Genomic DNA, 42,066 nt, shown 5'->3' with positions numbered 1-42,066 from the left:
CCGAACAGGACCGTGAAACGATTACGCGCCAATGATAGTGCTGCAACCAGTGTGAAAGTAGGTTATCGTCAGGCTTTTATTCCGCATACCCCCGCTTATTCAGTTAAGCGGGGGTTTTGCTTTTGTGTGCGCAACAAAAAAAACAAAAATAACAAACAAAAACAAGATCAAAAACAAGGTCAAGACCTCTCAACAATGAGGCACCCAGACACAGAGTCGCTCCGAGAAAAGCAAGAACAGCAAGAACAAGCGAAAGCTCTGCTTTTACTCTTTGACTCTCGCTCTTTATTCTTTATTTCTGGGGCAATGAGATGCAACTCATCTGATTTGTTCGTTTAATGTTGTCTACATCGCGCGCACAGCTCACCGCATGGCGCATAAGCTAATCGACAAAGATCATCGACTTGACTAAAGACCGACACAAAGCCCGTACCAGGAAATCCACAAGAATTGACAGGCAATAAAAAAAGGGAGCTGACGCTCCTTTTTTTGTTTTGACGTCAAACCTCAAGATATCGAATACTTGGCTCTACAAAGCGATAATCCAGTTCTCCCTTGCTTATCTCTGTCTCTGTGGTGAGAGGTCTTATAGATATAAAGAAAACTTCGAAAGCTGGCTTGTAAGTGGCTGCCCCTTCCTCTATGGTAAGAGGTCTCCAGGTCTTAAACTGCTCAACCCAGCAATTTCCAAGTTTCTATACAATGGCATATCCCTTTTTACTCAGAGATAAGCTTATGACGCAGTTGATCTATGTCGCAGACCCCATGTGCTCCTGGTGTTATGGCTTCGGGCCGGAATTGCTGGCCTTGCTGGATACCTTGCCTGGTGCCAAAATGGATGTGATCATGGGAGGCTTGCGTGCCTATAACAAGCAGGTGCTGGATGACGAGACGCGAACTACTATCCTTGGGCACTGGCAGCATGTGGCTGAGCGTACTGGTTTGCCTTTCAACAGTGCAGCCCTGTCGCAAGCAGGTTTTATCTATGACACTGAGCCTGCATGCCGTGCTGTCGTAACGGCACGCACATTGACGGATGATGATACTGGCCGCGCAGCGTTGGCTGTGTTTCATGCGATACAGCATGCTTTCTATGCCGAGGGCAAGGATGTGCGTGACACTGCCGTATTGTCAGCGCTGGCGGTTGAGGCGATGAACAAGGTCGAAGGTGACGACAGTTTTGATGCCCAGAGTTTTGCCGAGACCCTTGTTTCACCCATGGCGATGTCGGACACAAGAGAGCATTTTGAACAAGCCCAGCGCTGGGGCATACGCGGTTTTCCAGCCCTCTTGCTGGTGCATAATGAGGCGCTGCATATGCTGGCTTCCGGCTTTACCACACGGGATGATTTGATCGCCACTTTACAGCAGGTACAACAAGCATGAGTATTTCAACGAGCAGCCCGCGTTTGCACATCGCCCCGAATGGCCCTGAATTTTCCCGCATCGTATTGGGTTTGTGGCGCTTGGGGAGCTGGCAAATGTCTGCGCAGCAAAGAGTGACATTTCTGGAGCAGGCGTTGGCTCTGGGTGTCACTACCATAGACCAGGCCGATATCTATGGCGATTACCAAAGTGAAAGCCTCTTGGGCGAGGCTATCGCGTTGGCGCCGCATTTGCGGGATCAATTCCAGTTCGTCAGTAAATGTGGCATCAAGCTGGTCTCCAACAACCGGCCTGCACATGGCGTGCAGCATTACGATACCAGTGCTGCGCACATCATCGCCTCGGCTGAACAGTCGCTGCGTGCAATGCAGATAGAGCAACTGGATTTACTGCTGATACACAGGCCAGATCCGCTGATGGATGCGGATGAAATAGCGGGCGCTTTCCGGCAATTGCAAGAGAGTGGCAAGGTCAGGCATTTTGGCGTGTCCAATTTCACCAATAGCCAGTTTGAATTGCTGGCAGCCCGCGTCCCTCTGGTTACCAATCAAGTCGAATTATCCTTATTGCATATGCAGGCTTTGCATGATGGCACACTTGATCTGTGCCAGCGTCTGCGCATGGCACCGATGATCTGGTCGGCACTTGGTGGTGGTAGTTTATTCCGCCCATTAAGTGAGCAAGATGAACGCAGTCAGCGTATCAGTGCCGTGTTGGTACGCATCGCTGCTGAACTTGATGTCAGCACTGCGACGGTAGCGCTTGCGTGGATTTTGCAACATCCCTCCAGGCCACTGGTATTAACCGGATCTGGACGTATAGCTGCGATTCAGGCAGCTGTTCTTGCTACTACCATTGTCCTCAGCCGTGAACAGTGGTTTGCGTTATGGTGCGCCTCTGCCGGCAAGAACGTCGATTAATCGGTGCTTGCAATTCGCGCGCGTGTGCAATTAATCCACAGGCATGCTGCTGCCAATCTGGACAGACTTGATACCAGGAAAACAAGATAGAATCAAGGCGATAAAGTCACAATATTGCCAAAAGGAAATGCATTTTTGTGACATTTTCCCTGCTTAGGATTAATTTCTGTTTAAGTAGTTAAATGTTGGTATAGTATTACTGATCTGGCCGCTGAATTGAGCCTGGCCTGTTTCGTGATGTAATGACAGAAGGACAGCATTTGTGACTGTTTTTCAATTCATCCGCAGTAACTACATGGCAAACTCTCCGGCACTGGGTGAAGCGCACCAGTGGCGCGAGCAAGTGCTGTCGGCGATATTATTTTTTGTATTGACACTGGGTGGTGCGACCGCCATCCCCAGCATTGTCCTGGCCATCAGCGAAAACCTGTGGTCGGTCGTGGTAGTCGATATTTTTGCCCTGGCCTGGATCGCCACCATCTGGCGTCTTCCTTTCTTGAGTTATAAACAGCGGGCCTGGAACTTCTTGCTGTTTCTGTATTTACTAGGCGTCTGGTTCCTTATCAAGGTTGGTCTGACCGGACTGATTTATCTGCTGGCCTTTCCGGTACTGACCTCCTTGCTGCTGAATATGCGCCTGGCCATGCAAGCCCTGTTGCTGGCTTCGGTCAGCATGCTGGTGGTGGGGTATATCGCCGATGCGAATTTGCATGTGTATGGCTTTGATTCACACCCCTTCATGCAATTGGTGGTGGTGACGATCAATTTCACTTTCATTGCGGCAGTCATGTCGATTTCTTGTGGCGTGCTTTTGCAAAGACTGGATAACTCGCTCGAACACCAGCGCATCATCACCGCCTCTTTGCAGCAGGGGCAAGCATCCTTGAAAGCGACAAATGAAGAATTGCGCCTCATCGTTGCAGCGGTAGCCCGTTTGAATGACATCGTGATGATCATCAAGGTGGATGTCGACCCTGCCGGAAAGAGGCATCTCAAAATCGTTTTTGTGAATGATGCTTTCGTGCGCCAGACCGGTTTTCAAAGCGAAGAAGTAATAGACAAGTCCCCGGCGTTCCTGCAAGGCCCACGCACCCAGGCAACAGAGATTGACAGACTCAATCAAGCCCTGATTGCCTTTGAATCCGTGCACATAGAATTGATATGCTATACCCATGACGGCAGTGAATTCTGGATGGAGGCCGATGTCGTACCGCTGGCAGATGAACAAGGCCTGTTCAGCCACTGGGTTGCGACCGGGCGTGACATCAGTGACCGCAAGAAAGCGCAAGAGCATATCCACAGACTGGCCTACTTCGATGTTCTGACAGGTTTGCCCAACCGCCGCCTGCTGCTGGACCGCATGAGCATCTTGCTGGCCACGGCCAGGCGCAGCAATATGATCAGCGCCGTACTCTTCATTGATCTCGATCACTTCAAATACATCAATGATGCACGCGGCCATGCCGTGGGTGATGCATTACTTACCCTGGTGGCACAAAGGCTGAGTAGTAGCTTGCGTGAAGTCGATACAGTGGCACATATCGGTGGTGATGAATTTGTGGTCCTGCTATGCCATATCTCCAATGATGTGGTGGCTGGTGCCCATGCGGCACAAGCCGTGGCAGAGAAAATCCGTCATTCAATCTCACAGTTTTTTGATATCAATGGCCTGCAATACAGCACCACCTGCAGCATAGGCGTCACCTTGCTGCCGCGCGAAAATCAAAATTCTCATGATTTGCTGCGCGAAGCGGATACCGCCATGTATCGTGCCAAGAGCAGTGGTCGCAATCAGATCGCCTTCTATGAAACCGGCATGCAAACCGAGGTCGAACAAAGGCTGACCATGGAAAGAGAGCTGGGCGAAGCCATCTCTGGTGGGCATTTGCACATGTACATACAGGCACAGGTCGACAGGCTGGGTAAACCAGTTGGCGGTGAAATGCTGATGCGCTGGATACATCCTGAGCGCGGTTTCATTTCACCTGCACTCTTCATCCCGATTGCAGAAGAATCAGGCATGATCTTGCGCCTGGGTGACTGGGTGCTGGAACAAGGCTGCCTGGCCTTGCTGCAATTGCAGGCTGCAGGCTGGGACATACCGCTCTCCGTCAATGTCAGCCCTAAACAATTCCGCCAGCCTGACTTTGTCAACAAGGTCAGGCGTGTATTGAAATATACAGGTGCACCGCCAACGCGCCTGATCTTTGAAGTCACTGAAGGCCTTCTTATCGATAACCTGCAAGACACCATCGCCCGCATGCTGGAGTTGACCACCCTGGGCATCCGTTTCTCAATAGATGATTTTGGCACCGGTTATTCCAGCCTGGCCTACCTCAAGCGCCTGCCACTGTACGAACTTAAGATAGACAAGAGCTTTGTGCAAGACACGCCGGATGATGCGAATGGTACGGCCATCGTGCAATCCATACTTTCAATGGCCTCGCATCTGGGATTACGGGTCGTCGCAGAAGGGGTAGAGACCAAGGAACAGGCTGAGTTTCTGATCGCCAATGGCTGCGCCTCCATGCAAGGCTTCCTGTTCGCCCGCCCCATGCCATTGGATAAATGGTTGTTGCTGCAACAGCAGATAGGGCAGCCTGGTAAGGAGAGTAGCAAGGTGGTGTAGCTGAAGAAAATGGGCAGGGTGTGCAGTGCGCGCGCCTCGCATTTGTTGCAACATAACTTTGCAAAAGTGCATATGCCTCAACAAGCGGCGCGCATGGCACGCCCCTATGCAACAAAGTCGCTTACACCTGCTGATATGTCGCCTGCATCCAGTCTATAAACAACTGCACCTCTGGCCGTATATTGGCTTGTGCTTCATGCACCAGGTAATAGGCGTGCGGTGGAGTTGCCAACTGCGTATCGAGTACTCTGACCACTTCGCCTTTACTGATCATGTCCTGGGCAAACTGCTGACGGGTCAGGCCTATGCCGTGACCATGCTTGACTGCTTCCAGCAGCAGGCCCAGGTCATCAACACGCAAGCCCGTAGTTGGTTCTGGCCAGTCCAGTCCAGCAACTTCAAACCATGGCTGCCAAGGCTCCAGGGCTGAACGCAAGAGCCTTGCATGGCGCAAATCTGCCGGGCTTTGTATCGGTGGCAAAGTCTTCAGGTAAGCCGGGCTGGCGACTACAAAGCTGGGTTCGATAAACAACTTCTTGGTCACCAGATTTGGATATTCACCAGCACCAAAACGTATTTCCACATCGCTTTCCGACAAGCTCAAGTCATACAAAGGCACAAACAGATAGACTTCAATTTCTATCTCAGGATGGGCATCTGTAAAACTGGCCAGACGCGGCATGAACATATAGCGCGCAAAGGTCGGCGGTACCGTCACCTTGACGCGCAACTGGCTTTGCGTCACCTTGTTCGGCAGCGGAAAATCAGACAAGGTGCGTAAGGCCACCCGCACCACGTCCAGATAGCGGCGGCCAAATTCAGTCAGCGTGACACTGCGCCCTTCGCGTACAAACACGCGTTCACACAAATGCTCTTCCAATAAACGTATGCGGTGCGACAATGCAGAAGGCGTAATACACAACTCCTCTGCCGCCACCGCAAAAGAACTATGCCGCGCCGCAGCTTCAAAAGCAGATAATGCATGTACCGGTGGTAATCGTGTTGCCATACTCTACTCTTCCTGATGTGTTCTGTTTGGTGTTTCAGTTGCCACGACAATAAGTGAGCGACGTGAGTAGTGCAGGTAATTGGCAAGGGCGACACAGGCTTAGCCATATTGTTTCCCTTGGAATTTCTCTGTGTTACCTCTGCGACTCCGTGTCTCTGTGGTGAATGGTCTTGACTTAAATAACTTGAATACGATCTCGATTATTCTTCAGCTTCATCCCACGCAATAATCTTGCCGGGATTTAAAATATTCCTGGGGTCAAATGCATGCTTGAGCAAACGCATCATGTGTATCGCATTTGCTCCATGTTCCTCAATCAAAAATCCCATCTTGTGTATGCCCACGCCATGCTCACCAGTGCAGGTGCCGTCCATTGCAATTGCGCGCGTCACCATGCGCTGGTTGATGGATTCTGCCACTGCAATTTCTTCCGCGCTATCCGGGTCTACCAGCATCAATACATGGAAGTTGCCATCACCGACATGGCCGATGATGGAATAGGTGACCCCATGGTTCTCACAATCAATCTGGGTTTCGCTGATGCATTCCGCCAGACGTGAAATCGGCACGCAGCAATCGGTAGAAATCGAACGTGAACCTGGTCGCATTTGCAGCAGCGCAAAATAAGCATTATGCCGTGCCGCCCACAGGCGGCTACGATCTTCTGGCCTGGTCGCCCATTCAAAATCTCCGGCACCATTCGCCGCTGCAATTTCTTGCACCAGCTCTGCCTGTTCTTTGACGCCATGCTCAGTGCCATGAAATTCAAACAGAAGCAAAGGCTTGACCGGCAAATTCAATTTGTCATGTGCATTGATGGCGCGCACACCATTCGCATCCAGGAATTCTACCCGCGCAATCGGCACGCCCATTTGTATGGTCTGGATAACAGTGTTCACTGCATCTGCATTGTCTGGGAAGCTGCACACCGCAGCCGAGATGGCTTCTGGCAAAGGATAAAGCTTGACCGTCACTTCGGTGATAATGCCCAGCGTGCCCTCACTGCCGACAAACACCCGCGTCAAATCGTAACCGGCAGACGACTTCTTGGCACGTGAACCCGTGCGTATGATGCGGCCATCTGCAGTCACCACCGTCAGTGCCATGACGTTTTCACGCATGGTGCCATAGCGCACTGCATTCGTGCCAGAGGCGCGCGTAGCGGCCATGCCACCCAGGCTGGCATCCGCACCAGGATCGATGGGGAAGAACAGGCCAGTATCACGTATCTCCGTATTCAATTGCTTGCGGGTGACGCCAGCCTGCACGGTCGCCGTCAAATCTTCTGCATGCACGGCAATCATGCTGTTCATGTGCGACAAGTCTATCGTCACACCGCCATGCAGGGCCAGGATATGGCCCTCCAGCGACGAACCAGCCCCGTAGGGTATGACTGGCACATCATGCGCATGACACAGCCTGAGCACCTCTGCCACCTCTTCCGTGCTCTGCACAAACACCACCGCTTCTGGTGGCATGGGGTCGTAGGAAGATTCGTCGCGGCCATGATGCTCACGCACCGCCAGGGCGATGCTGCAACGGTCTTCCAGCAAGGCTTGCAGCGCATGCAGCAAGCTCGCGGGCAGGGGCTTTCTGACACTCGCCAAAATGGCAGGATGGTTCATAATGAGGTCCGTACTGGTCGTGATGCTCTCTATTATGCTGTGTCCGGCCAAATTTTGCCGCATCCTTTCAAAGTTCCTGACTGATTTAATTTGCCCAGGGCAATTCGCTCTCAAGCGCTGGCGGTCTGATAGGCGTCATCAAGTCGCATTTTGAAGGCTGGTACTTATCCTAACTGTATAGCTTCCGCGTTAGCATCCGCCAGTTTGAATAGTAAATCTTCAACAGCCGCCTCTGAAACAGAACCAAGGTCTATACTTAATTGCAAGGCGTCACCCTCTTGGGTGATGCCAGACATGAAATGCACAACGCCGTACAGGCCATCGGCATTCTTGGCATTGCCATCCTCGCCATCAAACCATGCCATGAACCAGCCTGTCAGTGTGGCCTCTGCAACATCAAGAGATAGCCCGCTGATCTGCAAGGGCAACCAGTCCCAGGTGAATGGCGTGATACTCACCTCGCTGGCCGATAATTGAAATGCAAAAGGCTCAAATTCCAGCTGGGTCTTTGCATCTACCGTGTGCGACTGACCGGCAAACTCACCTTCCACAGGTATCCAGTCTGCCCGGCAGGGTAGCGCTGGCTTGCCTTCCAGGCTGAGCGTACCATCGGCATTGCGGTATGCAGGTTCTACATGGACATTGCCATTGCTGGTCGCTGCAAAAAGTACGGTGATATAAGAAGCGCGTATCGCGGCTAATAATTGTGTAAGTGTCATGCTGCGATTATATTGATAAGGTACAAGCAGAGCAATGATAGTAGGCTGGCATGCCCCAATGCCATATATGCTGTGCTTGAGCAAATTTTGCCGTATCCTTTCACACTTCCTTATTTATTTTTTACTTATTTTATTTGCCATGGGTAACCGACTCTCAAAAATCGCAACACGTACCGGCGACAAAGGTACGACCGGCCTGGGTGACGGCAGCCGCATCGCCAAAGACGCCCTGCGCGTGCACGCCATGGGCGATGTGGACGAACTCAATTCCCAGATTAGCGTCTTGCTGTGTGAAGACATGCCAGAGCAGATGAAGCAGGAATTGTTTTCCATCCAGCACGACTTGTTCGACATGGGTGGCGAACTCTGCATCCCCGGCTACACCATGATCACCGATGCGCAGGTAGAAAGGCTGGACGCCCTGCTGGAAAAATACAATGCCGACCTGCCAGCGCTAAAAGACTTCATCCTGCCAGGAGGCTCCCGCGCCGCCGCCATCGCCAACGTCTGCCGCACCGTCTGCCGCCGCGCCGAACGCGCGATAGTCAGTGTAGGAAATGCCGAAGCGATCAATGAGGCACCAAGACAGTATATGAACCGCCTGTCGGATTTGTTGTTTGTGCTGTCGCGGGTGTTGAACCGGTATGCGGGGGGGAGTGATGTTTTGTGGGAGAAGGAACGTCAACGCTAGAAACCCTGATTAAGTTAAGCGTGACCATATTTTTAGCCTGCGAAGTTGGCAAAAATGTCACAGTACTAATGTGTGGTAGAGCCACTTTATTAAAACTAAGGTTGCTCGCTACTCTCACTCAGGGTTTCTTGATTGTCGGGTGATATATCTCTTGCAGGAAGGCGTTAATACTACGAATTACTTTATTTGTTACTTAGAGTTTTTACTAATGCTGCATAACCCTCGCTGCTGAATCCCACAAGCATTCTGTTTTCACTGATTAACACTGGTACGCCGGTTTCCCCCAGTTGTTTGTAAGACTCGGTCGCTGCTTTAGACTGATCCAGGATCAAGTCGTTGAAAGGAATGCCTGCCTGTTTCAAATAGTTGCGTGCGGTTTCACAATGTGGGCAAGTCGAGGTGCCATATAAAGTTAAACTATGTGGCAAAGATTTTACATGGACAGAATAATCACCTTTTTTAAAAGGTCCTTGCCAAGTTTTATACCAACCAGGAGCATGACTTCCTAAAACTACTGCTAGCGCCGCAGTCGCTAGCAGTACAAATCCATCTTTCAGATATTTTCTATATTTAGTTTGCATGGTATTTTTTTTGTAAATTTATAGTTTGAGTTCCATACGTATACCAACGCGCGTATAGGATGAGTTAAAGGAGTGCGTTTGCAAGGTGTTGCTGTTACCGCGGTATTCACTGATGCTCTCTGCTTGCGGGGCAAACAAATTATCCAGGTTCATGACCAGGCGCAGGCTGGGGTTGACAGTCCAGTTGGCGTTGGCTGTCAATGTGGTTTTGCGTGCTTCGTAGGTTCTTTGTGTCAGGTTATTCCTGTACCAGTCGCCGGGTAGCCAGTTGGCATCAAGGTCTATCTTGACGGGCAAATCTGCCATGGTATAAGTCATGCCAAATTTGGCGCGCCAGGGGCTTTGGCCTTCCAGGCGGTTATTGGGGCCCGGCAAATCACTCAGCACTGAATGCGCCCAGCCGAGGCTGCCGCGCAGGTCCAGTTTTGCGGTGGTTTTCCACAGGTCGCGTGCGGCAACACGCCAGTCGACATTGATACCTTGCAATTCAGCATGGCCCAGATTGGCCGGGCGTTCTACATAGCGTGCCTGGTTGGCCCAGGGCACGTTCATCAACAACACTTCCGTGCCTGTCTTGCGGGCAATCTGGCGCGCATAGAGTTCCACGGTAATCTGACTATCGCTAGTCAGGCCATGTTCATACGCCAGGTTCGCGGCGATGGCACGTTCGGGTTGCAGCGCAGGGTTACCCATGCTATCCGGAGTATCTATCGTATTCTGACCGCAACCAGAGGTGATGGTGCATGGCGCGGAAGCGTTGACTGAAGGTTGCAGCATTAATTGATCGAGTTCAGGGGCTCTGAAACTTTGTGCCAGAGAAGCTCGCCAGCGGCGTTTCTGATCACCTTCCAGTTTTTTAGAAAAATGCAATGATGGTGACCACACCGTAAATGAAGCATTGCTGTTGATATTGTATTCATTGATCTTCAGCACACGATCTTCTACTGACAGGCCCGCGTTGAGGGCCAGGTTTTTGTTGACACGCCAGTCGTCCTGCACAAACAGCCTGCGCGTTTTCTGGCCGGTATTGATGTTTCCACCTAGCAGACTGAGACTGGTATCGGGCAGATTGTTCAACCAGTATGTGTTCTTGATGTCCTGGTTTCCGTGCGTCAGTTGCAAGCCTGTTTTGAAATCATGGCCGCCACTGAAGCTGGTTTTGTAATTCAGTGACAGGAAATAGCTGCTTTGATCAGTGCGATAGGCTTGCCGGCGCACAGCATAGTCCGTTGCCGTATCTTCGTCGCTGCGCCAGCTATCGTTCTTGATCTGCATCTGGTTAAAGCGGAAGATGGTTTCCAGTTGCCCGCTGTCACCAGCGTCATAAGACCAGGTCAGAGGCAGACTATATGAAGTCATTGGCGACGTACCGCGCTGCAGTGCTTGTTGTTGCCTGCCATTACTCCAGTAACGCTGCTCACTCCTGTCATTGCTCAGCGTTATCCTGCCTATGTCCGGCCTGAAACTCAGGTTATTATTGGCATCGAGCTTGTAGGCCAGTTCACTGGATAGTGTCAGAAATTCGGTAGTACGTAGGTTCTTGCGCACCGATTCAAACTGTGGCTGCAGTGTTGGGGTCGTTTGTACTTGTTCTGCATGACTGGCGCTGGGGCTGCGCTCATGCTTGGCCATGGTGTTCAGACTCAGGCTCAGCGGACTGTCAGGACTGAATTGATTCAAGTTCCAGCTAGCGTTTGCACCATATTCGCCAGTTACGGCAGTCGCACCCATACGCAACTGTTGCACATTCTTGCGCTCTACTTTCCGGCTGATGATATTGATAGTACCGGCAATGCCAAAGGGACCGGTTTCTGCCGTTGCAGATTTAATGATCTCGATTTTATCAACCTGGCTCAGATCGAGTTCCAGCGGGCTTTTTCCTGTGGGAGCCTGGCCGTCAATTAAAATTTGCGTATAACCCGGCAAGCCAAGCAGGCCCAGCCTGCCATCTTTGCCGACGCTGACGGCGGGTTCGCGCTTTAATATCTCACTGACATTTTGCAAACCGCTATCGGCAATTTGTTTGCGCCCTATGATTAATTTTCCTGCGACAAAATCACGGCTGGCTTCTATGTCTGTCTGGCTGCCATTCACGACTACTTGTTGTTGTACTTGTGGTGCAGCAGGCGTTTTACTTGTATCTTGCGACCATGCTGAAGCACTCATCAGCAAGAGCCCCCATAAGAGTGTATCAGTAATTTTCATTGATTTGGGTGTGAGCAGTATTTCACCGAACGAGGAAAGTATCTATTGTGAGTAAGGCTAAAATAGACTAGCCAGTTACCAGATTATTAGTCAGGGTTGTATTGGCAAATGTCTCGACAAACTTGCTCAACCTTGTCGTACATTTTTTCAGTTTCTTCTTTTTCTTTTCTTTCCAGCTCTTGCAGTTTTTTAGGATCGGTTTCTTTTTCCTTTTCAGCGCGAACCTTCCTTAGTTGTTCACTATATTTTGGGACATCGACAGGCAAGCTTGCATTGCAACGTTGTGTGCATTCGCTACGCGTACTCACTCTTCGTTCTTGGGCATAAGCACCTACTGTCGCAAATACTGCTGATACGATGATTATTAGTAGAGGTTTTTTCATTTTTATCTCGTAGTGCAAATTAATTTCTGCAAGAAAACCGAACAATAGATCTAACGAAAAGATTAGCTTGATCATGGAAATTAACTTCCATGATCAAGTCATGCACAAATTTTACAAAGAGGTACAGTAATCTACACACAGATTTACAAATTCCCATCCATTTGCTTTAACACATGCGGCAATACATTTCATCTGAGGGGAAATTTCTTCCTTGTCTTTCCCCGCGTAAGCGGAAGAAAAACAGGCTAAAAAAACAAACATAAGGATAGATTTGCGCAACATTATCGTCTCCTTTATTAGTTGATGGGGATGCAATATTAATTATATTGGTAATATATTGTCAATATAAAATAAAAATATATTTTCATAATAATAAGGTTTGGTCCACGCGCATTCTTTCCAGATATCAGCTTGCCGCTGACCTTGAATTGACAATAAATGCGCACATATGTGATCTCATACTGGTACTTGAGCTGCCAGACATTTGATAGCTGCGGCGCGCAGGCGGGTGGCGGAAAGAGGTAGAAAATGAGTAAAGAGATCAGGATAGATTTTGTGTCTGATGTATCTTGCCCCTGGTGCATCATAGGGCTGAAATCACTGGAGCAGGCAATCGACAAGATAGGCGAAGACGTTGATGTCAAACTGCACTTCCAGCCATTTGAGTTAAATCCCAACATGCCGGCAGAAGGTCAGGATATTGCAGAGCATCTGGCAGAAAAATATGGGGCAACAGCTGAGCAAACCGCCAGGAACAGGGAAATGATAAGGGCGCGTGGAGCAGAGCTGGGTTTTGAATTCAATATGGCTGCACGCAGCCGCATCTACAATACTTTTGATGCGCACCGCCTGCTGCACTGGGCTGAGTTACAAGGTCGCCAGCATGCCTTGAAAGTGGCGTTGTTTGAACTGTATTTCAGCAAGGGTGAGAGCCCGGCTTCACACGAGGCACTGGTGCGTCTGGCGGGTGAGGTGGGGCTTGATACTGAAGAGGCTGCGCGTATTCTGGCATCTGACACATATGCTGCCGAGGTGCGCGAACAAGAGCGTTTTTATCAGCAGCATGGCATTAGTTCAGTACCGGCTATCATCATCAATGAACGCCATCTCATCTCTGGTGGGCAGCCGCCAGAGGTATTTGAACAGGCACTGCGCCAGATTGCGGCGCAGGCTTGAAGAAGTAAGACCATACACCTTCAGCCAGCAAGAGTGAAGGTGTATGGAGTTCGCCAGATGGCTAAGGCGAACTCACTGTCATGGTATTAATGACAGAATTTAGGTACGAGTTTTAATCCATGCACTGATGGCAGTACCATCACCTATCAAGGCACCATTGACAAACAGTTGCGGTGAAGTACCCTTGCCAGCAACTGCTGACAGCAGGCGTTGACGCACATTGTCTGCCAGAGGCATTTCCAGATAATTCACACCCGCAGCATCGAGTTCTTCTTTCGCTTTTGCACAAAATGGGCAACCGACTTTGCTGAACAGAGCGACTTGTTCGGGCTTGGCCGCTTTTGGTGCAATGTAGTCGAGCATGGTGTCAGCATCGGATACCAGGAAAGGGTCGCCTTCCACATCTGGTTCTATGAACATCTTGCTGACCACGCCGTTTTTGACCAGCATTGAATAACGCCATGAGCGTTTGCCAAACCCCAGCGCAGATTTATCAACCAGCATGCCCATGCCTTCGGTAAAGCTGCCATTGCCATCTGCGATCGGGCGCACTGCTGTCAGCCCCTGGTCTCTTGCCCAGGATTCCATGACAAAACCATCATTGACTGACACACACAAAATACTATCCACACCATGTGCTTTAAACAGGCCCGCCAGTTCTTCATAGCGCGGCAGATGGGTGGACGAGCAGGTAGGCGTGAATGCACCTGGCAATGAGAAAACCACGACGGTTTTGTTATCGAACAATTCTGCGCTATTGGTGTTCACCCACTGATTGTTTTCGTGGAGCTTGAAGTCGACTTGAGGAACTTTATTGCCTTCAAAATTTTGCATGGTATTTCCTTAGGTTGAATAGGTCGCGGATGCACTGTGCGGGAGCGGGGTCGCCCTGATGTCACTGAGCATACACTGCTTCAGCAACATGATACCCTGAAGATGAAACGTATTTGCAAAAACGGCAGGAATATGGAAGCGGCGCTTACGTGTGGCGCCAGATATTCACAGGTAGATTTCGAGCGGTGGCCTGTGGATAATGTGAAAAGCCAGTTCACACAATGATGTGGCTGGCTTAACTGTACGTCTCGCGTGACTTTATTCTTTTTCGATCAGTAAGGATTTGAAAAAGCGATCTGCGATTTCTTCAGCTTTTTTGTTCGAAGGTGCATGTCCTATCTGTTGCAGATAAATGGTATGTGGGGCAACATAGGCTTTCAATGTGAAATCCTGGCCTTCCAGTCTGCCCTTTAATTGCTTGCCTTTGAGGTCGCCTGACGCCAGGGCTATATCTACCCAGCCACCATCGGCATCCAGTAAGAACTTTGAAATAAAGCCTCTGCGCAAATTGTCGAGCATGGTGTTCAGATAGGCCATTTCATAACCTGCCGCCGACGGATCATTGCGGTTAAATTCCAATATGCCCAGCATCATCATGCAGCCATCGGCATCCATGGTGTAGGTGGTGCGTTTGAAGGGGGCGCCTTTGCGATCCGGCAGGTTTTCTTCCGTTTTTTCAGGGGTGCTCGCTGCCCAGAACTTGACGCGTTTGTCGTCGCTGGTCAGGATTTGACCGCCAGCATCGGCTGCCTGAGTAACGCTGCAAAACAGGGAACTGAGGACGATCATCGCTAAACAGAGTGGTCGGGAGAGTATGCGCATACGAGTTTCCTTAAATAGTCGGACGATACCATGGCAATGCGTCTGTCAAATGTGGGGGTATACATTGTCACAATTTTGTCCGTGTTGATTCATGTAACATAAAACGCGATGCGAATAGTATATTGAACAAACACATTCGGCTCAATTGCCAGGTGATCAGCGGTCATGCTGGATGATGTACGGTAGTTAAGGGAGCTATTTCCCCCATGTCCAAGATTAAATCGATGCCTGATCAGCAGACCTTTGTATTTTTTATAAAGTTCGCAAAAAATGATCGATGATGGATTGCTTGATTTCTGGCGCACTTTCTTTGCTAAAGCCATGTCCGGTTGGATAGGACTTATGTGTTACTGGGTGTTTGAACTTGCGCTCATTCAGATAGCGGAGAATATCCTGTGACATGGGCAAGCTGGGCCAGATCTGGTCATTTTCTGCAGACACCAATAAGATGGGGCCATTGACTTTTTCAAGTGCAAAGCGGACTGTCTGCAGGTTTTGTTGATTTTCCAGTGCAGTTAAAAAGCGGCTGACTTGTGTTTTCCTGTCGCCATCAGGCAGGATCAAGCCGGGGATATTCTTTCCTTGGAACGTCCATGCGGCATCTGCTTCTGTCGGACCATTCCATACAACATTGCTGGGTGTGGTCACAGCCACAGACTTGATGCGGGCATCATGTATTGCCAGCAAGAATGCGGCTTCCGAACCTCTTGATCCACTGACGACGCCGATCCTGGCCGGGTCAACTGCCGTTTCTGTTTCCAGATAGTCAATGGCGCTGATGAAATACTCCATAGGTATATGGTCCAGTTTTTCAGGCAATCCTGTTTCCTTGAAGTAGGCCAGGGCGAGCACTGCGATGCCATTCGGGGCTATCATGGCACCGTTGGCCTCGCCAAAATTCATGCCGCCATCCGAACCACCAAAGGCAATCACAACGGGCACTTTTGTCGCTGATGCAGGCAGATATAGTTTGCCGACCAGATTTTTGTAGGCGATAGTTTTTACCTGGTATTCCACGCTGGAGGCATGAGCAATACCATCACAAAAAAAGAAACACAAAAGAAGTGAGATTAACTTGGTGCGCATGGGGAGTGGACTGATTTTTTTTAGATATTGCGCCCATTATGGCGGGTATTTGCGTGCATGTTTGCGGAATCTATATATAGTTTTAATTTCCGCATTTTTTCATTGCAAGGCTGTTCTGAAATGAGTATGTTGTAGCCCTTGAATTTTTGTATGTGCATAGTAATTCGGGTTTTTGTCATCACTTGTATTTGGAGAGGATTAATGGAACAAATTTTTCAACATCTGGATCAACTCCAGGCATTGATCGGTGCAGCATATTCCAGCGAGATCAGCAGGGAGAAGATTGCTTACTACATCAGGGAATCGGACAAGAATTTTTTTCGCGACACACCTCAGCGCAAGGTCCTGGTCCTGGATTATTTTTCTGGAGATTATGATTACCAGTCAGAAGAAGAAATCGATGAATTTGAGGATCAGGAAGCCATAAAAAAGGTGTACGCAGCGGCAAAAGCGTATTTGCAAGATAAATTGTCTCACTTGAAATCCGTAGATGTCGATGCGACCCCTTGGCCCAGGGATTTGGCAAGCTATAGCGATTTTGCAAACGACGAGAAAGAAGATCAGGAGCTGTGCGATTCAGAAGGCGACTCCTACACCTGGACTCCCTATGCCGATGGCGGCGCCATACTGGATGAGAGCGAGCTTGAGTATGTGCTGTGGGAAACTGAAGACGAGTACATCGCCTTGCAAAAAACCAAGGTCACTGGCGATGGTAATTACTATTATTGCGCCATGGTGACAGTGACGCCGCGATTAAAGAACTGAAGCATACGCTCATGTGCATGCATTAATTCTAGCAGCCTGCAACAAAGCGATAGCATGCAGGGCGAAATAATTCTATGCCTTATTTTGCCCAGGTTGCAGTACTTGTTGTCATTCAGGATTTTGTTCGCACCATTTTTTCCACATACCCCGATAGGCCGCTTCCATCTTGCGGGCAAAGCCTGACTCATCCATCAGGGGACTGGCCTTGGTTTGCTCACGTAAGCCCATGCGCAATTGTGCGAGACCTGTTAAGTCGCTGGCCAGCGCCACAGCTTTGTCTATGTATTCCTGCTCAGTTCTGGCTATCCATTCCGGGTGGCCAGCGCCTTCCAGTATGGAACTGCCCAGCAAGCCCATACTTGGTCGATCTGCCAGAGTCACATAGGGAACCCCCATGTAGAGAGATTCAAACAAAGTCGTGCCTGAATTATGGGGGAAGCAATCCAGGCCTATGTCGATCCTGCGGATGGTGTCCCAGGGAGGGGTATGGAAACCGATTTCCAGTCGGGATCGAGATACACCATGAGCCTCAAATTTGCGAATAAAGGCCTCTTGCATACTGGCTTCGGCAAAACTGATACTGTCGATAATCAGTTTTGCACCCTCTACTCTATGCAGGATGCCAGCCCAAACAGCGATGACTTTATCGTTGATACGGATAGCGCGACTCAGGCTGCCAAAGCTGACATAGCCACATTGTAATGCGGGCAGGGGGCTTACTGACCCCATGTTTTCCGCGGGGCGGAATGCATAACCGGGAGTTTCCAGACGCCAGACTTGTTCTGCAAAAAGAGACTCGCATCCTGCAGGCATACAAGTGTTATCCATCAACATGTAATCGATGGCCTTAATACCCGTGGTGTAGGCGAAACCCAACCAGGAGGTAGACACTGGTGCGGGTTTGCCAGCAAATACTTGCAGGCTGTGGTTGCCGGTATGACCGGCCAGGTCGATCAGGATGTCGATGCCGTCAGCACGAATGCGCTCCCCCATAGCATCATCTGACATAGTCAGCGTTTGTACCCAGTGATCCACATATGATTGATAACGCTTGGTGACAGCGTCTTCCCATTCTGGCAGAGCATAGGAATAGACATAAACTTCAAATTCGCGCTTGTCATGATGGGCTAGTACTGGTTCGAGAAAATGTCGCACCGGATGGGTGAACAAGTCGGGAGATACATAGCCTATCTTCAACCGTTTGCCAGGATCACGCTGATTGGAAAACGCCCGCCATTTTTTCTTCAAAGCTTGGCAGAAGCGTTTGTCATACTCATCGTACTCAGCATATATGGCTGCACTGCTGAGTTCTGGATGGTAGTTCAGGGAAAACAAGAGATGCGAATGGATCTCCGCCGCATCTGGAGTCAACTGCATCGCCTTGCGAAACAAGGCGATAGCTTCATCCAGGCGTCCCTGATCAGAATAAACCATAGCCAGATTGTCGTAGGCTTTGGCGTTGCCAGCATCCATCTGCACCACTTGCTGGTAACTGTCAGCCGCTTCTTGCAGACGTCCCCATCTTTTATAAACACTGGCAAGATTATTATGGGCATTGAGCATGCCAGGTGCCAGTTCCGTTGCTCGTTTGAAGTAGGTGACCGCATCAGCAAAACGTTTTTGTTGGTAGGCAATCACGCCAAGATTATCGAATACCACGGCATCATCCGGACGAATCTTTAATACTTGCTGGAAACGCGCCTCTGCCGCTGGAAATTGCCCCAGACTCATCAACAATATACCCAGGGTACCGATTGCATCTGCATAATCAGGTTGAATGATGATGGCTTTTCGCAAATTACGCTCGGCGTCTTGCAGCTTGCCGAAATCCATTTGCATCGATGCCAGCTTGCATAAGGGCGTGGCATCTCCAGGGTTGTTGGCGGCAGCAGTCAGGTAAGCGGTTTCTGTTTCTGCATACCGTCCCTGGCCTTGCAGCAGCGCCGACAGATAATCCAGCGCGCCATGGTGGCCAGTTTGCAAGGCCAATGCCTGGCGATAAGCTGCCTCGGCATCTGCCAATCGGCCATGCTGATGCGCCAGCATGCCAAGGGAAAAATGTGCTGATGCCAAATCAGGATTTAACCGGAGAGCCTTGCGACAGCTGGCCTCCGCTTCGCCTGGTCGACTCAGTTGCAGGAGTAAAGCGGCCAGATGGGCGTGCGCCTCACTGAAATCAGGCGCGATATCCAGCGCCTTGCGGCAACTGCCTTCTGACTCTTGCCAGCGCGACTGTGACTGCAGGCTGAGGCTGAGATGATAGTGAGCGTTGGCATCATCCGGCATGGTTTTCAGCGCTTTGCGGTAACAAGCCTCTGCTTCAGTAAAATAGTTTTTTTGCCCCAATAACAGGCCCAGACTATACAGAGTGTCGCCAGCGTCAGGCGTGATTTTCAGTGCGCGACGGTAGCAGGATTCTGCCTGAGTCGTCTCTTTGAGTGCAATATGGATGTCGCCCAGTTGGTGGTGGGCTATCGCATTGCTGTCGTCGAGGATAAGCAATTGCCGATAACAGTGGGCAGCTTCTTGTAGCCGACCGGCATTTAAAAAAATATCTCCCTGCTTCTGGTATTCAGTCGTGGCTACCGTGCCAGGTGCCGGAACCCAGGCTACTGCTGCGCTACCGGAACGCGCAGACGCTATGGGTTTAGCATCGCTGCCGGTAAGTTTATTTTTAAGCCAGGTGAACATGAGAGTGATTTTGGTGTGCTTTACAGGCTGTCACACTACTCCAAGCTTTTTAAAAAAGCAATTTGATTGAAGCTGAAAAAACAAATGTGCTGATGCAAACATGTTTTTTTAGTTTTCCTGATGTGCACTTTTCGGACCTGCATTCACAAGCTTGAGAACGGCCGCATGCAGCGCATGACCCTGCAAGGGCTTATGCAAGACCGGCAAGCCTGTCGACATGAGCAGCTTTACTTTGTCGGGCGAGGTGTCCCCGGTAATCAAGAGTGCCGGAATCTCGCGGTTAAATTCATGGCGCAGACTGCAGATGACATCCATGCCTGTCGCAGTTCCGTGCAAGCGGTGGTCACAGATAATCAGATCTGGTGCGCGTTCTACATTTGCCAGTTGTGCCAACATTACCGCGCCTGAATTGGCGGTCAATACAGTGCAGCCCCATTGTGACAAGAGCAGGCTGCTGGCATTCAGTATCAATTCTTCATCATCGATGATGGCAATAAAAACGCCATGTAAACTGTCTGTATGCAGTTCTGGCATTTGATTTGCCTGCGGGGTCTCTGCGATAGATTCATGGCTGGTTTGCACGGTAATCGAAAACATTGAGCCTCGTCCAGGTTCTGAAACCACGGTGATCGCTGTGCCCATGATCCTTGCCTGGCGCTGTACTATCGCCAAACCCAGACCCAGGCCCCGTGCATTGGCGCGCTGATGGTTGCCGACCTGATAGTATTCCTCAAAAATCTTGCCTTGTTCCTCCTTGTCTATGCCTATACCAGTGTCATACACTGCAATGCGCAAGCCGGCAGCACAACGGCGGCAGCCCAGCAAGACTTTGCCACACTGGGTGTAACGCAGGGCATTGCTGACAAAATTGCGCACAATATTTTCCAGCAAATGCAGGTCTGCATGGACATGGGCCGAACATGGTGCCACCCGCAAGATCAGGCCTTTTGCCTGCGCCTGGTTGCTGAACTCAACCTTGATCTTATTGAGGATCACGGCAATCGGGAAATTGCTGAACTTGGCTTCGATAACACTGGCATCAAGCTGTGATAAATCCAGCAAGGCACTGAACATTTTATCCATGTTGTCAGCGCATACGCGCGCATTGTTCAAGATGGCGCGAGCCTCTGGTTGCAAGTTGGCATAGGCCAGCCCACCCAGATACAGATTCATTGCATGCATGGGCTGGCGCAAATCATGGCTGGCAGCCGCGAGGAAACGGCTTTTGAGATGGACGGCGGCTTCTGCGATTTCTTTTTGTTTTTGTAGTTCTTTCGCCAGTTTTACAGCGACATAATGTTTGCGTATAGAGTCAACCAGGCTGCGATGCATCTTGATGGCGAGCAGGCTATTGAGTAGCAGGATGAAGGCAAAGGCAATCGCGACAGTATCGCTATACTTGTCGTAGTACCACAGGGAGATCAAGGGTACGCTGGAGACACAGGGCAAAAAGAAGCAGTAAAAGGCGGGTAAATGGGCATTGAGAGCGGGCAGAGAAACAGAGGCGACACCGAAGATGGTAAAGATGACCAGCATCTGCGCTTCAAAATTGCCTGGTATCCATAAAAGAAAGACTCCTGCTACCCATAGCAGGCCACTGATCAGGGATGAGACGGTGATGGCGCGCAAACGCCATTGCGCATTGCTGACATCCAGGTTCGCGCGCCCCTGTGCAAACCAGTAGTAGGGGCTGATAATATTGAAGACCACCAGTGTACCAAACCACAGCCATATATAAGCATGCTGGCCGCTATCGCGAAATAACCAGGCGACCAACAGCGCGACAGCACTGCTACCAAGCCTGCCTACCACCAGGCTGCTGTCAAACGCCTTGGCTTGATCAACCAGAACCTTGAGTTCAATATCATCAGGTTCTTTTGCCGTTGCGCTGGAGTTCATTTTATGGCCCCGGTTTCACAGCTTGCTCTCAGAGAATGTCAGAAATCAGTCCAGGTAGTAATGTGCGTTTAAGCTAAAATCGAAACACTGGAGGTTTTATCTAACTTTCTCTTTGCCCGTGTGGTGAATTTAATGGTCTTTTTTTGTCAATCAGAGAAACCTGGCACGTATGGATTTTTCTATCCCCGCTGCATCCAGCCCACATTGGGCGAGTAGCAAAGCCGGGTCACCATGATCGACAAAGCGGTCGGGCAAGCCCAGTATGAATAGTGGTTTATGGATGCCAGCTTCGGCCATCGCTTCTGCCACAGCAGAACCAGCACCACCCATAGTACAGCCTTCTTCTACTGTCACCAGTTCATCATGGCTGGCGGCCAGAGATTTGAGTAACTCCACATCCAGCGGTTTGATAAACCGCATATTGGCCAGGGTGGCATCAAGCTGTTCTGCTGCCTGCAGGGCCGGGTGTACCAGCGATCCAAAGGCCAGTATGGCGATGCGCTTGCCCTGACGTTTGACTTCACCTTTGCCTAGCGGGATAGTGTCCAGATCTTTGCCAGTCGGCACGCCTGTGCCAGCACCGCGTGGGTAGCGCACAGCCGCAGGGCCAGGATATTGATAGGCTGTGCTCAGCATCTGGCGGCATTCGTTTTCGTCAGATGCTGCCATGACCACCATGTTCGGGATGCAGCGCAGATAGGCCAGGTCATAATTACCGGCATGCGTCGCACCATCTGCACCAACCAGGCCAGCGCGGTCGAGTGCAAATGTCACATCCAGGTTTTGCAGGGCAACGTCATGGATTAACTGATCGTAAGCGCGCTGCAAAAAAGTAGAGTAGATGGCGACGACAGGCTTCAAGCCTTCGCAAGCCAGGCCCGCTGCAAAAGTGACTGAGTGCTGTTCTGCAATGCCGACATCGTAATAACGCTTGGGGAATTGTTTTTCAAATTCCACCATACCTGAGCCTTCGCGCATGGCCGGGGTGATGCCGACCAGTTTTTGATCCACCGCCGCCATGTCACACAACCAGTTACCAAAGACCTGGGTATAACTTTGCTTGGCAGGTGCAGCAGCAGGTTTGATGCCTTCTGCTGGATTGAACTTGCCAGGGCCGTGGTATAAAACCGGATCAGCTTCAGCCAATTTATAACCTTGGCCCTTTTTGGTGACCACATGCAAAAATTGCGGACCTTTGAGGTTCTTGATATTTTGCAGTGTCGGTATCAATGAATCAAGATCATGGCCATCAATAGGGCCTATGTAATTGAAACCGAATTCTTCAAACATGGTGGCAGGCACTATCATGCCCTTGGCATGTTCTTCGAAGCGTCTGGCCAGTTCCAGTACAGGGGAAGGCAGGACTGATTTGCCGACATTGCGGGCTGCTGCGTAGAACTTGCCCGACATCAGGCGTGCCAGGTAACGGTTCAGTGCACCGACCGGCGGCGAGATTGACATATCGTTGTCGTTCAGCACGACCAGCAGATTGATGTCTTCATGTACGCCGGCATTGTTCATGGCTTCAAACGCCATGCCTGCCGTCATCGAACCATCACCGATGATGGCAACTGCATGGCGGTCTTCACCCTTGATGCGGGCGGCCAGCGCCATACCCAGCGCGGCAGAAATCGAAGTCGACGAATGTGCAGTGCCAAAGGTATCGTATTCGCTTTCCGCACGACGCGGGAAGCCAGAGATGCCATTCAGTTGACGCAGGCTATGCATCTGGTCACGACGGCCAGTTAAAATCTTGTGCGGGTAAGTCTGATGACCGACATCCCATACCAGCCTGTCTTCTGGCGTATTGAAGACATAGTGCAGGGCGATGGTTAATTCCACCGTGCCCAGGTTGGACGACAAATGGCCGCCCGTCTTGGAAACAGAGTCAAGCACATACTGACGCAACTCGTCGGCCAGAGGCTTGAGTTGGCTGCGCGTCATGCTGCGCAGGTCAGCGGGGGAATTAATGGTGTTTAATAAAGTCGTCATTGTTCTTTTTCATTACTTGGCTAAACGTCCCAGATGATCGGTCTTTTCATACCTGGCCGACCGCCGGAGCTGCTATCGCATACCTGCACTGCATTTACTTTTCCGGCTTGTTACTGTCCGGGTACTATTCTTCGTTTTGCTAAGGCGGTGCGCATAAGGCACCCCACAACATCAACTACAACATCAACAACATATCATCAGGCTTGGCGCTGCACGATCAAATCTGCCAGCTCATGCAATAAGCTGGCTTTGTCACCAAAATTACTCAGCGCCTCATGCGCATCATGGCATAGTTGCGTAGCTAATGCGCGAGAAGCATCCAGGCCCATGAGGCTGACAAAGGTAGGCTTATTGTCTGCCGCGTCCTTGCCCGCCGTTTTGCCCAGGGTCGCAGAATCTGCCGTGGCATCCAGTACATCATCCACCACCTGAAAAGCCAGGCCTATGGCGGCCGCATAGCTGTCCAGTGCAGCAGTTTCATCTGCCGTCAGGGTTTTGCCGCACATGGCCCCTAATAATACAGAAGCACGCAACAGAGCGCCGGTTTTTAGCCTGTGCATTTGCTCCAGTTGTTCTCGGTTCAGGGCGAAACCGACGCTGGCCAGATCAATCGCCTGGCCTCCACACATGCCAACCGAGCCGGCAGCGCGCGCCAGCAATTGCAGCATCGCCAGTTTGGTCGTGGCGTCGCCTTCACCCTCTGACAGCACCAGGAAAGCTTGTGCCTGCAAGGCATCACCCACTAGCAAGGCGGTGGCTTCATCATACTTGACATGTACCGTGGGCTTGCCGCGGCGCAAGGCATCATCGTCCATGCAAGGCATGTCGTCATGCACCAGTGAATAGGCATGGATCATTTCAACCGCAACAGCAGCACGGCTCAGCAGGGCCGCAGGGGCATCAAATAGCTTGCCAGCGGCATATACTAATAAAGGGCGCACCCGTTTGCCGCCATCCAGGGTGGCATAATGCATGGCGGCATGTAATTGTTGCGGAACTGTATTTCCATCCGGCAAAAACTGTTTCAGGCTGGTTTCGCAGCTTGCCTGCGCTTGTCGCATCCAGTTACCAAATTGTTCATTCATGCTCATTCCTCATTGCCTGCGTTACTGCCTTGATTGCCGGAATCAGCAAAAGGCTTGAGCATGCCAGCTTCTAGCACCTTGACTTGTTGTTCTACTTTTTCGAGCTGGCTGGCACAATATTTCACCAGTTCCGAGCCACGTTGGTAAGCGCTCACAGAGGCTTCCAGCGGCAGTTCGCCTGCCTCCATACTGGCGACTAGTTGATTGAGTTCAGCCATAGCAGCTTCAAACGACAAGCCTTCCACATGGGCAGGAACAGATAGATTTGCAGTTGCTTGTTTTTTTGTCATAAAGAAATGTTTGTTTCGCGCCGTTAACAAAAAAAAGTGAAACCAAACGTAAAAATCGGCGTGAAAAATAAGGTAAACAGAGTTCAACCTGCTATTTTAGTGCAATCCCAAGAAATTTACTGTTTAGTGCAATCCTGATAAGCGATTTTAGGGAGTTTGTTCGAAGCTGTTGCAGTTCTGGATTTATCCAAAGACTATACTTAAATTTTCAGAAATTGCGTTTCAAACATTTCCATGTGGAAATTAACGGTATATAGTACGTTTATCCGGTTTGATTAAATTTTGTGCATATTAGCTGCCTCTCAATAATCTGTAAGAAACTGAAATAATTGCTTTGTGTAATGAGTTTGTCTTAATTGTATGCAACTCTGGAGCCAAGTTAGCTATGCAGTCTGCAGTCTGAATAAAAAACTGGAAATAATGCCTCAGGCTAAATTTCTGCCCGTTCTATGTTGAAATTGTTGTAATAGCAAAATAACTGATTTTATTGCCACCATGTCTACGCCCATCAACCAAGCCAAGCCCAGCGGTACTGCCATGCAGTCTCGTGATGCGGTCTTGCGTGGTCTGATCCCGCTGGCGAATCATTTGGTGGCATCGCAAATTGATGCTTTCTCTGCCCGTCTCGCGAATGCCTTCCTGGCACTGTCCGAGCAAAGCATGGATGCGCGTGAAGCAAGCCTGAGCTTTGGTGCCGGGCAATTGTTGAAAAAGAATGGCTATGCCTTCTACTACCTCGCCTCTGCAGCATTTGAAGCAGCTTTCCGCAAGGAAATAGACGCTTTGTTGCAAGGCGTCAAAGCTGTCGCCAATAATCCTGACGCCGCATTGACTCTGGTTACTTACGAAGAAATGGACCAGAAGCTGGCCCTGAGCCGCGCTGGTCGCACGCTTGAACTAGACAGCGCCGAGCAGTATGCCGCGCTGAATATGCGTTTCGCCCATCTGATGGATCACGAAGCACTGAGCATTGCGCAAAATCCATTCCGTCCAGAGATTTTCCTGCACACGATATATTCAGCATGGTGTGAATATGATCCTGATGTCAATACCCATGAGCTGGTCTTGCCACTCCTGCGTGCAGACATCCTGTTTGATCTCGAACCGATTTTGAATGCGCTCAATGAAGCGCTGATTGCCAAAGGCATACTGCCTGATTTGCATGAATCATTCCGCATACGCCGCAGCCGCAATTCTGACAAGCGCAAGGATGCCGTGCCTGATGTCGCCCAAAAGCTGAGGAACCTCTTGTCTGGCAATGCCCAGCCTGATGCGCCGAATGAGACGGGCGGGCAGTTTGCAGGTGGTGGACAGGCAGGCGGATATGGCGGCGGGCAAGGTGGTGCCGGTGGCTTTGGCGGCCATCCTGGACACGCCAGTGCTGGCGGCTCTATGGGGGGCATGGGAGCCGGACAAGACGCTGCTGCTTCCAGTACCCCTTATTCTGGCTTTGCCCAGGCAGGCGAGCCCCAAACGATCGCCCGGACAGAATTGTTCCAAAAGTTGGCGGGTTTGCAAAAGAGTGTCAAGTTGCAGCAAATGATGGCTGGCGCGCAAGACGTGTTGCGCTTGTCGCAAATGCGCGAACAAATGCCTGAGCTGGCCAATAACGGCATAGAAAAAAATACCCTGGATTTGCTGTCACAAGTGTTTGACAGTGTTTTCCGCAATCAGGCTATTCCTACCCAGATCAAGGAACTGATCTCTGTCTTGCAAATCCCTGTCCTCAAGGCTGCCTTGATGGACAAGGAATTCTTTTTCCAGGAAAATCATCCGGCCCGCCGCATGATTGAATTGCTGTCGCGTTACAGCCTTGCCTGGGACCAGAAAAAAGGTCAGCAAGACCCGCTGTTCCAGACCATGCAACGCAATGTGCATCGCGTGCAGCAAGAGTTTGACCAGGAAATCGCCCTCTTTGATGAAGTCGTCGACGACCTCGAATCTTTCATACAGAAAGAAGAAAAAGAAGCCGCTGAAGCCTTGCAGGCACCAATCAAGACGGCGCTGAAAAAAGAAAAAGTCAAACAGGCCAGCATTGCCGCCACCCATGAAGTGTCTTTGCGCGTGGGCACTGGCGAAGTTGTTGCTTTTGTCGAAACCTTCCTCGAAAGCCGCTGGACCAAGGTCCTGACCCTGGCCTATAGCGTCAAGGAAGAAAAGCCTTACGCTGTAGAAGATGCCATCAAGACCATGGATGACCTGATCTGGAGCGTACAACCCAAGCTCACCCTGCAGCAGCGTCAGGAATTACTGAACCGTTTGCCCGCCATTCTGGCCCGCCTCAACAAATGGCTGAGCCTGATCAAGTGGGAAGATGCTGACCGCGTGCAATTCTTTGCCGATCTGGCAGAATGCCATGCCTCTATCGTTCGTGCACCGCTGGACCTGTCACCAGAACGCCAGATCGAAATCGCTGTCGAAGTCGCACAACAAGCTGCCGAGCGCCGTCTGGCAAAACGGGCCGAGGCCGAAAGCAAGGCAGAAGCCGAACCGCCGCCACCGCCAGATGAGCATGTAGACACTGTCACTGAACTGGAACGCGGCGTCTGGCTGGAATTCACCAAGAAAACCGGTGGCACCAACAAAGTCAAACTCGCCTGGGTCAGCCCCATGCGCAGCCTGTACATCTTCACAACGGGTGACAAGGAAAAAACTTTCCAGGTCACTGCGGAAGAACTCGAACAAACCTTCCGCGAAAAACGCGCGAAGATACTCCAGCTCGACAAAGTCGTCGACCGCGCCCTCATGGAAGTTCTGGAAAAAAACCCAGATGAACAAGAGGCTGAGGAAGAGCTGGGGCTGGTGTGATTTTCACCCTGACATAGCCCCCTCAGGCTAAAAATATCTGCTGCCCCAGCGTGCATTGCCTTGTTAGTAACTACTCAACATGGCAAACTCAGCATCTCTTCAATTCCTGTCTTAAAGTACCCTCTAAGGGCTATCTACTTATCTGAACGCAGGGCGACACAGCAGCTTTGTATTTTACTTTTTCAATATGAAATTCTTTCTCCTTCTTATCGCTGCATTATGGGTAAGCGATTCCCATGCAGCAAACCAGCGATTGAGCTGCCACAAAGCCATGCTTTACCCTGAAGTCGAGTATGAACTGATGCAGCAAAATCCAGCAAAAGTACGCAGGCTTGAAGAACACACGTTGGAAGTGAAGCATGCCAAAGGCAGGAAACAGTTTGTCGACAAACCACCACATGAAGCGCTGGCAGGCACACACTGGTTTTACTGTGGCTATCATGCAGCATTAAAGGTACATCTGATCGGCCACAACGTCGATTCATTATTCAGTGGCATCATCTTGCGCCATAGTGACGGCAAAACTTTCAAGGCTGGTCATACGATATTGATGTCACCAAAAGGGAAGAAATTTCTCGCTATCGAACAGCAAAGCGGCCTTGATGGTGAAGACTGGACAGTCTATAAGCTGTACGGGAAAAAATTGTGGCAGGGATACGGAGGCATACTCAGCACTCCAGTGAAGAACGAACCTGTCATGGTGACGGCACAATTTGTTGACCCATCCTGGCTAAATGAAGATGTACTGGAAGCAGATATCAGTTGCGCCGATATCATCAAGGGAAAAGCGGCATTGAAGATTGGCAATATCAACAAAGCAGCGCCGCGCTGGTCTTTACCGTCTGCTTGTTAAGGCTTGATTGCTTTACCATGAAAAATAATCCCATTTATCTGCATCTCAAGCCAGGTGCTGACCCTATCGACATTTCAGCATTGTCGCCCTATCTTGCCGTCATCGTGATTGAAGCGGGTGTTACGCCGGAATGGCGTTCTATGATCAGCAAGTGGCTAGCCAACTCAGGTTGCTTGTGCATGTTGGCTTGGGGGCCTGAATGCTCTTTGTGGGACGATGCTGTCGATTGGGCAAATATAGAACAGTTTGACTATATGCCTATCCCTGACGATAGCTTCATCCTTACATACTGGTTTTCGGATGATAATCTGGAAGATGTATTTGAATTCGCCAAGGGCACTGCGAAGCACCCCACTGTGGAACTTATGCGCACGGTGTTGCTTCATATTTCCAAGCAAAATGATGAAGCTATTTTTCTAAAGAAATATGCAGATGCCTGAACCAAAGGAGTTGCACCTGCAATCTTTGACCGGCTGAATGCTTCAATGTGAATAGTGAATGATCTCACTCATACGCCGGCAACCTGCGCTGTTCATCCGCATTGAAATACTGCTTGCGCACCTGATCAAGCGCCGCCTGTTTTTCTGTCGCACTGTGGAAGGACATCTCCGTGTTCAGCTTGTTTTTTTGTTCCTGGTATTGTTGTATGCGGGCTTTCCAGATGGCTTCTTCTCGGTCGACTTCGGCCAGCCTGGTGGCTGCTTCTGCTGAGGTTGCGGTGGCGCGCATATTATAGATGTCGGCATCGCTGGCACCATTGGCGCGCAGCTTGCTGGCTTGTTCTTCCAGGCGGATGACCTGATAGGGCGCGTTCTTTTCTTCTCTGAGTTCCACGGGCAAGGCATCGTCCAGGGCTTGCAGTTGCGCCTGTTTTTGCTCGGGATTGAGGCTGGCGTTTTCGGCGACATCCATGCGGTTCAGGGCGTCCATGTCATAGGCGTCATCAAAACCAAACATGGCCTGGTTTTCTTTTTCACTGAAAAAACGCTGACGGGTTTGCTGCATGGCAGACCAGCGCTGGCGGGCGGCTGTGGCCATGCTGGTTTTTCCCGCACTGATGTTTTGTGCATTGGCCTCGACGCTGACCAGTGCCTGTTTGTACTGGATATAGCGCCCCAGCAAATTTTTCGCTTGCAGGGCGGCATTGGCGCTGAGTTTTTGATCGAGCACTCTTTCAATTTCTGCGCGTATCTCAGGCAATTTCTTTTCGCCGGTGGCGGTAAGATAATAATCGAATAGCAGACGCAATTCAGCGCTGACTTGCAATTCGCTGCCACCATCGTGGCTGAGATTGCCATCCTGGGTAGTGCCTTCAAATGAGCGCACGAAATCAAAGCTATGGTCTGCCTTGCGCAATTTGATGGGTTCGCGCTGGTCTTCGGATTTCAGGGAAGTGAAAATAAAAAAAACCGCGACGACCAGGGCCGTCGCGCTGGAAAATGCCAGATTGGCTGTTCTCATAGACTCCCGCTCCTTTTTCAGATGTACTTCCTGTTATTTTGCGGACTTGCCTTGCATCATCAGCTTACTACTTCTTGTCATGAAAATGTAATGAAAGTCCGCACTTTAACAACAGTATTTGAACGCAGATTTATAAACCCTGATTTTTCAGGCGGTTGGCGTGCTGGCGATACAGCGTGACCGGATTGGTTTCAAAAATGTTGACCAGGCCTATGGTCTGGTTCACTTCATCTACATGGTTCATCGCATAGTCGTCACGTATCACCTTGCCCAGATGAGTGGCGCAACTGGCTACCAGTCCGTCATTTTTTTCACCACCAAATGCCAGTGAAGTCAGGGCCAGGGCGGGGTCCAGTATGTCCAGTATGTTGGTGTAAGGCTTGGCACCACTCCAGGAATAGTAAGCCACGCCACGTGCCGTGTAGGCACCTTCACCACATGCTGAGGTTGGTACGCCTTCTGGGTATTTGGCGTTGAACTTCAGTGTGCCTGCCGTGCTCAGTGAGTTGACTGCGGCCAGTGAGTTTTGTGGGATAGTCGGACTACCTGACAGGAAGCTGATGATTTGTCCCAGGCCATTGGTGATGGAGACCAGCACTGCATTGGGTATCGAACCTGCCGGAGCTACCCCCAGCAGCACGTCCGCGACCTTGGAACCCCGATTTACACCTCCTACCGATGTGACCGACGCCACCAGATCAGGCCTGACGGAAGCCACATAGCGTATGGTGGGGCCACCATGGCTATGCCCTATCAGGTTGACTTTGGCAGCGCCAGTGACAGCCAGGATTTGCTTGACCTGGCTCAGCAATTGTTCACCCCTGACTTCACTGCTGTTGGCAGCCGATACCTGGGTGACATAGACCTTGGCACCATCGCTGCGCAAGGCTGAGGGAATTCCATACCAGTAATCTACCGGGCCAATCTTGTCGAACCCGAACAGGCCGTGCACCAGCACGATAGGATATTTTGTCTCCGTGTAACCTGCCGCCCAGGACGGTGCTGGTAACACCATCAGGGCCATGACTAGCATCATTACTTTCTTCACCATGTGTTTTTTCATTTTGTCTCTTTCATTGTTATCGTTGAAATGAAACGCAGCGGTGCCTATGTGCCTGCTTCTGTGAGCGGGTCTTGATATGGCAAGCTCAGGCTAGGTTTCCCGCGCTTGATTAGCAAGTTGCTATGCAACATAAAAAGGCGGGGAAAATGAATAATGTGGATATTTTTCAGCGCAGGCAGCCGCGCTGAAAATTGTTAAATCATTTATATTCCCTCTGTAGATGCAGGCATAAGCCTGGAAAAGATATAGTTTTAGATGAAATTCACTAAAGTGCAGGCGCGGTTTTTGACAGTGAATAAATTGTAGGCTCTTCGCAACAAAGTTTCTTGTGCTACTCGTCCATGTGTTTTCCGCAAATTCCCCTCCGATTTGCGTCTGATTTGCTCATTCCAAGCTAGCGTTGCGACAGTCCCGCGCGGGGCTTGCTGGTTGACCAAACCGTGAAGCCAAGAAAAAAACAGTCCGGCAAAATGCCTGTGCCATTTCCAGAAAATGTGTATGATGACCTTGTGATATATCAGTTGTTCTACATTTATCTGGATTTTCCGGGAGTGAGAAATGGATGACAAGCAACGCGTATTTCGCAGCCAGTATCAGGCTGCCACCAGCCCTTATTACCACGGAGTCCTGCATGGCCTGTTTGTATTCGGGCTTGGCATTAGCCTCATCATCCTTGCCCTGACCCAGGTGCAAGGGGCGGGCTGGGCCTGGCTGGGTGTGCCATCCACCTTGCTGTTTGCCAATGTCAATGAATGGTATGTGCATAAAAACCGCTTGCACAAACGCGGCAAGAACCGCTTGTCACAACTCATCTGGCATCGCCATACCAAAGAGCATCATCATTACTTCACTCATGAAGAAATGCGGGTGGCCAGCACGCGTGAATATCGTATCGTCTTTTTCCCGGCCTATGCCTTTGTCATGATCGCTATCCAAAGCGTCTTGCTGGGTTTGCTGTGCGCCTTACTGGCAGGGCGCAATCTCGCCTATATTGTGTTTGCCACGGCTATCGCTTTTTACCTCTGGTATGAGGCCATGCACTTTCTTTGCCATGTCGATGAAAGTGCATTGGTCAGGCATCTGCCGCTGGTGAATACGATGCGCCGCAATCACATGGTGCACCACACCCAGGCGCTGATGACAGAATACAATATGAACCTCACTTTCCCCTTTGCCGACTGGCTGTTAGGCACCTCGGACTTGCAGCGCAGCTTGCTGGGCACGCTCTTTAATGGCTATAGCTCGCAACACCTGAAACCTGAAGTGGTCAGGCGTTATCAGGAACTCGGCATGGAGCCACCAGTGCCACACGTGCAAGCACCGTTGGAACCTGGCAGCGGCACGGTTTTGCCTCAGTCACAATGAAACAACGATCGCTTACAACAGCAGACCATGGATAAAACAGAATTCAGCAAGCTCTTCCCTCTCATCAAGAATGAATCGCAGGCAGCGCGTGCTTACCGTCTGCTGGAACTGCGCATCGTCTCGCTGGACCTCAAACCCGGCCAGGCGATTACTGAAAGCGAACTCTGTGAATACCTCGACCTTGGTCGCACACCCGTGCGTGAAGCCTTGCAAAGACTGGCGCAGGAATGGCTGGTCAAGATCTTGCCAAGGCGCGGCATGATCGTCAGTGAAGTTGACCTGCAATGCCAGATGCGCCTGATAGAAGCCAGGCGGGCGATGGAAGGCAGCTTGATACGCATTGCCACCCGCAAAGCCAGCAAGGACGAGCGCACCCAGTTTCGCGTCCTCGCAAATGGATTTCGCGTGGCTGCCAGCAAGGCCGATGAATTTATTCTCAGTCAAACAGATAGCGCCTTTAACCAACTGGTGTTTGAAGTGGCGGGCAATGAATTCCTGGTCTCGGCCTTGCAACGCATGCATGCCTTGTCACGCCGCTTCTGGAAGATACAGTCACAGTTTGAAGACATCCTGCATGTCACCGCCATGACCCATGCCGACCTGGCTGAAGCGATTGCCAGTGGTGATGCCGATGCAGCCGTCGCTGCTACTGAAAAGCTACTCGACAATGTTGAAGCTTATACTCGCGCCGCCCTGGATAGAAGTTAGATTGATTTAAAAAACGGAGACCAGAGCACGCCATGAGCACACATATCTACAATGCCATAGAGATACAAGTCCCAGTCCAGCAAGCATTTGATTATGCCTGCGCACCCAGCCACTGGCCGGACTGGCATCCATCTTCATTGAAGATATACACCAATAATGCCGGTATTGCCAGCGCCGGCACCAGCTTTGAAGAAGATGTGCGCGCTGGCGGCCGCACCGGGCACCTGGTCTGGACCGTAACCGAGTGCGCCAACGTCCAGCGCTGGACTGGCCAGGCAGCAGTCGATAATGGTGCAAGCCTGACTGTCAGCTATCATTTCTCAGCCACTGCAAACGGTGGCACCCTGTTTGAACGACATCTGCAATATGAGTTGCCCAACCTGGCACTGAAGATTTTGAATTTCCTGGTATTGCGCCGCCGTATTGCAGATGAATCGGCCTTGTCATTGCGTCGTTTGCAAAGTGAGTTGCAGGCAAGATATGTCAACACGCCTTAGGTTTTCTGATGGGTTATATCATTTTATTGGTACTTCAGGCCATTTTTTAAAAGTTCAGGTATAATCCCCGGTTCTGTCCAAAATTTCCTCTTCAAGTCGTTTGATCGTTTGAATTTTCGTTGGGATTGAAAATCCTTACGGAACAGGTTTTTGTGGATTCTTTCTCTCTTAGGTTGGTGCAAATTAATTTGGGGGGTGGGGATGTCCGATCTGGCTTCTTTGTCTACACTCGCGCGTTCTGACGCGCAACTTCCGGTTTACGTGTATTTTGATGAAACGCTGTTACAGCGCGAAATCAAAGATTTATTCCATTCTGGTCCGCGTTATGTCGGCCATGAACTCATGGTGCCCAATGTCGGCGACTTTGCCACGCTTGCTGCCGAAAACGAAGGCCGCATGCTGGTGCGTAGCGCGCAGGGCATAGAACTGATGTCGAATGTCTGTCGTCACCGTCAGGCATTGATGTTCAATGGGCGCGGCAATACCAATAATATTGTCTGCCCGCTGCATCGCTGGACCTATGACCTAAAAGGTGAGCTCATTGGTGCGCCGCATTTTGCCGACACGCCCTGCCTGAATTTGCAGCGTACACCGCTGCAAAACTGGAATGGCCTGCTGTTCGAGCAAAACGGCTACAACGTCATGGAACGCATGTCCAAACTCAGTGTTACCCAGGACCTGGATTTCACTGACTATATGCTCGACCATGTCGAAGTGCATGAATGTGATTACAACTGGAAGACTTTTATTGAGGTCTATCTGGAAGATTATCATGTCGAGCCCTTCCATCCTGGCCTGGGCAGCTTTGTCTCTTGCGACGACCTGAAATGGGAATTCGGCGAAGACTACAGCGTGCAAACCGTGGGCGTGCACAAGGGCTTGCAAAAGTCTGGCTCGCCCACTTACCAGCGCTGGCAAGAACAGGTGCTGAAATTCCGCAATGGTGAAACACCCAAGTACGGCGCGATCTGGCTGACACTGTATCCCAACATCATGGTTGAATGGTATCCGCATGTGCTGGTGGTATCGACCCTGTGGCCAACTGCCACTGGCAAGACCCGCAACGTGGTCGAGTTTTATTATCCTGAAGAGATCGTCTTGTTCGAACGCGAATTCATCGAGGCCGAACGTGCCGCCTACATGGAAACCTGTGTCGAGGATGATGAAATCGGTCAGCGCATGGATGCCGGGCGCAAGATTTTGTTTGACCGTGGCGTCAATGAAGTCGGCCCCTATCAATCCCCCATGGAAGATGGCATGCAGCACTTCCATGAATGGTACCGAAGAAAAATCGCAGTGTAATGTAAGATGTTAAGGGAGGCTTGTGCCTCCCTTATCTTTTGGAGTTCAGTTGTTATGCAGTCTTTATGGATGCTGGTTGCCAGCTTTCTGTTTTCCATCATGGGTGTCTGCGTCAAGCTGGCATCGGCAGATTATTCAACTTCAGAAATCGTTGCCTATCGCGGTGCCATCGGCATGCTGATGATCGCCTTGCTGGTCAAGTTACAGGGCGGTACTTTAAAAACTCGCATGCCTTACCATCATCTGGTACGTGGTGCGGTAGGTGTGCTGGCCTTGTGGCTATGGTTTTATGCCATCGGCAAATTACCCTTGGCGATGGCGGTGACACTGAACTATATGTCCCCCATCTGGATCGCCGCCATCTTGCTGATCAGTGCATGGTGGAGCAAGCAGCGTGGCCTTGCATGGCAACCTGTCGCTGCCATCCTCATGGGTTTTGTCGGCGTAGTCCTGCTGCTACGGCCCAGCATACATGCTGACCAGATCATGGGCGGCGTTATTGCCCTGGTCTCCGGCATGCTGGCAGCCTGGGCGTATATGCAAGTCAGGCAAATGGGTTTGCTGGGCGAGCCTGAATACCGCGTAGTGTTTTATTTTTCCCTGACCTGCGCGGTAGCTGGTTTGCTGGGTGCCCTGATCGGTAAATCAGTCTACGCAAGTGCGGGTGATGTTACCTGGCATCACCTCGATAGCCGGGGCATCATGCTCTTGCTGGCAATAGGCGTGACGGCTGCTGTCGCCCAAATGGCGATGACGCGCGCTTATCGATTGGGTAATACCCTGGTCACAGCCAACCTGCAATATGTGGGTATTGTGTTTTCCAGTGTCTGGGATGTGCTGATCTGGAAAGAAAGCCTGGCCTGGTTAAGCTGGCTAGGTATAGCCGTGATTTTATGTAGCGGCCTGCTTGCAACCTTCTATAATGCCAAAGCCAATCGCAAACCTATACCCGGCGATGCCATCAGTTCAGAATAATCACCATTTTTTCAGGAGACCAGGATGTATACAACATTGATCAGTGCAACAGAGTTGGCCACACATATCAACGACCAGAACTGGGTCGTGCTGGATTGTCGTCATGACTTGATGGATGCCAATGTCGGCCAGGCAGCCTATGACCTGGGCCATATCCCTGGTGCGCAATTCGTCCATCTGGACCAGCGCCTGTCGGCTGCCAAAGTCGGGCCAGATGGCGTCTTCCGTGGCCGCCATCCCCTGCCTGAAAAAGCCGACTTCATCGCCACCCTGCAAGCCCTGGGTGTCAATAACGATAGCCAGGTCATCGTCTACGATGCTCATGGCGGCATGTTTGCCGCACGCCTCTGGTGGATGTTGCGCTGGGTGGGCCACAGGGCCGTGGCAGTGCTTGATGGCGGCTTGCCAGCCTGGCTGGCAGCAGAGCAGCAGGTGACCACAGAAGTGCCCGCTGCACGCAATGGCGGCTTTGCAGAGCGTGATTCACTGGTGCACACAGTTGATGTCATCCAGGTGTTGGGCAATATCAGCAGTGCTGCCAAACCCCTGGTGGATGCCCGCGCTGCTGACCGCTTCCGTGGCGAGAATGAAACCATCGATCCAGTCGGCGGCCATATCCCCGGAGCTAAAAACCGCTTCTTCAAAGACAACCTGCAAGCCGATGGCCGTTTCAAAGCTGCCGATCAGTTACTGCAAGAGTGGTCTGCTGTAGTGGGCGACTCCAGTCATGCCATCATGCAATGCGGCTCAGGCGTTACCGCCTGCCATAACCTGCTGGCGCTGGAAGTAGCCGGCCTGCACGGAGCGGCTTTGTATCCAGGATCGTGGAGTGAGTGGTGTGCAGATGCATCCAGGCCGGTGGAGCGTTGAATTAACGGACGGGGATTGCATTTCGTTGGTTGGGCCCGGCCCAACCAACGAGTACAAGCAAATTCTAAAATGACTAATGATGCCTGGTGACAAACAACACCAGCACCACCCCCAGTGACACCAGAATAATCTGCGGTATCGTTTCTTTCAACGTCGCCCGTCTCTGCATCTGCGGCATCAAATCGCTGACCGCAATATAGATAAACCCGGAAGACGCAAACACCAGCACATACGGGATCATGCCGCTGGCACTTTCCAGAGTGTAATAGCCAATCACGCCACCGACCACACCCATCATGCTGCAGATCAGGTTGTACATATAAGCACGCATGCGGCTAAAACCGGCATTCAGCAAGACAATGAAATCACCTATTTCTTGCGGGATTTCATGAGCGATGATGGCCAGGCCAGTCACCAGGCCCAGTTTGGGGTTGGCCAAAAACGCCGCTGCGATCAATATGCCATCAGTGAAATTATGCAGGCCATCGCCCACCAGTATCATCCAGCCAGCCTTGCCCGCCTCATGCGCATCATGACCATGTTCATGTTCGTGACCATCCCCCTCATGGTGATGCGAGTGGCGCAGGATGGCGAATTTTTCCAGCAAAAAGAAAGCCAGCAAGCCACCCAGCAGGCAGGCAAACAGCGTGCGCGCGTCAGCCCCTGATTCAAAAGCCTCTGGCAAGGCATGCAGCAAAGAAGTGGACAACATGATGCCCACCGACAAGCTCACCATGCGCTCTACCACTTTGGAGAGCAACGAAAACGAAAAAATGGCAGCCGCAGTGATGCTCAAGACACCAGCAATCGTGGTAGCAAACAGTATGGATAACAGCGTGGAGTGAATTTTAAACCTCAGGAATTTGCAACCAGGTTGCAAATTAAAGCATATTACGGGGGTTTCTGCAAATCCAGTCTTAACTTAATGTTATCTTGCCGTTATCCACATCATTCCCATTGTTGCAATCTAAGGATGCAATCCCAAAGTTTTTTTCCCAGATTGCATAAGGAAAATCGTTGGAGTAGAAGCTGTCCTGTATCCCCAGATAAGGTAAAGAATTTCTGCCCGGCATGAATAACAAGCACATTGTTGCAATGGTAGATGATTATAAAAAAAACTAGTTGAACTTATAATTATTTAAGTAAATAACAATGTAGTATTTCAACTGTCTCACGCAGTTTGGAATCAAGTTGCAATCATCAGGCGCAAGTGCGGGATAGGTGGGCAAAGGATGCTATAGCAACGGAAAAGTTAATGCCGCGCCAAGCGTCAATAGCGGGAAATTTCTGCAAGGGAAGTTGTCACTGATCAGTAGCTATGCATGGTCACGTCAAGTTCCAATCAATTCAATGCATTACACCTCAATCTGATTCGACGAATTTATTAAGGGAAAATTTCATGCGTCCACATCTCATTTACTCGATTACCAAAGAAATTGAAGCTGAAAAAATCTCAGGATTGCCACTGCTGGCAATTGGAGATTCCTGGTTTGATGTGGGGTCACTTCCGCCTTGGGACACGAGCAATATCCTGTATCAACTGGATTTGAAAAAAGAATACACAATAGTCGGATTTGCCCGTTCGGGACAAGAATTAAAGAACATGGTCAATGAATTGCAGAACCGGGCACTGTTCAGGGAATTGCTCTTGAAAAATGGAATTCCCTATCGCGGCATCCTAGTGTCTGGTGGTGGCAATGATTTGATCGCATTGGCCGCTGCCGATCAAAAACTGGACAGGTCGCACAGGATATTACTCAATACATCAGAAGTGCCTGCTCCACAAAGACAATTGCCAGAGGCCTATATATGTCCACAAGGGCTGGAAGTATTCAAGTTTCGCATGCTTGGTCACTATCAAAAGCTGATTGAAACCAGAAACAAAAATTATGCAGGCATACCTATCCTGGCGCACTCATATGCTTACGCCACTCCCCGAATGGCTGGCATACCAATTGTTGCACCAAATGGCTGGTTGGCCGTATCGCTAAAAAAACATAAGATCCCTCCTGAGTTATGGGGGAGCATCAAAAAACTCTTAATCAATGAAATGTTCAGTGTCATTGAAGAGCTTGCCAAAATACCTGGCAACCGTGTGGTTGCCGTTGATACCAAAAATTTACTGACACCTGCTGAACCTGGCAGTAAAGGCGAATCCAATGATTGGGAAAATGAGATTCATCCTAATCTGACAGGGTATAAAAAATTAGCTGCTTATTGGAGTAAGCTGATTGACAGCGAAATTGCCTGAGGCACGAGACGTATCATCATTGCTGAGGCTGTACATACTCATTGCAGGCTTAATCCAGCGATCATTTACTTTGCTCGCTGGATTAAGCGAAAGATTCGGTCAGGTTTTTTGAGAAAACATTTAAAGTCATTGATTTGCAATGACTAAATTCCAGCGTTTTCTTCGGCGCTATCTTCGACAGTGAGCCGATAGTGACAATTGAAAAAATGCATTTCCTCAGCTTGGAATTGTTATAATGTAAAGCCTGCCCCTACTTGGCTCTTGCACCTTCTTGTCTCTTTCTGAACCTGGTATTCAAATAATGCAAAATAAAATATTGACCCTCTTTTTCATCCTGAGCATGGGATTTTGCTTTTCAGTAAAGGCAGCAGACCATAGCATTCAACCTCCTGTCAATGAAGAAACCTTGAAGGTTTGTTCAAACCTGGATATGTATGCAGACTTCGCAGTAGACGGACGTGATTCTGCAATGCCGAAGGAGATTGCATTCAACATGGTCAAAGCATCAATGAATCGTCATCTTAAAATTCCAGCAAACTTGCTGTCTGAATACATCACGGTTGTTGGCAAAATCTATGAGCTTATTTATGCAGATCAGACCATCAAGCGTGGCGCAACTCAAGCTGCAATTGTCGATGCCTGTTCGCATTACAAAGGCCAAAATGCAGATACGCGCTATATTGCCAACTACCTCGAAAGAAACCCACGGTCTGCATGGGATCCATTGAAGCGAGTGCCTCTCTGCGAAAATGTCGCACAGTCTGCATCCAATATTGCCGTTGCCAGAAACAAGGGCATGTCACTGGAAAATGTCACCGTTCTCGTCAAAGATGGATTGCAGAATGACCCTTTGACTTTGCGTGTCATGCCAAAAATAACGACCGAAGTTTTTGAAAATCCTGATGTCAATACCTCTTATATTTATGTGCACAACTTAAAGAAATGTATGGCATTAGAGAGAAACGAAAAATATGCCGAACTGGCAGAATTAAAACCACGTCTTCGCAGCTGTGAAAAATTAAAAGTAGAGGAAGAAAAACGGCAGTGTGAGCGAAAGATATTTGGTATATAAGGCCGGCCTAAATTACCCACATTCCGTTAATGCAAAGTGCAGGTCCGTAGGAGCGAATAGTATGGCGTAATCGCACGCATGCCAATCGCACTCTTGTCAATCACCATTGAGCAGCGCGTATTTTAAAACGCGCTGCTCAATGACGTAATGACGCAACGGCTGGATCAAGAGGAGGAGTGCGCGGGCAATTTATCAATGCACATAGTTATATAATTGTTTCATTGAAACCTTGACGTTTTCCAATGATCCAACGATGACGTAAGACCTGAAGTGATAGGTGCCAGACGGATTGTAAATGCGAAATACATTATTCCATTTCACCGTATCTGGAAATCTGAACCGACCATAGCCTAAGCCTGCGAATGTGGCTTGTGGCGCTTCTGGCGAATAAATCCCCATTGCCCATCCACCGTCTGGCGTAGAAAAAATGACAGGCAGATTTTGCTCACCAGGCCCGTCACTTAATGGGGCCTCCATGACGGCATTGTTTCTGACGTCAAATGTATAAAACTTGGAAAACTCTGGTGGCATATACCCTGTCAGAGCCTCAAATACGCCGAAAGAATGGGATTCATTACTAGGGATGGTAAATTGCGTCAGATACTCAATCACATGCGGCATATTGGGCAGGCCGATGGTGATTCTTTTGTTGAGGATGTGATTTGACACCTGGTTACCACCTACCGGATACCAGAATGCCATTTTTGTTTGTGTGGCCAGGACATTACTGGTTGCCCACTCCCCTTGCAGGATACTGCTGCTCGGACTAGGATTGACGCCGTTGTACGGTACCGCTGCTCCCGCTTCAGTTGGATTAAAACTTTCACCCAAGTTGTCAAACGACGAAGCAGATTGTAGTTGTCGGCCATGGTCATAATCGTTGATAAACTCTTTTCCTCTCCACGTTAGAGAGCAAACGGCGCCCGCATCGTGAGAGCATGTTCTGATTGTGATAGGCCAGGGCCCAGCCATTGCCGATATTGTTTGATCAGCATGCGCCTGCGGCAGAAAGAACAGGTTGGCGCAAAGTGCTATCAGTGCTGAGCTAAAATAGATCTTGCGGCCTTTTTTGTGAAACTTCATTCCAGATCTCGTTTCGAGTTGATTTGCTGTTGAAGTCATCGCATTTCCTTTTTTTGGGTAATAAATTGACATTATCGACAAAATATAGACTTTCCAGATTGCGTCAAAAATAGAACATTGACATGATATATTATCATAAATGTAATTTAATTGTATTAATTACACTTTCATCGGGGGGCTTGCTTCAAGGAGAATTCAAATCGAAGGCAATTGTCAGCTTGTCCGGCTTTGCCTGCATTCCCTTAAGGCAAAGTGCTATGCGAGAGGCGGGGTCGACATTGATGTATTTCCAGGCTTTGCGCACTGTCAATCGACCCTATGCGTTGCATTAATCGCTAGGAAAATTCAAGGAGTTATGTTCGATGTTTGACTGGAGTTCATTTGGAATAGAAAAAAAATCATCTGTGGATGCACGGATGGTTTCTTCGATACAGAAGCAGCTAGACCTTGTATTTCCTGACTCTTATATCGACCTCATGAAATATGCTGATGGCGCCAGTCCCGAGATATCTTCGTTCGAGTATGAAGATTCAGGGACATGCATCAGTGAGTTCTTTGAATTTAGCGATGAGCTAAGACCGCCTACCATTATGTGGTATGCACGTCCTCAAGGAGTAAGCAATCTTCCTGATAGATATATTCCAATAGCGCGAGATGCTGGAGACTATTTGATCTGTCTGAATTTTAATAGTAGTCCGCCGACAGTTGAAATACTTGATCCTGCTACTCATCAACTCAGCTTGATTGCACCTAGTTTTAGTCAATTTGTACGTCTATGGCATGAGTAAGGGGCAGCGCAAGTGCGCGGACACACCTTGGTCCACGCTATTCAAGCAGTCGAGCTGAGGTATCCTGATTTTTTAGGACATTCCTGTTTGTTAAAATAAACGATCAGGAGAAATAATGAAACAGAAAAAGAGATATACACCGGAATTGCGGGAAGAAGCAGTGAAACTTGTGTTGGCACAAG

Annotated in this window: 38 protein-coding genes; 20 read left to right on the top strand and 18 right to left on the bottom strand. The window is 50.0% G+C overall.

The features are described 5' to 3' along the window. From H8L47_RS27490 to H8L47_RS27475, 4 genes are all read left to right on the top strand, one after another. Positions 1-339: hypothetical protein (locus H8L47_RS27490; protein WP_222616707.1), on the top strand; the 339-nt coding region annotated here is incomplete at its 5' end. A 396-nt stretch (positions 340-735) separates the two neighbouring features. Continuing rightward, the gene (locus tag H8L47_RS27485) at positions 736-1,386 is read left to right on the top strand and encodes a DsbA family protein (RefSeq protein ID WP_186957017.1); all 651 of its coding nucleotides are present in this window, start codon (positions 736-738) and stop codon (positions 1,384-1,386) included. Beyond that, positions 1,383-2,306, top strand: coding sequence for an aldo/keto reductase (locus tag H8L47_RS27480; RefSeq protein ID WP_186957016.1), 924 nt, complete (start codon positions 1,383-1,385; stop codon positions 2,304-2,306). The genes H8L47_RS27485 and H8L47_RS27480 overlap by 4 nt, the downstream gene beginning before the upstream one ends. Before the next feature lie 262 nt (positions 2,307-2,568). After that, on the top strand, positions 2,569-4,935 hold the full coding sequence (locus tag H8L47_RS27475; protein ID WP_329605500.1) for a putative bifunctional diguanylate cyclase/phosphodiesterase: 2,367 nt from the start codon (positions 2,569-2,571) through the stop codon (positions 4,933-4,935). Positions 4,936-5,056: 121 nt separating this feature from the next. Here the strand turns inward: H8L47_RS27475 and H8L47_RS27470 are convergent, their stop codons facing one another. The 3 genes from H8L47_RS27470 to H8L47_RS27460 form a co-directional block, all read right to left on the bottom strand. Further along, positions 5,057-5,944, bottom strand: a complete 888-nt coding sequence (locus tag H8L47_RS27470; protein WP_186957015.1) for a LysR substrate-binding domain-containing protein — start codon at positions 5,942-5,944, stop codon at positions 5,057-5,059. A gap of 200 nt (positions 5,945-6,144) precedes the next feature. After that, the gene (locus H8L47_RS27465) at positions 6,145-7,569 is read right to left on the bottom strand and encodes an FAD-binding oxidoreductase (RefSeq protein ID WP_186957014.1); all 1,425 of its coding nucleotides are present in this window, start codon (positions 7,567-7,569) and stop codon (positions 6,145-6,147) included. Between the two features lie 164 nt (positions 7,570-7,733). Then, complete coding sequence (locus H8L47_RS27460; RefSeq protein ID WP_186957013.1) at positions 7,734-8,288, bottom strand: hypothetical protein; 555 nt, start codon at positions 8,286-8,288, stop codon at positions 7,734-7,736. 139 nt (positions 8,289-8,427) lie between these two features. Here H8L47_RS27460 and H8L47_RS27455 point away from each other — a divergent pair, with 139 nt between their 5' ends. Beyond that, positions 8,428-8,979: a cob(I)yrinic acid a,c-diamide adenosyltransferase gene (locus tag H8L47_RS27455; protein ID WP_186957012.1), complete on the top strand. Its 552-nt coding sequence runs from the start codon at positions 8,428-8,430 to the stop codon at positions 8,977-8,979. A 182-nt stretch (positions 8,980-9,161) separates the two neighbouring features. On the opposite strand, the gene H8L47_RS27450 is transcribed toward H8L47_RS27455, so the two are convergent. From H8L47_RS27450 to H8L47_RS27440, 3 genes are all read right to left on the bottom strand, one after another. After that, on the bottom strand, positions 9,162-9,560 hold the full coding sequence (locus H8L47_RS27450) for a glutaredoxin family protein (protein WP_186957011.1): 399 nt from the start codon (positions 9,558-9,560) through the stop codon (positions 9,162-9,164). Between the two features lie 18 nt (positions 9,561-9,578). Further along, complete coding sequence (locus H8L47_RS27445) at positions 9,579-11,765, bottom strand: TonB-dependent receptor plug domain-containing protein (protein WP_186957010.1); 2,187 nt, start codon at positions 11,763-11,765, stop codon at positions 9,579-9,581. A gap of 86 nt (positions 11,766-11,851) precedes the next feature. Beyond that, entirely contained in the window at positions 11,852-12,223 is a 372-nt protein-coding gene (locus tag H8L47_RS27440; RefSeq protein ID WP_222616706.1) for a hypothetical protein, read from the bottom strand. Between the two features lie 453 nt (positions 12,224-12,676). Here H8L47_RS27440 and H8L47_RS27430 point away from each other — a divergent pair, with 453 nt between their 5' ends. Further along, on the top strand, positions 12,677-13,324 hold the full coding sequence (locus tag H8L47_RS27430) for a DsbA family oxidoreductase (protein ID WP_186957007.1): 648 nt from the start codon (positions 12,677-12,679) through the stop codon (positions 13,322-13,324). Between the two features lie 99 nt (positions 13,325-13,423). Here H8L47_RS27430 and H8L47_RS27425 read toward each other — a convergent pair whose 3' ends face one another. From H8L47_RS27425 to H8L47_RS27415, 3 genes are all read right to left on the bottom strand, one after another. Beyond that, positions 13,424-14,158 carry a glutathione peroxidase gene (locus tag H8L47_RS27425; protein WP_186957006.1) on the bottom strand — a complete coding sequence of 245 codons (735 nt, stop codon included), beginning with the start codon at positions 14,156-14,158 and terminating at the stop codon, positions 13,424-13,426. A gap of 258 nt (positions 14,159-14,416) precedes the next feature. Beyond that, positions 14,417-14,980, bottom strand: coding sequence for a hypothetical protein (locus H8L47_RS27420; protein WP_186957005.1), 564 nt, complete (start codon positions 14,978-14,980; stop codon positions 14,417-14,419). A 252-nt stretch (positions 14,981-15,232) separates the two neighbouring features. Further along, positions 15,233-16,066, bottom strand: coding sequence for an alpha/beta hydrolase family protein (locus tag H8L47_RS27415; RefSeq protein ID WP_186957004.1), 834 nt, complete (start codon positions 16,064-16,066; stop codon positions 15,233-15,235). A gap of 201 nt (positions 16,067-16,267) precedes the next feature. Here H8L47_RS27415 and H8L47_RS27410 point away from each other — a divergent pair, with 201 nt between their 5' ends. Next, positions 16,268-16,831 (top strand): hypothetical protein, encoded by a 564-nt coding sequence (locus tag H8L47_RS27410; RefSeq protein ID WP_186957003.1) that lies wholly within the window; start codon positions 16,268-16,270, stop codon positions 16,829-16,831. Positions 16,832-16,939: 108 nt separating this feature from the next. On the opposite strand, the gene H8L47_RS27405 is transcribed toward H8L47_RS27410, so the two are convergent. The 5 genes from H8L47_RS27405 to H8L47_RS27385 all read right to left on the bottom strand — a co-directional run bounded on the left by H8L47_RS27405 (position 16,940) and on the right by H8L47_RS27385 (position 24,788). Next, a complete protein-coding gene (locus tag H8L47_RS27405; RefSeq protein WP_186957002.1) occupies positions 16,940-19,522 on the bottom strand; it encodes a tetratricopeptide repeat protein in 2,583 nt (860 codons plus the stop codon). A 108-nt stretch (positions 19,523-19,630) separates the two neighbouring features. After that, the gene (locus tag H8L47_RS27400) at positions 19,631-21,421 is read right to left on the bottom strand and encodes an ATP-binding response regulator (RefSeq protein ID WP_186957001.1); all 1,791 of its coding nucleotides are present in this window, start codon (positions 21,419-21,421) and stop codon (positions 19,631-19,633) included. Between the two features lie 150 nt (positions 21,422-21,571). Beyond that, positions 21,572-23,413, bottom strand: a complete 1,842-nt coding sequence (gene dxs, locus H8L47_RS27395; protein ID WP_186957000.1) for a 1-deoxy-D-xylulose-5-phosphate synthase — start codon at positions 23,411-23,413, stop codon at positions 21,572-21,574. Between the two features lie 197 nt (positions 23,414-23,610). Further along, complete coding sequence (locus H8L47_RS27390; protein ID WP_186956999.1) at positions 23,611-24,498, bottom strand: polyprenyl synthetase family protein; 888 nt, start codon at positions 24,496-24,498, stop codon at positions 23,611-23,613. Positions 24,499-24,500: 2 nt separating this feature from the next. Continuing rightward, positions 24,501-24,788: an exodeoxyribonuclease VII small subunit gene (locus H8L47_RS27385; RefSeq protein WP_186957020.1), complete on the bottom strand. Its 288-nt coding sequence runs from the start codon at positions 24,786-24,788 to the stop codon at positions 24,501-24,503. A 495-nt stretch (positions 24,789-25,283) separates the two neighbouring features. On the opposite strand from H8L47_RS27385, the gene H8L47_RS27380 reads away from it, so the two are divergent. The 3 genes from H8L47_RS27380 to H8L47_RS27370 all read left to right on the top strand — a co-directional run bounded on the left by H8L47_RS27380 (position 25,284) and on the right by H8L47_RS27370 (position 28,889). After that, on the top strand, positions 25,284-27,596 hold the full coding sequence (locus H8L47_RS27380) for a DUF1631 family protein (RefSeq protein WP_186956998.1): 2,313 nt from the start codon (positions 25,284-25,286) through the stop codon (positions 27,594-27,596). 187 nt (positions 27,597-27,783) lie between these two features. After that, complete coding sequence (locus H8L47_RS27375; RefSeq protein ID WP_186956997.1) at positions 27,784-28,449, top strand: hypothetical protein; 666 nt, start codon at positions 27,784-27,786, stop codon at positions 28,447-28,449. A gap of 17 nt (positions 28,450-28,466) precedes the next feature. Next, positions 28,467-28,889, top strand: a complete 423-nt coding sequence (locus H8L47_RS27370; protein WP_186956996.1) for a DUF7684 family protein — start codon at positions 28,467-28,469, stop codon at positions 28,887-28,889. 64 nt (positions 28,890-28,953) lie between these two features. Here the strand turns inward: H8L47_RS27370 and H8L47_RS27365 are convergent, their stop codons facing one another. Further along, on the bottom strand, positions 28,954-29,910 hold the full coding sequence (locus tag H8L47_RS27365; RefSeq protein WP_186956995.1) for a lipase secretion chaperone: 957 nt from the start codon (positions 29,908-29,910) through the stop codon (positions 28,954-28,956). Positions 29,911-30,040: 130 nt separating this feature from the next. Then, the gene (locus tag H8L47_RS27360; protein ID WP_186956994.1) at positions 30,041-30,973 is read right to left on the bottom strand and encodes a lipase family alpha/beta hydrolase; all 933 of its coding nucleotides are present in this window, start codon (positions 30,971-30,973) and stop codon (positions 30,041-30,043) included. A gap of 558 nt (positions 30,974-31,531) precedes the next feature. Between H8L47_RS27360 and H8L47_RS27355 the strand changes: the two genes are divergently transcribed. The 6 genes from H8L47_RS27355 (at position 31,532) to H8L47_RS27330 (ending at position 36,690) form a co-directional block, all read left to right on the top strand. After that, complete coding sequence (locus H8L47_RS27355) at positions 31,532-32,338, top strand: fatty acid hydroxylase family protein (RefSeq protein WP_186956993.1); 807 nt, start codon at positions 31,532-31,534, stop codon at positions 32,336-32,338. Positions 32,339-32,365: 27 nt separating this feature from the next. Then, positions 32,366-33,046, top strand: a complete 681-nt coding sequence (locus H8L47_RS27350; RefSeq protein WP_186956992.1) for a GntR family transcriptional regulator — start codon at positions 32,366-32,368, stop codon at positions 33,044-33,046. 32 nt (positions 33,047-33,078) lie between these two features. Beyond that, positions 33,079-33,543 (top strand): SRPBCC family protein, encoded by a 465-nt coding sequence (locus tag H8L47_RS27345; RefSeq protein WP_186956991.1) that lies wholly within the window; start codon positions 33,079-33,081, stop codon positions 33,541-33,543. A gap of 201 nt (positions 33,544-33,744) precedes the next feature. Then, complete coding sequence (locus tag H8L47_RS27340; protein ID WP_186956990.1) at positions 33,745-34,845, top strand: aromatic ring-hydroxylating oxygenase subunit alpha; 1,101 nt, start codon at positions 33,745-33,747, stop codon at positions 34,843-34,845. A gap of 54 nt (positions 34,846-34,899) precedes the next feature. Beyond that, entirely contained in the window at positions 34,900-35,820 is a 921-nt protein-coding gene (locus H8L47_RS27335) for a DMT family transporter (protein ID WP_186956989.1), read from the top strand. Positions 35,821-35,844: 24 nt separating this feature from the next. After that, entirely contained in the window at positions 35,845-36,690 is an 846-nt protein-coding gene (locus tag H8L47_RS27330) for a sulfurtransferase (protein WP_186956988.1), read from the top strand. 73 nt (positions 36,691-36,763) lie between these two features. Here the strand turns inward: H8L47_RS27330 and H8L47_RS27325 are convergent, their stop codons facing one another. Further along, on the bottom strand, positions 36,764-37,465 hold the full coding sequence (locus H8L47_RS27325; RefSeq protein WP_305257922.1) for a ZIP family metal transporter: 702 nt from the start codon (positions 37,463-37,465) through the stop codon (positions 36,764-36,766). Here H8L47_RS27325 and H8L47_RS30360 point away from each other — a divergent pair. From H8L47_RS30360 to H8L47_RS27315, 3 genes are all read left to right on the top strand, one after another. After that, positions 37,401-37,535 (top strand): hypothetical protein, encoded by a 135-nt coding sequence (locus H8L47_RS30360; protein WP_305257923.1) that lies wholly within the window; start codon positions 37,401-37,403, stop codon positions 37,533-37,535. The two genes, H8L47_RS27325 and H8L47_RS30360, sit on opposite strands and share 65 nt — an antisense overlap. Positions 37,536-38,089: 554 nt before the next feature. Further along, complete coding sequence (locus H8L47_RS27320; protein WP_186956987.1) at positions 38,090-38,941, top strand: SGNH/GDSL hydrolase family protein; 852 nt, start codon at positions 38,090-38,092, stop codon at positions 38,939-38,941. A 301-nt stretch (positions 38,942-39,242) separates the two neighbouring features. Then, positions 39,243-40,013: a hypothetical protein gene (locus H8L47_RS27315; protein WP_186956986.1), complete on the top strand. Its 771-nt coding sequence runs from the start codon at positions 39,243-39,245 to the stop codon at positions 40,011-40,013. Positions 40,014-40,205: 192 nt separating this feature from the next. Here H8L47_RS27315 and H8L47_RS27310 read toward each other — a convergent pair whose 3' ends face one another. After that, on the bottom strand, positions 40,206-41,135 hold the full coding sequence (locus H8L47_RS27310; RefSeq protein ID WP_186956985.1) for a hypothetical protein: 930 nt from the start codon (positions 41,133-41,135) through the stop codon (positions 40,206-40,208). Positions 41,136-41,458: 323 nt separating this feature from the next. On the opposite strand from H8L47_RS27310, the gene H8L47_RS27305 reads away from it, so the two are divergent. Beyond that, entirely contained in the window at positions 41,459-41,884 is a 426-nt protein-coding gene (locus H8L47_RS27305) for an SMI1/KNR4 family protein (protein ID WP_186956984.1), read from the top strand. Positions 41,885-42,066 lie beyond the last annotated feature (182 nt).

Source organism: Undibacterium umbellatum (assembly GCF_014284125.1).
GTDB classification, from domain to species: domain Bacteria; phylum Pseudomonadota; class Gammaproteobacteria; order Burkholderiales; family Burkholderiaceae_D; genus Undibacterium; species Undibacterium umbellatum.
Note: the sequence above shows the minus strand (reverse complement) of the source record. Positions and strands in the feature narration are given on the sequence as shown.

Coding starts and splice junctions, on each gene's coding strand:
- H8L47_RS27485 (WP_186957017.1), top strand. CDS start 736: ATGACGCAGTTGATCTATGTCGCAGACCCCATGTGCTCCTGGTGTTAT.
- H8L47_RS27480 (WP_186957016.1), top strand. CDS start 1,383: ATGAGTATTTCAACGAGCAGCCCGCGTTTGCACATCGCCCCGAATGGC.
- H8L47_RS27470 (WP_186957015.1), bottom strand. CDS start 5,944: ATGGCAACACGATTACCACCGGTACATGCATTATCTGCTTTTGAAGCT.
- H8L47_RS27465 (WP_186957014.1), bottom strand. CDS start 7,569: ATGAACCATCCTGCCATTTTGGCGAGTGTCAGAAAGCCCCTGCCCGCG.
- H8L47_RS27460 (WP_186957013.1), bottom strand. CDS start 8,288: ATGACACTTACACAATTATTAGCCGCGATACGCGCTTCTTATATCACC.
- H8L47_RS27455 (WP_186957012.1), top strand. CDS start 8,428: ATGGGTAACCGACTCTCAAAAATCGCAACACGTACCGGCGACAAAGGT.
- H8L47_RS27450 (WP_186957011.1), bottom strand. CDS start 9,560: ATGCAAACTAAATATAGAAAATATCTGAAAGATGGATTTGTACTGCTA.
- H8L47_RS27445 (WP_186957010.1), bottom strand. CDS start 11,765: ATGAAAATTACTGATACACTCTTATGGGGGCTCTTGCTGATGAGTGCT.
- H8L47_RS27440 (WP_222616706.1), bottom strand. CDS start 12,223: ATGATCAAGCTAATCTTTTCGTTAGATCTATTGTTCGGTTTTCTTGCA.
- H8L47_RS27430 (WP_186957007.1), top strand. CDS start 12,677: ATGAGTAAAGAGATCAGGATAGATTTTGTGTCTGATGTATCTTGCCCC.
- H8L47_RS27425 (WP_186957006.1), bottom strand. CDS start 14,158: ATGCAAAATTTTGAAGGCAATAAAGTTCCTCAAGTCGACTTCAAGCTC.
- H8L47_RS27420 (WP_186957005.1), bottom strand. CDS start 14,980: ATGCGCATACTCTCCCGACCACTCTGTTTAGCGATGATCGTCCTCAGT.
- H8L47_RS27415 (WP_186957004.1), bottom strand. CDS start 16,066: ATGCGCACCAAGTTAATCTCACTTCTTTTGTGTTTCTTTTTTTGTGAT.
- H8L47_RS27410 (WP_186957003.1), top strand. CDS start 16,268: ATGGAACAAATTTTTCAACATCTGGATCAACTCCAGGCATTGATCGGT.
- H8L47_RS27405 (WP_186957002.1), bottom strand. CDS start 19,522: ATGTTCACCTGGCTTAAAAATAAACTTACCGGCAGCGATGCTAAACCC.
- H8L47_RS27400 (WP_186957001.1), bottom strand. CDS start 21,421: ATGAACTCCAGCGCAACGGCAAAAGAACCTGATGATATTGAACTCAAG.
- dxs (WP_186957000.1), bottom strand. CDS start 23,413: ATGACGACTTTATTAAACACCATTAATTCCCCCGCTGACCTGCGCAGC.
- H8L47_RS27390 (WP_186956999.1), bottom strand. CDS start 24,498: ATGAATGAACAATTTGGTAACTGGATGCGACAAGCGCAGGCAAGCTGC.
- H8L47_RS27385 (WP_186957020.1), bottom strand. CDS start 24,788: ATGACAAAAAAACAAGCAACTGCAAATCTATCTGTTCCTGCCCATGTG.
- H8L47_RS27380 (WP_186956998.1), top strand. CDS start 25,284: ATGTCTACGCCCATCAACCAAGCCAAGCCCAGCGGTACTGCCATGCAG.
- H8L47_RS27375 (WP_186956997.1), top strand. CDS start 27,784: ATGAAATTCTTTCTCCTTCTTATCGCTGCATTATGGGTAAGCGATTCC.
- H8L47_RS27370 (WP_186956996.1), top strand. CDS start 28,467: ATGAAAAATAATCCCATTTATCTGCATCTCAAGCCAGGTGCTGACCCT.
- H8L47_RS27365 (WP_186956995.1), bottom strand. CDS start 29,910: ATGAGAACAGCCAATCTGGCATTTTCCAGCGCGACGGCCCTGGTCGTC.
- H8L47_RS27360 (WP_186956994.1), bottom strand. CDS start 30,973: ATGAAAAAACACATGGTGAAGAAAGTAATGATGCTAGTCATGGCCCTG.
- H8L47_RS27355 (WP_186956993.1), top strand. CDS start 31,532: ATGGATGACAAGCAACGCGTATTTCGCAGCCAGTATCAGGCTGCCACC.
- H8L47_RS27350 (WP_186956992.1), top strand. CDS start 32,366: ATGGATAAAACAGAATTCAGCAAGCTCTTCCCTCTCATCAAGAATGAA.
- H8L47_RS27345 (WP_186956991.1), top strand. CDS start 33,079: ATGAGCACACATATCTACAATGCCATAGAGATACAAGTCCCAGTCCAG.
- H8L47_RS27340 (WP_186956990.1), top strand. CDS start 33,745: ATGTCCGATCTGGCTTCTTTGTCTACACTCGCGCGTTCTGACGCGCAA.
- H8L47_RS27335 (WP_186956989.1), top strand. CDS start 34,900: ATGCAGTCTTTATGGATGCTGGTTGCCAGCTTTCTGTTTTCCATCATG.
- H8L47_RS27330 (WP_186956988.1), top strand. CDS start 35,845: ATGTATACAACATTGATCAGTGCAACAGAGTTGGCCACACATATCAAC.
- H8L47_RS30360 (WP_305257923.1), top strand. CDS start 37,401: ATGATGCCCACCGACAAGCTCACCATGCGCTCTACCACTTTGGAGAGC.
- H8L47_RS27320 (WP_186956987.1), top strand. CDS start 38,090: ATGCGTCCACATCTCATTTACTCGATTACCAAAGAAATTGAAGCTGAA.
- H8L47_RS27315 (WP_186956986.1), top strand. CDS start 39,243: ATGCAAAATAAAATATTGACCCTCTTTTTCATCCTGAGCATGGGATTT.
- H8L47_RS27310 (WP_186956985.1), bottom strand. CDS start 41,135: ATGACTTCAACAGCAAATCAACTCGAAACGAGATCTGGAATGAAGTTT.
- H8L47_RS27305 (WP_186956984.1), top strand. CDS start 41,459: ATGTTTGACTGGAGTTCATTTGGAATAGAAAAAAAATCATCTGTGGAT.